We start from the raw sequence: 57,671 nt of genomic DNA on the forward strand, positions 1-57,671 counted from the left end.
CTGAATATGTTTTGACACAGGAAATTGATGTCACTACTTTCAAACCCATGCTGGCTCTGCCCGGACATCCGCACGACAACGAATCTGTAGAGATTAAAAAAGGTACTAAAATAGACTCTGCATTCATCGGAAGTTGCACCAATGGCCGTATGGAAGACATGCGTATTGCCGCTGCCATTCTGAAAGGTCGTAAAGTGGCTCCCGGCGTGGTTATGAAGATTGTTCCATCAACTAATGATATTTGGAATCAGTGTCTCGAAGAAGGCCTGATGCAGATTTTCAAAGATGCGGGCGCTATGGTTTCCAATGCAGGCTGTGCTGGATGCGCTGCTGGTCAGGTTGGACAGAATGGTCCCGATGAAGTAACATTATCAACCGGAAACCGCAATTTCGCCGGCAAGCAGGGAAAAGGTTTTGTTTATCTTGCATCGCCAGCTATTGTTGCAGCCAGTGCTGTTGCTGGTTTCATCACAACTCCGGATGCCATCCCTGAAAAACCTGCTGAATTTACCAACACCGGAAAATTTGATACAGCAAAAGCAATTGCGAAAGAACGTGCAGCAAAGCCAAATATAGTGGAAGGAAAAGTCTGGTTCATTCAGAAAGACGACATCGATACCGACATGATTTTCCACAACAGATATCTGACCATTACCGACATCAAAGAAATGGGTCAATATTCGTTCGACAACCTGAAGGGTTATGAAGATTTCGCGAAACGTGCGAAGCCGACCGACATAATTGTTACGTCGAAAAACTTCGGAGCCGGCTCCTCGCGCCAGCAGGCAGTTGATTGTTTCAAGTCGCTGGGTATTTCCTGCATCATTGCTGAATCATTCGGTGCTATTTACGAACGCAACGCCATTAACGCGGCTATGCCTATTCTCACCTACAAACCAGGTCTCATGGAAGAGTTTGGACTCAAAGACGGTGACACAATCAGCGTGAATTTCGAAAGCGGCGAAGTGATTAACAAAGCATCCGGAAAAACGGTTAAAATAAATCCTTTCTATCCGGTACAGCTCGAAATTTATCAGAATGACGGATTACTCTAAAACATAATTATATGCGGAATGCACTCATTATTTCGGTTGCCTGTCTGATACTGTCAGCATGTTCTCCATTAAAGAAACTTGAAGTTGGTGTTGAACTGGCACCCGAAATCCGCATTCCGGGCTCGTTGCCAAAGGTTGCCATTGTAAACATGGTAGCTTCTGAAGCGAGTAGTAAAACGTATATTGAGACGGAATTTTTATATGAAGGAGCTGCCCGCGATGGATCCAATGCTGTCTGTGATGAATTTCTCAACCGACTTGGTAAAAGTGGAAATTTTTCATTACAACCCGTGCAGTACCGTGGCGATGATCGAAATGCGCACAGAGAGCCGGCTCCGATGAAAACAGAAGATGCACAGAAACTATGTGCCGAGTTGCAGAGTGATGTACTGTTTGTTGTAGAATATTTTTTCGGAGATTTGAAAAGAGAAGTGAATGAATCTTCAGAACCCAACGCTGATGGCAAACCAGTGTTTGTCGCAAAGATGACGGGTAGGGTGGAAGCATCCATTAATTTTTTTTATAAAGACGAAAACGGCGTATTGCAGGTGTTGAAGCCGGTTGACTATGCTCAGAACATCGATATCAGTATAACAGGTTCTTCAAAAAGCGATGCAAAATCCAATCTGGGTTCCTCCAGGACAATTGTTGCAAACTGGGGTTCAGACATCGGTCGCGGACAGTCCGATCGTTTTCTGTCGAGAAAATATGATATTAAACGCGAATTTTATGTTGGCAAAACGCCTGATTTCAAGCAAGCTTTCAAATTATTGAAGGATGTAAAGACAGAAGAAGCATTGAAACTGGTGACGCCGCTAACGAACAATACTTCAAAACAATTACGTGATCAGGCATGGTTCAACAAAGCTGTGATAGCAGAAATGCAGGGTGACAGGACCAAGGCTTTGGAATATGTCAGTAAATCCGACTTAAAGGAAGCGTACGCCTATAAATCGGCGCTGAAAGCGATTTTGGAATAAAGTTGTGCTTAGTTTGAAAACCAGGCATAATTGTACTTACTAACAAAGATTCCATAGTTTGCGGTGGAAATTTTCCTCCACAAATTTGTCCGTATGTTTGATGATGATTTGGCTTTGAGCGAAACGGAAACATCGGTGGAATTTAACTTGGCCTTATTAAAATTCAAACACACCATTAAGAGAAAGAAAGACAAGATGTAACAAAAGCCAATTCGGAATTTGTTTACGTACTTTTTTCCAAGAAACCTAAAGTTGGACGCTCGATACAAACCTCGCACAGTTTTGTAAACCCGCTCCCAGTCATCCGAAAAGCCAAATATCCGGTTTATTTTCCAGTACAGACCTAATATTATTTGGCTGATTCAAAAAAAAATCGGACATTTGCACCCCTAATTAAACAAACACATATGCCAACAAGAATCAGACTGCAAAGATTTGGTAAAAAAGGTGCTCCTTATTACCATGTCGTCGTTGCTGACAGTCGTGCACCACGGGATGGTAAGTTTATTGAAAATCTTGGCATTTACAATCCGCTGACAATCCCGGCTACCATCGACATCAACTTCGAACGCACCCTTCATTGGGTAAAAACCGGGGCTGTTCCCAGCGACACCGCTCGCGCTATCCTGTCGTACAAAGGCGTCATGATGCGTCATCACCTCAATATTGGTGTTGCCAAAGGTGCCATGACACAGGAACAAGCCGATGCGAAATTTGAAAATTGGCTGAGCGAAAAACAAAGCAAGATCGATCTGAAATCGAGCAGCATGAAACAGGCTGGTATCGATGATAAGAAAGAGCGCTTCGCCGCCGAACGTAAAGTGAAAGAAGCTCGCGACAAAGCCATTGCTGAAAAGCGTCAGGCCGAAATTAAAGCCGAAGCTAAAGAAGCTGTTGCTGTTGTAGAAGAAGCTCCTGTAGTTGAAGAACCAGTAGCCGAAACTCCAGTAGCTGAAGCACCAGTTGTTGAAACTCCTGTTGCTGAGGAACCAGTTGTTGAAGCACCAGTTGCTGAAGCACCAGTTGCTGAAGAACCAGCTGCCGAAGCTCCTGAAACTGAAGAACCTAAAGCCGAATAAATCCGGCACTCACCCATGGAAGGACTAATCCGAATTGGAAAGACAGTCAAGACTCATGGGATTAATGGTGAGGTTCTGATAAAATTTGAAGCCGGTAAACTCCCGGCAAATGAAAGCGAACCTGTATTTCTCGATTTTGAGGGAATACAGGTTCCTTTTTTTATTGAATCGGTCCGAAGCCCCATTGAATCTGAATGGTTTGTTGTATTTGAAGAATACGACGACAAAACGAAAGCGGAAAAGCTGCTGGGGCGGGGTTTTTATGTTCATGAAAATAATATTGCCGAAAAAGAAAAAGAATTCACGCTCGATGATCTCATCGGATTTGAGGTGATTGATGAAAAACATGGTCTTGTCGGTGTCCTGACACATATTCAGAAAGGCGCTCAAGACCTTATGATTATAGAAAAAGACCAGGAAGAAATCTTTATTCCCTTTGTGGAAGATTTCCTTGTTGAAATTGACGAAGAGCAGAAACGAATTATGGTTGCAACACCCGATGGGTTGCTTGATTTGAACAAATAGTTTCAAACCATGGCACATAATGGAGAATATCAAGGAGGTCATTACGCCATTGTTGAATTCATTGGGTTGAATTGTCGATATTTCGTATTTAAGATTGCAGGATCAAATAAATCCAAAGTATTCCTTTCCGGAGAAGAGCATTACCCCTTGATAAATCGAAGGCAGAGGTTTTATTGTCTCTCCGTTGGTCTAATCGTAATTATTGCTATTTGTGTGTCAATAATAATTTCAATAGCTACTTTCAGTCACTGAGATTTACCTGCATTGTATTGTTCTTGTTTTCATTTTGAAAACGCAAACAGGCGTTTTCTTGAAATTATCTTTGTAATGAATTCCAAAAAGAAACATAAAACACTCAGTAATGAAATGACAAATAACCTATTGCTGGTTGATGCCAGAGGCATCGCATGTCTATAGAAAAAGATCAAACAAATACCCGACATCAGAGAGGTCGCATATAACCGGCCTCATATCAGAAACAGCTGTAAGAACATTCGACTCCGCTGGAGTCGCTTTTAATTCTTATTACTAATCTACAGACATGCGACTCCTCCGGAGTCGGGCAATGCAATTTGGGCTATTAAAGACATCAACTTTGTTTAAGTTGACTTCTATCATTATCAGAGATGTCTTATCTTTGCTTTGCATAATTGATTTTTCTGCGTCAATCCGCGTCAAAAATGGAACCGTTCCGGTTTAAACAATTTGAAATTTACGATCATCATTCCACCATGAAAGTCGGAACAGATGGAGTTTTGTTGGGCGCTTACAGCAGCCGGCGCGATTTCAGACATGCCCTCGATATTGGCACCGGATGCGGTCTTGTTGCGCTTATGATGGCTCAGAAATCGACAGGACGAATCATGGCGATTGACATTGATGAACCATCCGTAAAGCAGGCAAACTCAAACTTCGCAGCATCACCGTGGAATGTCAGACTCTCAGCTCGTTGTGTGTCGGTACAGGAACTTGCAAAAGAAGTTGGAAATATCTTTGATTGTGTCGTTTCAAATCCGCCTTATTTTATCGACAGTCTCAAATCAGCTGATCCGCGAAGAACCAATGCACGCCACAATACCACATTGTCGCTAGAGGAACTGGCCGATGCCGCGAACCTGTTGTTGACTCCCGATGGCGTTTTTAGTGTTATTGTTCCAATTGAAGTATCGATTGAATTTGAAAGCATTCTGTATTACAGAGGACTGAATTTGATTGAAGAAATGATTCTATTCTCGACCGCCCCTAAGCCATTCCGCAAAATCATGTCGTTTTCCCGCACCAGAAGCGGAGTTTTCGAATCTTCAAAAATGATTATCCGCGCCGCCGAATCGCATCACACACAGGAATACATTGATTTCACTGCCGACTTTTTCCCGGAGCTGAAATAGGGGATTTGCCACGAAGGCACCTATTCTCCTATCCTGGCGCGGATTTTCAATCCGTGACAGGATAGCACTATCACGGATTGAAAATCCGCGCCAGTGCAAGTGTTGCAAAAATATTTATACCATGTGTTCAATATATGAACATTGTTCACTATATTTGCAGCGTTCAAAATATGTAATTATGAAAAACAAGGAAATTCAGGAGCAGCGTATGCGCGACTATTTTATTCAGGCCTGCAAGGATCTGCTGAAAGGCGAAGGCCTGCGTAGCGTGAGTGTTCGCAGTGTAGCCGACAGGGCGGGGTATTCGTTTGCCACCATGTATAATTATTTTCGCGACATTAACGATTTACTGTTCCTTTGTGTTAGCGATTTTCAGAACGAATGCAACGAATTTGTAGCAGAACGGGTGAATAAGCTGCCTAAGGGCGAAGCCCGCTTCAGAAAAGCAGTTCAGGTGTATGTGGAATTCTTTGTAGAATATCCCGGCGTGTTTGAATTGTTCTTTATGGCTCGCAAAGGCGATTTAGGCAATCGTGAAAACATTCTTGCAGTCATCAACAATTCGCTGAAAACCGCAACTATTGACGAATGGAATTATTGCATCAAGCAGGGAGAGATGACGCGAACAGAAGTAAATAACAAGCTTTCGTTGCTCCAATCCTGGGCTACAGGAGTACTGATTCATTACATCAATCGCATGCAGCCTGAATCGTACGACGAGTTTATTAAAGCGATTAAAAAGGAAATCAAACAAATCATTCAGTCAGGTCAGGCCTGATTTTAACCAGTATGATATGACTATCAGCTACCAGACAGAAAAAGAATGGGAAATCGCTTTGGTTGAAGCGGAAGGCAATATTTTCAGAACAGTGCAGGACATGCTTGATGTAATAGGGGACTGCGCCTGGAATGGTGCTGAAATTTTGATCGTACAGGAAAGTCATCTGGCGCCTGAATTTTTCGATCTCAAATCAGGGCTGGCCGGTGAAATACTGCAGAAATTTTCGAATTTTCGCATGAAGCTTGGCATCATTGGCGATTTCAGCAAATACGAAAGCATTAGTCTTCGTGATTTTATGCGTGAAAGCAACAGATCAGGGACAATATTTTTTGTGAGTAATTTCGAAGAACTGCTTCTAAAGCTAAACTAAGGAGAATTATTTCAAGCTTTTAATAATGTTGTTCACCTGAGCAATCACCGATGAACGCTCATCGTTGCGAACGATGAAATCGGCCTGAGTTTCTTTCCACTCCGCAGGAGACTGCAGTTTTTCGCGTTCCATAAACTGTTCGCGACTGCTGCCATTACGCTTATACACGCGCTGCATGCGTTCTTCCATTGGAGTGGAAACTGTTATCACATAATCGAATAGTGGCTGCATATTTATTTCATAAAGCATGGCCGCTTCTACAATTACATTGTCCTTTTGTGCGGTTATTTCCGCTTCAATATTTTTCTGAAGTTCCGGATACAGAATCTTATTCAGTGCAGAATAAATACCTGGTTTATTGAAATAATAATCTGCAATTATTTGGTAATTAATCGTGTTGTCCGCTTTTACAATTGACACATGAAGCAACGACTCAACCTGTTTTCTGATGTCGGGTATAAGATAAAGCTGTTTGGCCATAGCATCGGCATCAAGAATCCTGAAACCAAAAGTTTCAAACACTTTGGCTACTGTCGATTTTCCACTGCCCAGATTACCGGTAAGGCCTATTTTTATCATTTTTCCAATGGTATGGATTCGGGAGAAATGCTAAGAATTTTATATCCCTGCGGACAATTCACACTGAAAACCAGATTGCTTTCAACAATATCTGTCTCAAGAGTAAGATTCAGCTCGGGCTCAACCGTGTTGGCCGGGGCCTGAAAAACAGTAGTAACTTCCCCATTATAAATATGTCCGAGGATAGTAATGTTGTAATGAAGCTTTGTCTCAATCTGAACTACCGAACTTATTGGCACCAGAATATGTATTTCTGAAACATTGCACCTCACTTTATTATTTGAGAGAGGCGCAATTTTCACTGTCGTGCGTACTGTATCGCATAAACCGCTAAGGTCTACAGGAAGTGTGTTTACGGAATCAATACCTGCGATCAATTCTGCCGGGCCGGTAATCCTGACCACACGCGGTATTATTTTCACAGGACCATTAACAATACAATTCTGATTCGCATCATGTTTCAGATTGACTTTTACAGCAACATCCTTCGAAGGGTACGAAATAAGCGTAAAAGAAAGAGTTTCGTCAGGGATATTAGTCATGGAAATGCCTGCAGGAAGGACTTCAATTGCCGATTCCCGAAGATTATCCGGAAGCACGCTGAGATAAATGGAATCACCTCGCTTGACTGACTTGAAATCAGCAGGAGACAAGCTTATTTCAAATGGTTGTTCGAAATAAAACCTGATCAAAGAAAAACCTCTTCCAGAAACTTCGGCGTAAATAGTTGAGTCCGGCTGACTATTTTCCGTAAATGAAAGTCCTTTATAGCTAATATCAAAGGAAACACCAACGGTATATTCACGGTTCAAATGATTTACAAGCCATAGCAGGCCTGCAATTGCAATGCAAATAATAAATATCCGAAACTTACTGTTCATAATGCGCAGGCATTATTTCTCAGCCATTTCCTCAGCTTTGAATTCCTGTGCAATAGCGTTTTTCTCAAGCTTGAGTTTGCCTTGTCCTTCTGTTTCAATGATAGCAGTGGTGTCATTTATTTCAAGGATTTTTCCATGAATTCCACCAATGGTAATCACGCGGTCACCTTTTTTCAGGCCCTGACGAAATTTTGTGATTTCTTTGTTTTTTTTCGACTGTGGTCTGATGAAAAACAGCCAGAAAACAACAACAAGAAGAAGAAGCATTACCATTGTGGTCCATCCACCGCTTGATTCTCCATCAGCTGTCTGTTGTGATAAAAGTAAAATGTAGGCAAAGTTCATATTCTGTTTTTTTTAGGGTTCAATTACGTTGGCTTTGATTGTAAGAACTACATCACGATCCGAAGCATTGGTGCTAATTGTGATGGTTTTATTGTTGCGGCCTTCCTTGCCTTTGCTATTGAAAGCCACTTTAATAACACCACCCGATCCGGGTGATATAGCGCCTTTCGGATATTCAGGAACAGTGCAGCCGCAGGTGGTGGAATGCGAAGTGATGACCAGATCTTTATTTCCGGTGTTGGTGAATTTGAATGCATACTCAACTTTTTCGCCTTCCATAATGTCGCCGAAATCATGTTCTGTTTTTTCAAATGATATCTTTGACCCTTCGCCGGTTGTTTCACCGTCGGCAGTAGCCTCGTTGTGCACGATATCAGAATTCACTTCGTCTTTTTTCGAATTCGAACACGATGCGGCCCACAACATGGTGGCGCAAAACAGGCTGTAAATCAGAATTCTAGTTTTCATCTCAGATCTTTTTTCGGAATACAAAAATACAAAAAAATCCGACATCATTTTCTCTTTTATTCGTTGCCCTGTCATTTCCTGTCTAAGGGCTATTATGTCTAAATCGCAAACCTAAAATCTCTAATCGGATTTCGTAAATCGTCCGGGCTTCTGCATACACCTTGTATTGGGCGCGCGTCTCCCGCGTGCAGCGTGTTACGTTGTCGCGTAACATCGAACATTTTCTTTTACGGGTGCTGCGCGAATATTATTATCCCCGGGGTTTCACTCAGGGCTATTGATATTTGGCTCCTTAAAAGCCTAGAAAGGAACTTTGTAGCTTTTTTTGACGCCTACACGTAAAACGCGACAAGGTCGGCTCTCAACCTCAACCTGGGCGCGCGTCTCCTGCTTGCAACGTTTTACGTTGACGCGTGACTTCTTGACCTTGACCTGGATCTTGATCTCAGTCTCACCTCACCACTGTCTAGTCTTCCGCGAGCACAATCAGCATGTCTTCTTCGCTGAATTCAATACTTTTTGATTTATCAGGATTAATGACAATTCCATAGGATTTCGAAGGATCGTTTGATGCAGCCATAATCCGGTAGCCCATTGCCACTTGTCCAACTGAGGATGCAGCAGCACTAATCTGATAGAAGTTGCAGGACTGACCTGATTTCACGTAGTGAGTAATTGGCTTGAAATAAATTTCTGAACCATCAGCATCGAGCAAATCATCTATAACCGGCTTCAGATCTTTGTTTTCGCTAATCATTGATATGAGCAGACTCACGAGTTTGTCGCTTACAATGAAATCATTTTTACGGCTGATGCGCGCCAGATCGCTGTTGCGCGGGTCGAGCATCTCGCTCACAATATTGGTGTTGAAACTGTTTCTCTGAATAATATCGCGAACATGAAGCAATGTCACAAGCGTGTTGGCATCGGCCTGCTGAATACTCATGCCGGGTTCGGATAAAATCATGACGTAATCTGTTTCAGCCAAATTAAGACTGCCGAGAAATTTACGGGAGGTTATTTCTCCTGTATCTGCTGAAATATCAAGATGATCAGCATTCAATGCTGTAATCTCGCTTTTGTAATTTTCCTGAACAACTACGTGAAGTTTTGAGCCGGCAGGAAAATAATTGGCGAGTTCCTGAATAATCATTTTTACGCGTGGATTGTATCCAAGAATTACTGTATGAACAGGTTTTCGAACAGATTCACCGGTTACTGCAGTTTTTTCAAGACCCTTGGATTTTTCCGGGTTTCCGTTTGCAACAACGGTATCATCATCTTCAGAAATAGCAATGATGCTGTCGTCTGGCTGCAACACGTAATCCATAGGAGGGTTCAGTTTTGTTTCGCCGCTCTTCATCTGAACTCCTATTATGGTGCTGTTTTCAAACATGAGTTGCGCCTTGCAAAATTCTTTGCCTGTCACCTGAGAATTATGGGAAAAATAAATTTCGTCTCCCTCAAACCGCAAAAGATCTTCGATCACAACACTCAGCCCGGGCTGATGTGCAACCTGTACAGTAAGCCGCGCCATCACTTCAGATAACTGCAGCACTGAAATTTCGTCGCGGCCAATCAGATCAAGAACTTCCAGTGTTTTTTCTTCCCGAATTTCAGCAACAATATTGAATTTTTCTTTTTTTCGATTGGGATTATTAATGATTGCCAGTGCAACTTTAATGATAAAAAGGTCATGCATTTCTTCCGTTTCCGGAGGTAGAATAATAATCGACCGGGCCTTGTTATAACCAACCATTTCAAGATCCGTGCTTTCAAGCGGGTCTCCGGATCGAACAATGATTTTTGTCTTGAATGTTTCCTGCACAAGACTTTTAATCTGATCTTCCATTTCTGATTTATCAACTTCCGATAGAACCACAATATGGGGATGACGTTGATTTTGATTAGCAATGGCAAGTTCACTGATAATGGTGAAAATTTTTGGCGACCATCCGAGAATGAGTGTATGATTTGATTCCAACACTTTTGATCTGCCTTTGCGAAGCTCTTCAAGGGCCTGATCAAAGCCTGCCGAAATAATACCGATTAATGCTGAAACAATGAAAATTCCGCCGATTGTGACAATAAGCATAACTAAGCGAAATCCCCAACCTGAGTCTCCGCCCATGGTTCCCGCATCGAGCGTGCGCATCAGCGATTGCCAGAAAGCTTCCAGAAAGCTCATCTGTTCTGTGTCTTCGGGCAATATTCCGAACGCTGCAATAATGCCGGCAGCAATAACTACAAGTAATAGTGTGGCTATTGCAAGCCAGACAATAACTGCCAGCGGTCCCCTGGCCATCATCATGTCAAAACGATATTTCAGTCGTTCGCGAAAAGTTGCTTGTTTCATTTCAGATGATTATTTTCGGATAAGTAATGCGATGTTCTCTACATGGTGTGTATGTGGAAACATGTCGAAAGGATGGATTTCAGCGAGGCGGTATTGATCTTTCATCATTGCTATGTCGCGGGCTTGTGTGGCCGGATTGCAACTTACATATACAACCTTTTCCGGTGCAACATTCAATATCTGGGCAACCACATCTGGATGCATACCGGAGCGTGGCGGATCGGTGATAATTACATCCGGATGTCCGTGTTCAGCCATGAATGAGGCATTCAACGTTTTTGCAATATCGCCGCAGAAAAATTCAGCATTGGAAATTTTATTGTTCACTGCATTTTTATTAGCGTCTTCAATTGCCGTCGGCACATATTCTATGCCTACAACTTTGGATGCATGTGGTGCAACAAACAAAGCTATGGTGCCGGTTCCGGTGTATAAATCATATACGGTTTCGGTTCCTTTTAAATCAGCCAGTTTCCGAACCATGCCATACATGGCCAGGGCCTGCGGCACATTCACCTGATAAAACGAGAGTGGTCCAACGCTGAAATGCAGATGTTCCATGGTTTCCGTGAATGAATCAGGTCCGGAGAAAACATGAAACTCAAGATCATTCAGTGAATCATTGGCCTTGGTGTTGATAATATAAATCCATGATTTGACACCAGGAAGTTTTTCTTTGAGCGCATTCATGTATTCTGAAATCAGCTTTTCATCATCAAATCCAAAGATTACAGTTATCATCCAGTGACCGGCAGAACTATTGCGAATCATCAGATTTCGCAAAAATCCAGTATGCTCTTTTCGGTTGCAGAATGTCAGGTCTTGCTGTAAAGCCACATCCTGAGCAGTGTTTCGGATTTCGTTCATGTAGTCATCCTGCAAAAAGCAACGATTAACTTTAAAGATTTTATCGAAGCGTCCGGGCAAATGAAACCCAAGTCCGCGTGGTTCTATATTTTCTGAATGGCGCTCATCGTCAGTCAGCCAGCGGGTATCGGAATACGTAAATTCAAGTTTGTTCCGGTAATGAAATTGATTTGGAGAAGCCGTAATCGGAAAAATATTTTCAATTTCAATACCCCCAATGCGCTGCAGATTATCAGTCACCTGCTTCTGTTTCATCACAAGTTGGGCATCGTAACGCATGTGTTGCCAGCGACAACCACCACAGAGTGTGAAGTGTGGACACATAGGTTCTATGCGACTTTCGCCGGGCTTGCGCAGTTGCCTGATAAATGCGTCGGTGTAGTTTATTTTACTTCTAACCAGCATCACGTCAGCGATGTCGCCGGGGACAGTAAAAGGCACAAAAACCACTTTCCCTTCGTGACGTCCGATGCAGACTCCTTCAGAGGCTGTTTCGATTATTTCCAGATTTTCTATAACAGTCCCGTAAACTTTGGAGGAAGAAGCCATAATCAGGCGAAATTAAATTTCAATAATGTTTCAAGTTCGGTCTTGCCGATATTTCGTTGCATGATGCCATGCTCAACATAAGTCACATTGCCGGTTTGCTCAGATACTATGATTGCAATTGCATCGCTCGACTCTGTTATACCTATTGCAGAACGATGCCGCAGTCCCAAATCTTCTGGCATATCAAATTTGTTGGAAACTGGTAGTATGCAGCGAGCTGCAACTATTTGATTCCGGCGTATAATCAAGGCCCCATCGTGCAGAGGTGAATTTTTGTAAAAGACAGATTTGATAAGATCGCGCTGCACCTGGGCCTGAAAAACACTACCTGTGGCAGCGGTCTCTTTCAATTCGTTTTTCAATGTCAGCACAATGAGAGCCCCTGTTTTTGTTTTACTCATGTCAAAACAGGCTTCAACAATCTCATCGATTTCAAGAGAATTACGGCTTGTATCATTCACCTTCCAGAAAAGAAAGCGGCGGCTATGTCCGGTAAGAATATTCTGAGAGCCAAGCATGGTGAGAAATTTTCGTATTTCCTGCTGAAAAACGATTACCAGCGCAAGGACCCCAATACTGATAAATGCGCCGAAAATTTCGCTAAGCAAATGCATTCCACTAAGATCCACCAGTTTCCATAATACATACACGAGCACAATTCCAACACCTACATAAACGGCATTGGTACCTCGTATCAGCATGTAAAATTCATAAAGTAGATACCCGACAATGAGGATATCAAGGGCATCGATCCATCTGAAATGAAAAAGCTCGTTGATGAAAAGGAGCATCGGTTTGTTTTTTGCAAAAATACGAATTTAAGGCATAGGGCACGCAGCATGGGAAATTCGAATTTAGAGCATTTATTTGCAAAACAAGTATATCCTGCACTGGGCGCACGAATCCCGCTTGCAACCTCGTGAAACGTGACAAGGTCGTCACTTGAACTCGACCTCAACCTCGACACTCTTGTATTGTCTGTAACTTTGTAACGATTCCCGCTTTCAGTTGGATAAATTCCACGTGTAACGTCTGTAACGACAGTAACGACTGTAAGTTTAATACCGCTCATAGAGCCATCTCGGAATGATCCGAAAAATAAAGGCCACCACTCTCCACCTGTTCGTCACATAAACCACTTTTCGCTTGCGTTTGATTGCTTTGAATATCTGACGTGCTGCTTTTTCGACTGGTGCCACCCAGAAGATGCCTTCGCCTTGCGCCATCGCTGTATCAACAAATCCGGGCCTGATGTCGGTTACATATATTGGCGATTTCGACTTTCCTGCTTTTTGTCTTAACCCTTCAAGGTAATTGATTTGATAAGCTTTCGATGCGCCATAGGCAGGCGCAAAGCGGCTTCCACGCAATCCAGCTATTGAACTGATCGCAACAAGATGTCCGGATTTTTGTTTTTCGAAATATTTGTAGACATAATCTACAATGCAGGTCCATCCTGAAACGTTGGTTTCTGTGGCCACTTTTTCTTTTTCAAAGTCAAGATCAATATTAATAAACCCGGCTCCCGAACTCAGCACCAGCAGATCGAGTCCGCCTATTTCAGCTATCAGTTGTTTGAGCTGCTGAATCGCATTTTCGCAATCAGTAACATCCATTTGTTTTATAAGAATGGAAGGATGTTCAGTTTTTAATTCTTCAAGCAATGAAATTCTGCGTCCGGTAGCGCCAACGACATAATCATCCATTGAAAGCAGCAAAGCCAGTCCCCGTCCGATTCCCGATGTAGCCCCAATTATTATTGCTTTGGTCATTTGATTTCTATTGTTGCAAAAATACAATTATTCTTTCCCTTTTATTGAAACAAGTATTAAAAAAAAGAGGAACCCGGTGGATTCCTCTAACAGAAAATGTCGAAATTAATCCTTAATGAATTTTCCAGAGAAAATCTGATTTCCGTCTTTGATTGTCACAAAATAAATTCCTGCAGACAGGTTTCTGCTTTCAATCGTTATCTCATTGCCATTGAGGTTTTCGCTCTGAATCACGATCTGTCCAAATGAATTTACAATGGTTAATAATGCATTGTCGAATGCTTCAATATTTGAAAATACAATTTCATTCTGGCAGGGATTGGGAGAAATACCTATCTCTGTGCTTGTTTCAGCAATTGAGACATTGCATGAAAAACTGCAGAATGTAACAGTGCCAGCTACGGTGCCTTCCTCCAGATCGATGTTACCGCCGCTCTGGTCGCAGAAATCGAAGGTGCCGTTCATGATTCCGTTGTTCCAGGTGTTGTTCACTACGCACCATTTTCCTGATCCGTCAAGGGTTTCGCTATTGTGCCAGTTGTTGCCGACATTGATTTGTCCGTCGTTTGTCAGTGATACGGGCCCGGATAATGAATCGATATTTGAAAAATCGTGGTTGGCATTCACTTCTGCCGCACTGTAGTTTATAAACCGGTCTGAATTACAAAAATCATTTGTTGTGATTGTGCCATAATTCTTCACTGAGTCCTGACTGTAGAAGTTAGTTGAATTCACGCTGCCGTAATTTGAAAAGTTGCCGTCAATGCCATTCATGAATTGTTCGGCATTGATGATGCCGTTGACACCGTTATCCAGGTGGGCGGTATTGAATAAACTATCAATAGTAAACGTCCCGTTATTGGTGATGTATCCTCCTGTAAACAGCACGCGAGCTACCGAAAACGATCCGTTCACCGTCATGGTGGCAACACCGCTCGGGTAGTTGAGCGCGAAAACCCGCATTGGATTTGTGCTTGATAGCGAGCCAACACCATTAATGGTAATAGAGCCCGATGAGTGCATATAATCGAGATCCAGATTTACTGCATGGTTAATTACAACTGTACCTGTTCCCATAGGCGGAGCGCCGCCCCAGGTTAATGGATTTGACCAGTCACCGGCCATTACAGTGGTTTGAGCCTGAATGTTGTTCGCGAACAGAAAGGCGGTCAATAGTGTAAAAATGTAGATAAGCTTCATAGAATTGAGTCGGAGTTTTAAGTGCTGACGCCGCACCTGTGAGTTATTTTTTTTGTTGCAAGGTAGAAAATATTTTATTCATTTATATATTTTGACAAACAATTATCAGTAGAAAAAAATAACCGCTTCGCTGCAGTGGCAACGAAACGGTTTGAAGAAAATAAAAATTCTTTTCAGCTTATTCTTTGATGAAAACAACCTGTTGCATGGATTCATCAGAAATGACCTGCAGCAGATATATTCCATTGTTCAGCGATGAAACATCAACCGATGTCTGACTGTTCAGATTTCCGCTCAGAATCTCTGTCCCGGCTAAATTACAGATGCGGAATGTCTGATCCGAAGCGCTTATACCGTTTATCCGAATTGTTGTTGTTGCAGGACATGGGAATACTGCAAGCTGGTTTTGTGCTGCAATTTCTTCGGCACCTGTTGTACCACCGGTGATGTTGATGGTGTAGTCTTCGGTTTCGCCCCAGTCCATCACATCGGTGTCCGATGTACTTGCATTACATGGGCTGATGCTATATCCCGATGTGCCCATTGTATAATTGTCATCTTCGACAATGCGCACGCGCATTCGGGTATTGCCTGCCAATGCAGTTAAAGGAATTGTTACACTCTCTGTGATTGAGCAGGTACCACCAACCGGAAGACAGTCTCCCGCAAGTGTTCCGCTTACTTTTTCCGAAGCATCGAAAGCATTGTCATGATTGTAATCAATCCACACACCGTAGCCGCAGCCGCCTAATGCATTGAATGATACGGACAGTGTGTAGGCGTTTCCTTTAGTGAAATCGGGCACTGCAAGATTGTTGTAAAAAACATAATGCGGTGCTGCATATTGCGCATTGCTTGCGTTGGCCAGTGTTCCGAATGACACCGAGTTGACCGCATCTTCTACCGGAAAGCCCTGCATGTCGTCAAAATCAGCTACGCAATACGGTGCCGGGCTGGTGATTTGGGCAGAAAGATAATTGATTCCGAAAATCGCTGAAAAAGCGATGAGTAATGAAATTTTTTTCATGAATGAAAATGATATGACCAGGCCTACTCTGAACAGTTTTCGGCATCCCTGTTCCCCCGACCAGGTGTCATAACAAATAATACTTGGATTACAAAAATGCAATCACGTCTCTAAGATGTCTGAATTAATGAAAAGTTGCATGATGCGTAAAAATAATTAATTAACGTCATCGCTAAAGAAGTTTATTTCTGTTTTAAATAATCATTCAATCGTAATTTTTTCTCCCAGAAATTTTGGCTTTTTCCCGAAAGCAAAATCAAGCAGCATTTTTACGCGGGCAAATTTTTCGCGCACCTTAGTCTTGAAGCTATTGTGGGCGCTCACTTCGGCAGCATTGTATCCAACCGCATCCAATCCGAGCGAGCTGGCAATGTAGAGTGCGCGCCGGTTATGGAATTCCTGCGAAATGATGGTAAAGCTTTTTTGTCCGAATATGGCATACATGCGATAAACCGAATCGTAGGTGCGGAATCCGGCATAGTCGAGATAAATGTCTCCGGTTTTCACTCCGCGTTTCACCAGCTCGTCTTTCATGTCCTGCGGCTCGTTGTAGTCGCTCCGGCTGTTGTCACCGCTGATCACAATTTTGTTGATTTTTCCGGCCTTATACAGCTCAACTGCAGCAACAATGCGGTTTTCGAAAAACTGATTGATCTGTCCCGATTTCAGATATTTCGATGTCCCCAGCAGCAAACCGGCTTTGTTGGAGGGAATGGCATTCACATCGCTGTACACCCGGTCGCGCGTGTGTCTGTTGATGCGCACATTGGCAAATATCACCATCCCAATCATGAGCAGGAGAATGATGAGGATGAGGCGGGAGAGGCGTTTTCGGAACATATAACTTTTAAATTTATTGTGCAGAACATTTGCGGTGTTTTCTTTTCCTCAGAACAGCCATTGCCGCAACAAAAAGAAAAGCCATCACCATTAATCCGGGCTCACTCATCATCTGAGAATTTTCATCGGTATCAAGCGATTTGTTGCCTGCAAGGACTTCGGCCTGTTTGTTTTTCAAGGCAACTTTCTGCGCTTCATTTTCCACAACAATATATGATGTGAGCGGCGTAAGGACTTTTGTGCGGAAACTGTTTTGCACAATTTCAAGCCAGTATTCTTCTGATGTTTCGGGATGCAGACATTGCGACATCCACATAGCCTGCAGAATCAGCGCAGACTCCCAGCTTTTTTCATAAAATTTCCCCGAAGGAACAGAGAGAATTTTCTTCTTCAGTACTATTGTGGATTTGTTGTCATCGGGCAGATAATATGTTTTCCCTTCCTTCGATCTGAATTTGTATACAGGATTTCCTCCGGGGAAAGCAGCGCTGTCGGTCATGGCTGTTTCGGGATTGTTCAAGAGTGAATGTGCAGTAAGAACTCCATTTTTAACCAGGTACCAGAACCGGTCGTTGTCAGGGAAATTCATGCTCAGATCGGAAAAATCTTCATCAATGATGGCATCTTCAGGATTTTCACTTACAACAACAAAAACAGGATAACTATCGGTATTATTTGAATATGCACTGAACAAGCCTTTGCGAATGGCTCCTTCAACGTAAAAACCACCTTTAAAATTATTATTTTTGTGTTGTGTTTTCCAGTCAGCTTTAATGGTAGTTGTTGTGGTGCTGGCGTTGGTAAAGCTTACATTTGCATTATCCGCCATTTGCGGATAACGTGAACATAATTTTTCAATTTCCGAATCAAGAAAACTCACGCTTTCGCCACTACCTTCAGACACATCGATGATAAAATTAAAATATGGATTGCGGTGGATTTTTTTAAGATCCTGCTTCGCTTGAGCAGGAATCCATGCTGCGTATTCATTCTCAAAGGTTGACGGCAGCCCGTGCAGCGAATCGCCCAACAGAATATTATTGGTATCGATTTGCATAGTGAGTGGTTCACGGTGAATGAATTCAATGCCGGTTTGTCTTATTTCGTTTTTATTGACCGGAAACACACGCAAGGTAATTCTGTTTCCAGTCTGATAGTACAGTATTCCAGGGTCCTTGCGGTAATTGCGGATATTGGAATAGACCCACAAAGCAGACTTTTTTTCGCTGAGAATCCCAGGTTCTTTTTTGTCGCCGATTTTCAGATAATAGTCGCTGATCCAGCATCCGGCAGGCAATTCAAAGGTTGTTGCAAACTCGTTGTTGACATCCTGCGTATCCGTATTTTCGATACTCAGTTCAAGCAGACTCTTCCAGCATTTTTCATTTTCGCTGTATGTACTTTGAACATTGTATTCTGATATGACAACAGTGCTCTCGCGCGGAATTCCGTTTTGTTCCTCTTCCCTTTCTTTTCCAAGAAAAATCCGTTCGAGGGCGTTTATTTTTTTATCCGATAAGGTCAGATTGTCCAAAACAATGTAATTATACAATGATGACAAATAGGGCGTTTTTGGTTGTGAAAACATGAAACGGTTTCCGCCTTTATTCTGTGAAACATTTTCAAGTACCCGGCCGAGCGAGTTTTCATCAATCTGTACATCTTTTGAATAATCCGGACAATACACATAATTCAGTGCCTGATGAATAACGTTGCGGTCGTGATAATAAATGCCGGTGATAATGGTCGGAATTACAAGAAATGTTGCGAAGGAAATGAGTCTCAGCAAATATTTCCGGAAAGACTCTTTCAGGTATCTGAAATCGCGCGACAACTCGTCGATATGAAGGATGAACAGAAATACCGGTGTAAGCATCAGAAAGCCGGAGCCCACTGCGATAATAGCAAATATTGACAGCGGCAGGAATGGTAGAAAAACAAGAAAAAAGTACAAGGTGAATGAGAATGTCAGACTCTTTGCAATAAAAACTAACAGCCTGGTAGTCCTGCTTTTCAATTCTGGCAGGCATATGAATAATCCGTTGGCAACTGCAATTATGTAGAACCAGATACTACGGAAGTCGCCGAAAATCATAAAATCGTTATCATTGGTAAGCAGACCGTTATTCAGGGCCAGTCCGGTCAGCGGAAGCAACAAGGCAATCGGAATTTTCCAGAACAACTTATATTTTGCGCGGTTGATTGATTTTTTTGACAGCAAAAGGTATAAACCTCTGATAAGAAAAAAGAAGAAAAGTATTGTGATAACAATGGCAATGACTAGTATGCTGTGTGTTCCTAGGTCCGTATTAAAGTGTTTCCACAAGGGTAGTACAGTCTGTGTGAAAACGAAGCAGAATAACGGTATCAGTACTGCAAGGCCGAAATTCAGCCAGATTTTATGATCTTTTTGTTCAGGCGAAAATTTCACAACAAGTATAAATACTGAAAAAGCCATTGTAGGCATCAGGAATGTTCCTGCATACAACAATACTTCTCCGCTGAGCATCCAGCGCGGAATGCTGAATGGCATCAGACTTTCGTAATGATAGCCGAGCAGATACAGAAATGTGATATGCAGTGCCAGGGCAAGAAAGCCATATATGGTTTGCACATTTATTCTTTTCAGGATGAGATAAATGCAGTATCCTAGACTCAGCAGACCCAGTGCGAGAAGCGAGAGACCGAAATGAAGCCACATTTGCAGACTGTCTTCATTCAGGAGGGAATGAATAATGCTATATTGCTGATAGGACAAAAACAATAATACTGTCAGAGGCAGCGTACTGATCAGCAGCAGCCACTTCGGATCAAGCAGGTTTTTCATTGTATTTTCTTTTATTTATTGATTTTTCGGCAAGGTAAAACAACAGCACCAGGAAGCTTAGATTGATGGCTATTCCCGTGGCCTCGTGCAGAAGTTCATGTGGACGTGAGGTAAAGAATATGTTGGCAAGATTCTGCACATGTATGGAAACGACAATCCGACATGTGTTTGTGAAAATGGTGAATATATATGCAAATATGAGAGTGGCAGGAATTACCAGTGCTTTATAAATGCTTTTCTCAGGTCGTCTGATTGTCACGAACGATAATGTAATAAACGAAAGCAGCATGAAATTGAAACCTGCACACGATTTTCCAACAATAATATTCAGCTGGTCATGCACAAAACCGGCTTCCGGCTGATAAACAGAGTATGTTCCAGTAATAATCCTGACTAGTTTGTCCGTAGGAGCCAGAATAAAAAGCAAATCATTGTTTGTTGACTGTGTGTACAAAAATTTCAGTGCAATAAACATGATTACTGCAAAAATGTAGTATGGGAAATTTCGGTTTATTATCACTTCACGAACAAATTTTATCACCCGGAAATTCATGGTGTATTAACCCTGATTGCCTAAAATTATTATGTCGGCGCGTTTATGATTTTATTTCAGCATCCATCCTTTGATGTGTGTGGGTCTGATAGCTGAATGATTTCCGTCAGTTTAAATAATTTTGTCATTCAATTATTTCTGAGCTGAGATTGAGACCCCTGAATGAAATGAAAATATTATTCTACGCAAATATGCGGCGAATAGAGAAATTATTTACCGCAAAGCAATCTGTTCTTTTTTCGGATCGCCGTTTTGTGCGACCAGATAGCATGCATAGCGGGTTAGCATAATAACACTTACCTCTCTTTGGCCTCCCTTGCCGAGTTCGATCATTTTGTTGAAGTCAACGAAATGATCAACAATAAGCTGGGCGCTGGTTTCGCACGATTGCTTTGCTTTTTCAACTGCATTGGTGAAATTTCGCCAATCGGAATAGCCCAGTAATTCCTACAGTTTGAGGGTTAGAACAAACAGACTGTTTATCCTTCGACTGCGATAATCCTGCGGGCTGCCTCTGCTGGGGTCGGTTCTTCTGTCAACATTTCGACTCCGCTCAATGTGACAAGAGCAGGGCACAGCGTGACAGTGGAAGGGCTCAGGATGACAGCGTCGGCCCCCTGAGTGACTGTCGTAGAGCAGCGTGACTGAGGATGTAAGTTGTATGACAAAAAGAGTTTTTAAAGGTGCCCTAGAAATAATTCACTTATAAACCTTATTTTTGCAGCAAATTTCATCCGCATGAAGAATTTTGTTGAAGAACTGAAATGGAGAGGCATGGTGCACGATATGATGCCCGGTGTTGAAGATTATCTGAAAGAAGGCATGGGAACGGCTTACGTGGGGATTGATCCCACCGCCGATTCGCTGCATATTGGTCATCTCGTATCTGTGATGATGCTCAAGCATTTTCAGTTGTGCGGGCACAAACCCATTGTACTCGTTGGCGGTGCCACCGGTATGATTGGTGACCCGTCAGGCAAGAGCGAAGAACGCAATCTGCTTGATGAAACCACGCTGCGTGCCAATCAGGAAGGTTTGAAAAGTCAGCTGATGCGTTTTCTCGATTTTGGCGAAGCAGCTCCCAATGCAGCTTTGATGGTGAACAACTACGACTGGATGAAAGAACATACTTTTCTTTCATTTATCCGCGACATCGGAAAACACATCACCGTGAATTACATGATGTCCAAAGACAGTGTGAAGAAGCGCCTCAGTGGCGAAGCAGGCGAGGGCATGTCGTTTACGGAATTCTCGTATCAGTTGGTGCAGGGCTACGATTTTTTGTGGCTTTATCAGAATCGCAACTGCAAAATACAGATGGGAGGCAGCGACCAATGGGGTAATATCACCACCGGAACTGAGCTCATACGGCGCAAAGCCAGTGGTTCGGCGTATGCATTGACATGTCCGCTAATCACTAAAGCCGATGGCGGAAAATTCGGTAAAACCGAAAAAGGCAATGTGTGGCTCGATCCTGAAAAGACATCTCCTTATGCTTTCTATCAGTTCTGGCTCAATACTTCAGACATCGATGCTGAGAAATACATTAAGATTTTTACACTGCTGGGCAAAGAAGAAATTGAATCGCTGATTGGGCAGCATGCCCAGGAGCCGCATGTGCGCTTATTGCAGAAAACACTTGCGAAGGAAATGACCATTTTTGTTCACTCCGAATCAGATTATAACACTTCGGTCGAAGCCAGTGAAATCCTCTTTGGCAAAGGCACCACAGAGACTTTAGCCAAGTTGCCTGAGTCGGTTTTTCTGTCGGTATTCGATGGTGTTCCCATGACCGAAGTTGCTGCATCGCGCTTACAGGAAGGCATTCCTGCAATTGAGTTTCTGGCCGATGAGGTTGGCGCATTCACTTCGCGCGGCGAAGCCCGTCGTATGGTGAAAGACAATGGCGTGTCAATCAACAAAGAAAAAATAAACGAGGAGTTTGTTGTGAACTCCGCATTATTGCTCAACGATCGCTATATTCTTATTCAAAAAGGAAAGAAGAATTTTTATCTGGTGAAGGCCGTTTGAATATTGGAAAAGGAACAAGGAAGTTTGAAGTAAGTCTGAAGTGAAAATTACTTCAACATTCATTCTTCCATATTCATGATTCTATGTTCATCTTTCCTTCGTCATTCCCACTTCCTTGTTCATCATTCCTTGTTCATATCATTTCCACTCCCAGTCCTTCTTATCATACACTGATTTGCCTGATTTCAGCGCCAGTTGTTTGATAAAATCGTCCCAGATATTGCGGCCGACCTCGCGCCCAATGGGCAGTACAGCAACAGTGCCGGTGTCAAACATAATGAGGTAATGCGTGCCCAGATCATTTATTTCTGTTATAGAAGAATACTTTACAGACCTTTCACCTTGGGGTGCTACCAGGAATAAATCGTTGGCGCGGTCTTCAATACTGAGACTTTTATCCAGATTTTCAGAATATCGTTCTTTGATATCTTTTCTGAAATGATTTTTAAATTGATACCGGCTGAAAATCGGATAAACCAGAAACCAAATTATGGCAACACCAGCCAGAATGCCGGCTATGGCCCAGTTGGAGTCTGTGGCGAAATAAATTCCGATTCCAAGAAAAACGATGGGCCAGAGAATACGACTAAGCATACGTCTTGCTTTTACTTGCTTTGAGCGCGATGCCGTGTATAACTGGAATTTGAGGTAATCCTCTGCGGTGAGCTGATAATTGATTTTCATGCGTATTGAATTAATATTTTTTCTGCGTTTCCGATGATTTCAAAATTGTCGTAAATACTGATGTCTGCATCTGTCAGACTATCTTTGAAAGAGATGGTATCTTTGTAATCCGGGTTCCATAATATCAGATTTGATGGGATGCCGGCTTTGATATATCCGTAATCTTCAAAACCAAAAATCCGGGCGGCGTTTGTTGAAGTGAGCTGCACAAATTGCTGCATGCTAATTCTGTTTTGCAACACTCCGTGAGTGAAAAGCAGATTCATCCTGTAATGCAGTCCACCTGCGCCATTCGGAATTTTGGTGAAATCGAAACGACCTTCCATTTTTTGCCGCAACGTAAACGGACAATGATCAGTCGAAACGCAATCTATGGTGCCATCCGCAAGTCCCTTCCAGAGTTCTTCGCGATCTTCTGCTCCGCGTATCGGCGGGCTGATGATGTATGGAAAAACCATGTAATAAAACTGCTCATAGACTTCTTTATCGAGCAACAGATATTGCGGACATGTTTCTGCAAATATCGGAAGTCCTTCTTTTTTCGCTTCGCGCAAAAGCCGTACTGATTCAGCGGTTGACATGTGTACGAAATAGGTTTTGCAGCCGGTTTCACGCACCAGATCAATCACTTTTTTAACGGCATTGTATTCTGTTTCGGGTGGCCGGGAGTACGCATGATACTTAGGTTCCAGCTTTCCGTCAATCACAAATTTATTTTGCAGTTCCTGAATAATGTCGCCTTCTTCGGCATGTATGGCCAACACGGCGCCATAGTAGCTCAGACATTTCATAACTTCTTTCAGCTGGGTGAAATCCAGACCAATGGTATTCCGATAGGCCAGATACACCTTAAACGAAGTGATGCCAAGCTCTTCGATGCACTGCCTGATTTCTTCAGCAACAGAGTTGTTCCACCACGTTATGCCCATGTGAAATTTCAGCGGGATTACGCACGCAATGGATTCTTTTTCGCGGGCATCCAAAGCTTTAATCAAAGATTGTCCGCGCGAAGGCGTTACAAAATCGATCATGGCTCCTGTACCACCCATCATTGCAGCAAATGAACCGATACCGAAATCATCACAGGAGGGCCCTGCGGGAGTCGGAAGTTTCAAATGCACATGCGGATCAATCCCGGCTGGAATAAGGTAACGGCCTTTGCCTTCAATGATTTTGTTGTCATCAACTTCCAGTGTGCCGGGCTTCCCGATTTGCTCGATGTATTGATCTTCGTTCACATACACATCGGCATCGAAGGTTCCGTCAGGGTTTACAACTGTGCAGTTTTTTATGAGGCCGGTATCCATTTTTTTTGAATTGAAAGATTAAAGTTACAAATATTCTTTTTGAAAAACAGTTTTTTTGCCTATAGATTTTATAGTTGCATATCAGAAATCATCCGGGTTATCAGTTTTCGGAATTCAGGCAGATCTTTGTGTATCGTATCAAACACCATTATCAGATCGACACCAAAATATTCATGTGCCAGAAAGTTGCGAAACGAGCGTGGTTTATACCATGAATATTTGTATTTGTCCGTTATTTCGGTAGGTAACGAAGAAATTGCTTCACCGATAATCAGAAACTGATAACAAACGGCACTGCTGGTTGTCAGATCAGAAACAAATTCATCTCTTGACAGATCTTTTGAAATGAGCTCAATATTTTTGATTGCATCAATGATATGCTCAAGCCTGAACCTGTATGATTCCTTACTTTTTTTCATACAGGACTTTCAGGTTATCATGGATGGATTCCTTTATTTCAGGTGAGAGCGCGCGTTCTGTGACAACATCGGTTTTGCGTCCCAACGCAGTTTTGCTCTTATGCGCAATTTCGGCCAAATCGAACAGTGTAAAAGAAAACCGGTTGTCCGTTTTGATCAGAATGTCAATATCGCTGAAGTCTGTGGCCTCATTTCTAGAAAAACTTCCAAAAAGAAATGCTTTCAGGATTCTTTTGTCTTTGCGTAATATGGCAGAAACTTTTTGTTTTATTTCGGCGAAAGTCGGCATAACAGCGTGAGCATAAACAGATACAGGCTCATTCGCAAATGTTTTGGATTCAGTCAGTTCGCGGCTCCACTTGTTTTGCATCCACATTTTCAATAAAGCAGCTTCATCAAGTGAATAATATCCTGCAAGTTTTACTACAAGACTTCTTGATGCTTGCCTGTTGCCGCGTTCCACCTTGCTCAGAATTGCCGGATCGCTGTCAATGTCAGCTGCCACCCGTCGCAGCGTCAAACCGCGCGAAGTGCGTTGAATTCTGATATGGGCACCAAAAGACTCCATAAAGCTCTGTTGACAAATTTTGTCAAATATACAAATTTCTTATGAAAGAAGCAAGAATGGGAAAATGATTTTTTTCACGTCATTTCACACCCGGAAGATTGGGTGATAAATACCTAAAGTTGGCCATACAACCAGGCATAGCCCAAAGCAACCAGGACAGAAAGGAAGTTTCCGATCAGAAAAAAATTATTGTACTTTTCTTCTGCCTCTGCATCCGAACTATCATGTTTTTTGATTCGCATAGCCAGTTTCAACGCGCTGAAAACCATTAAGCCGTGAGGAATTCCGTTGATTAATGTAATAAAGAGAAATTGTCTTTCAAAAATTCCTTTGAATATGTCAATCCCTTTAACCTTAGATTTCTCTGAAAGCCTACGCGACCATTGAGAAAAGAGTAGTGCAAGCAAAAATTCAGCTGCAAGTATAGTAAATATCAGATATATCCAGTTGGTTAATGACATTGTGCAATAAAATTAATCAATTTTTCAATAGCAAAAAATTCTTTTATCAGAAGCGACTTTTCTCTTTTCCAGGTCATCGACGATGTATGGTTGAGTTTTTTAGCAACAATCTTATAATCTTTATGCTTAATAAATTCACTTGCCAGTAATAAATCTGTCGCTGAATCCCACTGATCAATAATTGTTTGATAAAGAACAAATGCGTCGGAAAATGCTGTATCTGTTTTTGAATTGCCAGTCGAGATCATGAAACGAACTTGTTTTTTTTTGAGAACATCAATTTTTTTACGGGTATCAGATAGTCCGCGTCCAAGCATTCCATACGCAACTTTGTGATTTATGGGTGTTTCAATGATACCATAATTCAGCACAAAGCGGATTTGAAAATCGATGCCTTCATGAATACAGATTCTTTGTGCATCAAGAATGATATCGACACCACTTTTTGAGTCTTTGACAACTCCCTGAAACTCATCTCCAAGAGTGATGGTTAATGGCGACAAAATTTTCGCTTGGTGTAGTTTGTTGAGCTGGGTAATAATTGTTGCAAATTTCTTCTGCAATAATTTCTGATTGTAGGTTTCGCTGGAAACCACATCTCCCATCAGAATAAATTGATTTTTACTCATAGCAAATATGAATTTCTGCAAAAATACAAAATATATCCGAAAAATGGAAATAATTATAATAATATCCGAAAAGCAGAAATAGAATATAATATTTCCATATTGTGGAAATCTATTCCGACATCTTATTCCACAGCAACTGTGCCGCTTTGCGCGATTCTTTCAGGATTGAGAATTCATCAACAGTCTGAATTTCACCATCGCTGTATATCAGCTTTCCGTTAGCTATGGTGTGCTTTACATGACGTCCTTCAAGTCCGAAATAGAAATGACCGAGGAAATTATTCTGTGTCACCGGAGTGGGTGAGTCGTAGTCAAATATCACCAGATTGTTGCTTCCATGCGGAATATTGCTTTCGTGCAGATATCGGGCGCCGTTGCGCAGGCGTGTGTAAATGTCACCCCAACCTACATTGTCAAAGTTCTGTCCTGCAAAAAGCGCTGTCTGCGCACTTTTGATCATGTCGCTGTGCATGCCGTCGGTACCCAGCATAATGCGGTCACCAAGTTCCGAAGATGTGAAAAAGCCGACGCGGTTATTCAGATTGCTGTCGTAATTCACGGCCATCCATGTGCTGCTTTCGCGCACCATTGTTCGCTCTTTATTATCCATGTGAATGCCATGCCCGAAAATATTATTTTTGAGCGATAGCGCTCCGGCCCGCTCAAGACGCTGCACAACGCTGCATCTGTATTTTTCTTTCGTAAATTTCTCATCCATCGGATCTTCTGCCACATGAATGTGAATGCCGGTTTTATGTTTGTCAGCGATGGCAATGGATTTCAACAAAGTATCGTCTTCTACCGTAAAAGACGCATGCAGCCCCACAAGCCCGCGACGATTGTTCAGATATTCATCACTTTCATCAAGACTTTCCTGAGCTTTTTCAACGCCATAGCGATCCGTAATTTCATAACACAACAAATGTCCGACACCCAATTCGTCAAATGCTTTTGCGATGGTTTCAAGCGAACCTTTTAAAAAATTGGGCGAAGCATGATGATCGATGGCGAAGGTACAGCCATGTTTGGCGCAATTCATTGCAGTGGTGAGCGCGCTTAATCGGACCATGTCCTGATCGAGGCACTGATCGAGTGTCCACCAGATATATTTGAGCGTCTCTTCGAAATTCGTTGGTGATTTTTTAGGCGCATTCATTCCACGCGACAAAGCTGAATACACGTGGTGGTGCGCATTCACAAATGCCTGTGTCACCAGCATTCCGTTGCAGTCAATGGTTTTGTCGGCTTTTGTGTCAGCGGGTACAAATTTGAAACCGGCACCCGGAGCTTCGTCCACGAGCATGTGCCCTGAAGTGATTTCAAAAGTTTCAGGATGGATATACGTTGCGTTTTTGAGGAGTATCATGGTTCAAGTGTTTTTACAAATTTACTGAATATTTATTTGATAGCGCGGTTTTCAGTAGAGAAATCCAAACAGCCACAGTGGCAGAACGTTGGTGTGTCCGTATTCGATATCGTCCTGTACTACATATGCATTGCGAATTCCCGCTATCTGCTTTTTCTTTTTCGACCTGCCGCCAATTTCAAAAGTGTACTTTCCATCTACCAGGAAATCGCTTTCAGGCGAGCTGAAGACCTTATGTAGTGCTGAAACCTGATTCATGAAAAATGTTTCGCGGATGGTTCCTTTTTCCGGAATACGGATATCAGAAAGGGCATACAATAAATTCGGATTATGCAGATACACTTTCTCGGGTTTGCTGAGTTGTCCGAGTCCTTTGGAATTGGGATACAATGCAGTGAATATATCGGCCTTTGAAAGATATTGAATATACTTGATAATGGTTTCGCGTGATAAGCCCATCTCGCGTCCGAGTTCAGTGATATTGGGCTTAAACGGAACCAATCCGGCCATGATGGTCAGCAGCTTTCGAAGAGCAACAACAGCAGTATAATCCACATTAAACAGTGCCGGAAGATCGGTTTCAGTTACCTGATTGATGGTGCTCAGCAGACGTCGGTGGTAGCCCTTTGCATCGTCGTGTGCAAATGGGAAGCAGCCGGATTGATAGTATTCATGCAGATACCGGATGGGAAACTCAACGGTCTTCATGAGCTTTTCAGCTGTCTTTGTGCTTCGCTGAAGAATATCGTCGAGTGTAATGACCGGCGCCTCAATTCCATAGAACAATCCTATGTATTCGCGCAACGACAGAGTGTTCAAATGAAAATGGAGTGCGCGACGGCTCAGGTCTGCGCCACTTTTATATATATCAAGTGCCGAAGAACCGGAAAATACTACGGTCAGTTTTTTAAAGCGGTCGTATATGTTTTTGATTTCACGCGACCAGCCCGGATATTTGTGCACTTCATCGAGAAACAAATGTGTACCCCCTTGCTTTACAAAGGCATTGGCCAATGAAACAATAGTATTATTGCTAAAGTAAAGATCATCGCAGCTGACATACAAAGCTTTGTCACTGTCGCTGAAGTTTGCTTTCAGATACTGAAGCATCAGCGTAGATTTTCCAACGCCACGCGCTCCGGTAATACCAGTCAACCGTTGATCCCATCTGACTTCAGCTAGGGCATAGCGGATAAAAACCATATCCGTATCGGCTATGTATTGGCGCGATGTTTCTCTCAGTGTTTCCATAATTGTAAAATATAATTAGCAAATATACGAAAAAATGTTGAATAGAAACAACAAAATAACAATAAAAAGTAAAATAAAAACAACAAAATACAAGAAAAACGTAAATAGCAATCAACAAAAAACGTCAAACATTGATTAAAATGCAGATAGTCAGATTGATATAGGTGTTAAATTTAGAAAATGGCAAACAACAGTATTACAGATAGATAAGTCTTATGTGACCTTTTGTGCTATTTTCTCATGGGCAATTGCGTCCTGCGGATGCCATCGAAATGGCACAACGCATTACCAACAGCGCCTGCTGTAGGAACAAGGCCAATCTCGCCCAGACCTTTTGCTCCATAGGGGCCGATTGGGTCAGGAACCTCAACGCCCATCACTTCTATGTCTGGCGTCTCGTGGGCGCGCAGAATGCCACATTCACGAAGTTTGGTGAATTTTGGGTATCCGTTTTCATACGGAAAGTCTTCTGAAATGGCATACCCAAGTCCCATGTGAACCGCGCCTTCAATCTGGCCTTCGAACATAACCGGATTGATAATTTTTCCTGCGTCGTGCGCTGCAACTATCTTTTCAATTTTGCCATGGTCATCGAGCACAACCAGTTGGGCTGCATATCCGTAACCGTAATGTGTTTTTGAATTCTCACAAACGGTCCCGGGCTTCACTGTCCAGTTACACTCCCAGCGCGCCTGATAGCGATGTCCGACAATATCTTTTATGGTCTTGCCTGCTAAATCAACGCGCATTGTTTTGGCCGCTTCGCGAATGGCATTGCCAAGTAAAACTGTTCCACGCGATGAAGTAGTCATGCCGGTTTTGATGCCTGCTGCCGTATCAACAATTACTTCAATGATAGAAGAGTCAATTCCTGTTTCTTCGCACAGAATCTGGGCTGCAATGGTGTGAACTCCTTGCCCCATTTCAGTCCAGCCATGATGCAACACCACTTTTTCAGGTGATTTTATTTCAATAATTACATCTGAATAATCGACCATTCCATTTCCGACGCCGCTGTTTTTGATGGCGCAGGCAAGACCCGAAAATTTTGCTTTTTCGTAATGCGGTTTTAATGCTTCAAGACAAGCACGAATTCCAACGCCTTCCACATGATCGCCGGTGGCTGTCGTCAGGCCATCTACGAGCGCGTTATCCCAGCGGAATTGCCAGCGATCGAAGCCACCCATTTTGCAAAGTTCATCCATGCAAGCTTCGAGTGCAAAGGCAGCCTGATTGGCCCCAAACCCGCGCATAGCACCGCAGGGGACATTATTGGTATAAACAGTTTTTGATTGAAGGTCAATCACCGGAACAAAATAGCCACCGGTGGCATGACCGGCAATGCGCTCCATGACTTTGGTACCGACCGATGCATATGCTCCGGTATCACCAACGGCACTGAATTTCATGGCGGTTAGTTCCCCTTTTTCGTCACAGGCCAGAGTAATGTCCATCCAGACCGGATGCCGCTTGGGATGCATGATCATGCTTTCTTCGCGCGTTAGCGTTACTTTGACTGGTTTTTTAATCAAGTATGCAAATAACGATGCGTGTCCCTGAACGGTCAGGTCTTCTTTTCCGCCAAAGCCGCCACCATTTGGAACCAGAATTACCCGGACTTTTTCTTCGTCAAGACCCAGCATAGAAGCTACCTGGCTGCGGTCTTCGTAAATGCCTTGTCCCGAAGAATAGAGCAGAACGCCTTCTCCATCGGGCAATGCCACAGCGCTTTCAGTTTCAAGAAATGCGTGTTCAATGCGTTGAGTCTCGAAAAAATTATGATAGAAATACTTTGATTTTGCAATAACTTCGTCTGCATCTCCTTGCTTCAGAAGACAGTTGTCGAGCAGGTTGACATGATTTTGATGCACCTGTGGCGAAGAATCTTTCAGCGCTTCGTGCGGATCGGTCACCGGCGTCAATACTTCGTACTCAACAATGATTTTCTTTGCCGCTTTACGCGCATTTTCTGCGGTATCGGCTACGACTCCGGCCAGTACATCCCCGATATATTTTGTTGTTTCTCCAATGGCAATCATCATAGGCCAGTCCTTATAAATAAGACCTACGATCTGGTTCCCGGGAATGTCTTTTGCAGTGAAAATACTGACAACGCCTTCACATTTTAGTGCTTCAGCAGTATCGACTTTCAACACCTTTGCTCTCGGATGATCGCTGAAGCGTAAGGCCCCATGCAGCATTCCGGGAAAGTTTAAGTCGTTGACAAATTTGCGCTGGCCAATGGCTGTTTCAAATGCTTCATACTTCGGCATAAAATCGCCGACGCCTTTGTTGTGATTGTCGTTTTCGCAGAATTTGTTTTCCGAAATCAGTTCAGCCGAAAGCTGAATGGCTCCTTCAATTTTTTTATAACCAGTGCAGCGGCACAAATGCCATTTAAGCGCAGTTCTGATTTCATCGATGGTTGGATCTGGATTTTCTTTCAGAAGAATTTTTGTTCTCATTACAAATCCGGGCGTGCAGAACCCGCATTGAACCGCGCCTTTTTCAACAAAAGCTTTTGCAATCAGATCACGAACCTTGGCAGGAATACCTTCAAGTGTCAGTACTGATGCGCTTTCGAGCGAACTCATTTTTGTAACGCAGCTCAGCTTTGCCTTGCCGTCGATTTCCACAAGACATGCGCCACAAGCCGATTGACCGTTGCAACCGTCTTTAACTGAGGTAATGCCTTGCTCATTGCGAAGCCAGTTCAGGAGCGACATTTCAGCATTTCCACCGAATTCAACCGGTTTATTGTTCAGAACAAACTTGATCATACTCTTTATTTCAAATCAAAAATCACAAACATCTTATTTCAACACTAAGTTCAAAATGTTCATCCTAAGTACCTCCGCTGTCATGCTGAGCGGAGTCGAAGCGCGAACAGCGGTGTCTACTCTTCCGAAAAGCTCAACTTTTATAATTGAAATCTTCAAGGAATTTTTCAGGATTCACAGCATCAGGAATATTGATTACAGACTGCACGGCATTTACGTCTTTCAATCCGCTGCCGGTAAGTAAGACACAAACATTTTCAGCAGCAGAAATTTTACCTTCATTGATTTGTTTAAGCAGACCTGCAAAAGCCGTTGCTGCTGCGGGTTCTGCGAAAACGCCCGTGTTGGAGCTCAATGATTTAGATGCATCCAGAATTTTCGAATCACTCACTTCGACAGTTTCACCATTGTATTCTTTGAGGAATTTTCTGGCCATTCTGAAATTGCGTGGAATGTCCACGGAAATCGAGTCTGCAATTGTGTTGGATGGTTGTGAAACAAACTTTTCAGCATGCAGATTGTTCACAATATTGTTGCTCCCTTCAGCTTGCACAGCTACGATAACTGGCATGTGATCGATGAGTCCGAGTTCCAGAAGATCTTCAAACCCTTTGTAAACGCCGGAAATGATTACACCATCGCCAACCGGAACAAAAACTTTATCCGGAACTTTATTTCCATATTGAATGAACAATTCAAATGAAACCGTCTTCTTTCCTTCGATTGTGAAAGGATTATAAGCCGTATTGCGGTTGAATATTCCCGTTTTTTCAGTGAGTGCTACGCTGAGATCGAAGGCGTCATCGTAGGTTCCCGCCACGGGTACAATCTGTGCTCCGTACATCAGTATCTGTGTCAACTTAGCTTTGGGAGCCGCAGCAGGAACACAAATGATTGCTTTTTGTTTTTGCGAAGCACAGATTCCGGCCAATGAAGAGCCGGCATTTCCGGTCGATGCAGCGATAATTGTGTCAATGCCATGTTCCTTTGCATACGCCGAAACCAGCACCGATGCCCGATCCTTGAATGAGAATGTCGGATTACGAGAATCATCTTTCAGTGCAAGATTGAACGGAAGTTTCTTGCCGTTGAGTTCATTCACCGGAATCAAAGGCGTATTTCCGACTGCAAGATGTCCGAGCGATTCTGCTTTTTCAATCGGCAATAAAGGCAACCACTGCTGCGAAGTAAAAAACGAATGATCTTTTTGAAATCGATTTTTCAATTCCTCAAAATCATACAACGTTTTCAACACCCCTCTGGGTGGTTGTCCGGGTTGATTCTTTGCAGCACAGAACGGGCAGAGATACATGAAATCGGCATCATGAAACTCTGCGCCGCAATCGGTGCATTTGAAATAATATTTGCGTTGCATAAGGCTAAGCCTTTTTAACGTCCTGATTGAATTCCTCAATCATTTCATCCCATTTTTCGGCCTGAGCAAACAGTTTTGGCCACAAATCCTGATCATACCACAACTGATTGATTTCATCGATGGGTTTTTCCTGTTGTTCAACCCAGGTGAAATATTTCAGGTTGTGAATGGCTTTGCGGTCAGTATAGGTGAGCTCTTTCATATAATCGACCGATGCGCCCATGAATGCTTTTTCGAAATCGCGTGCAGCCTGCATTTCGCTGTAAGCGCCATTTTCGGCATTCAGTTCTTCGAGACGTGAACCATACATTTCCATGCTGTCAGTTGCGATGGTGATGATTACATCGTTCTCGTCCATTTCAAAATATTTTGCCGTCTTGATGGCCGAAATTAAATTGGCAACACCAGATATACCAAGGTAATCCAGTTTGTTGATGGTGTCTGCATCAATACCGACCGAAGCCAGGAATTTTTTACCGGCGGGATCGTTGAACAAGCGAATACCGCGCATGCAGTCTTCGTCGTCGATGGCTGTAACAACATCGGTGTTTTTCACATTATGAACCCAAGGCACATGTTTGTCGCCGATGCCTTCGATGCGGTGTCCGCCAAAGCCGTTGTTGAGCAGGGTGGGGCATTGTAGTGCTTCGGAAGCGGCCACTTTGATATGAGGAAAAACAGTTCTCAGATAATCGCCTGCAGCAATGGTACCGGCACTCCCGGTGTTTGAGATATAGGCAGCAAGCCGTGATTTGTCATTTTTTATATAGCTGAAAATCTCTTCAATGGCAGGACCTGTCACGTTGTAATGCCAAACCGGATTTCCAAATTCGTCAAACTGATTCAGAATAACGTGATCGGGTTTATTGCGGCGAATGTCCCAGCATTTGTCGTAGATTTCTTTTACGTTGGATTCACATCCCGGTGTTGCATAAACTTCGGCGCCAATTTCATGCAGCCATTCGAAGCGCTCCTTGCTCATTTCCTGCGGCAGAATGGCCACAGCAGTGACGCCCATGAGATATGAATCGAAAGCGCCGCCACGGCAATAATTACCGGTGCTGGGCCAAACTGCTTTGTGATATTCGGGGTCGAACTGACCACTGATAATGCGGGGAGCAAGGCAGCCATAGGCAGCTCCAACTTTGTGTGCGCCTGTTGGGAAATATTTACCAACCATCAGAAAAATACGGGCTTTGACGCCAGTGATTTCTTTTGGGATTTCAATATAATTTACTTTTCCAAAACCGCCCCCGGTCTTTACTGGCTCGTTTTTCCAGGTGATACGAAAAAGGTTCAGTGGGTTCAGATCCCACAGCCCGATGGTTTTTAGCTTTTCAGTTACATCGGCCGGAATCAGGTCCGGATTGCGCATTTGTGCAAATGTTGGCAATGTGATGCCTTTTTCCTTGAATCTTTTAACAGCTTTTTTACGAATGTCTGGGTTGACAATGTGATCAAGAATCTCAATCATAGTACAAATAATTTAAGTCTGCAAAGTTACATTAAATAGATACGAGAAAGCAAATTATCAGCATATTTTTATCTGATTTAAGAAATTGCTTCGGCAAATCACTCAAATAGACCGTATGTAATCCAGTATATTGCTGGATTACCAGCCCGAATTCCGGCAAATGCCTGACGCACATAAAATTCCGATCTGTTTTTGTTGCAGATATAAATTTTGACTTTAGAATCAAATGGAATATTTTTTAGATCAGGCAAAAATATACTTACCGAAATTGGCGCCCATTGTCCGACCGGAAGTGTTTCTGTGCTTATCGGTGTTGCGTTCCATGAAATTGTGCCGGTATCCGTTTCGAGTGATGCCACCCACAATGCTTCTCCGGCTATGCTGTCGGGAAGATAAATCCATGCAGTAGCATCTATAATATTGGCCTGTGACCTGATAAATCCATAAGTATGTTTTGTCCAGGTGACGCTGTATTCATCAGTGCTGTCAATTTTAATTATACGTCTTGAATTTAGTGTGTCTTCAATTACACTTGCAGAATCAAACAGCCATCTGATGGATGAAGATTTGCTGAAATCGCATTTGCTGCCCCATAAATAATTTCTGTAATGTGGCTCTCCGCGCATCATTACAATGCATGAGCCTTGGTTGTAGTTGGATTCCTGAAGAGAAACTGGAAAATATTCATGAGCGAGTGCATAAAGCCATGGTTGCGTCTCAGATGATTTTGCAATAATCAAATAGTTGTAACTGGTGTCTGCCAGCCAATTACGCAGTTCCATGATGTTTTGCTGCGATTCAGGAAAAGCGTATTGCAGCTTTGGATTAATTCCGTATCTGTTTTTGTAGATATCGGCAACTTCGCTTCTGAATGAGGTTAACACAAGTGTTGAGTCAACTGGATGGGTTTGCGTGAATGCTTTTATTTCTTTGGCAGTTTCTTCGTAGGGGGATTGATAAAAATATTTATAATGATCTCTCGTCCAAATCAGCGAATGAATAAGAATCAGTGACCAAACAATTGTAATTCCGATGGTTTGACGCGTGCTGATTTTTTCGTAGAAACTGAAAGCGAGAAATATCAACATTGGAAAAGAAAAAAGCAAAACGGAATATTGCAGCAAAGCAGCAACTTTCACTGAATAAATATATCCTGCAATTGCTGGTATCGTCCCGAAAATAAGCGCAACAAGGTGAACTTTGCGAAAACGAATTTTTTTTCTGACAACACTGATAATGACCCCATAAACAATGATTAGAGCAAAAGCTACAGCTGTGACATACGAGAAATTGAATATATATTTTCCATAATCAACAAAGAATCCCAGTGTGGGTTTATTCAACCATTGCTCTACACCACCCATTTGGAGCTGATTAAGCGTAATTGAGATGTGAGGAATGTAAGCAAGAGCAATGATGGCGCATGCGATTATGTACCTTTTAAGCTCTTTCCCTTTAACGAGAAACAGCCCTGTCATACCTGCGAGGCAAACCATTAAGAATGTAAAATGGTGATTGTATTCACACAGAATTCCACCAACAATAAAAAGAAGAAAATTGCTGCGGTAGTTACCGATGTGCGTAAGAACAATCCGCGACCACCCAAGCAGCATAAGCAGGGTGAAAAACAAACCACTACCGTATGGACGTGCGATCTGACTATATACAATCGTGTATTGCATGAAAGCAATAGTGGCTGCAGACAAAAGTCCCACATTGAGGGAGAACCATTCGCGGCCAATCTTCCAGGTTAAATATACTGACGCAATTCCTGCAAGAATAAACGGAAGTTTAATCCATCCCTCGTTGAATCCGACGATTTTCGTGTAGTAAAAAAGCAAGACCTGAATTCCTGCAGGGTGACCATCAATGCTGACTCCGTACTGAATAAGATCACCGAATGAATCGAAACGCGTCCTTAGCAGAGCGCTCAGCTCGTCATAAGTATATGGAATATGAAAAAGATTGAAGAGCCTGAATGCGGCTGCAGCAATTATAATGGAAAGTACCAGAAATTTTATTCCAGGAGTCACTCTCATATCAGGTCTATTTTCTTATTGTTTCAAGATAGTTCACAGCTGGATTTGCATATTGAGTCACAATAAAAGAAAGTTCATTTTCACTAAGTCCGACAGATTTCAGCTGTTGAACAAAATAGTCTTTTATTTCGGCCGTCTTATGGTCGGCAATCTCGAATGTCCGTGTTTCCGTCAACATATTGTAAGCCACTTTATGACTATCATAAAGCATATAATGTGAAAAAATTCCTTCGTCAATAATTGAAGCAATCGTTCCGCATTGTTTTCTCGAATCTGTTTCCGTGCATTCGTTCAAGCGGTCATTTATGGATGGAGAGAAATGAATATTGACATTGCCCTTTTTGCCACTAATGCCGGTTATCATATTTTTTAGGTCGTCCTGCGGAGTTTTGACATAAGTTTTACCAGAAGCTTTCATCCATAATTCCATGGCTTTCAGACCGTCGCAGGGATCAAATTCGTACGAAATAGAAACCGGAGAAATATTTAGTGGCAGCAGTGAATTTCTGAGATCTTTATTTTCTCCGGAGAGGCCAAGCATTCTCAAAAGACTTTCCTGCGTGCGGTCATTCCCGTCTTTTGCTCTGCCTTCGCGCTGAGCAATCCACAAAAAACAATTTCTCACCAGAATACTGTTACGAATATATTCGGAAAGGAGCATGGAGCTTTTTAGCAGATCGCGGCCAGACAAGGAGCGCCTGACAACAAATGATTTGTTTAGTTTCACGAACATCTCAATCCATGGTTTTACCAGCAGATTATCTCCAATGGCAATCTCAACCGTTGGAACATCATTAAAGTGCAGTCCCATATCAATCAGCGACGGATCCATAACAATATCGCGGTGATTTGAAATAAAGAGGCATGGGTTTCCTGCAATCAGGTTTTCAGTTCCGGTGAAACTTAACCTGGTGATGGATGAATCTATTATTCCCTGCAGAATTGGTTTGATCAGCAATACCTGAAATTCATCAATTGTTTTTACCCGCTTTAAATTTTCAAGATATAACGCATAGTTTTCATGAAAAAAATATTTCAGGACTGAAAGAAACTCGTCTTCCTTTATGAGCAGATCAAAGGCCTGATGAAATTCTTCGTTGCGATAGGGTCTGATATCATTAAACTTTTCCATAACAGCAATAATCTACAAAAATAGGCAAAAAGAATAAATACTTTAATTTGGCTTCAACCTATTCTATTTTCAGTTGTCAAAAAACAGTATCTTTGTTTTAAAAGTATGCTTTATGCGTAATTTTATACTTGCTTTTCTACTTATAGCAGTGATTTATCCCGGTCACTTATCGGCCCAGGAGCCAGACCTGTTTTTTTTGCCATCGGATTGCAGCACCAGTGATTATATGCCCGGAAGGGTAATTGTGAAATTCCGGCCCGAGGTATCGGATCGTTCGCAGAATGAAATGTTTTTATCAGAACTTGCTTTTTTAAAAGCCGAAAGTTATTTTCAGAAATTCCCTCACAGCAAAGTCCCATCGAAAAAAGAGAACGAATGGGGTATGCCATTGGTCGACCTGTCCGGTATTTATGAGATTTGCTTTAAACCTGAAACATCAATCGAGTATATAATCAATCGCCTGATCAGTTCCGGGATTTTTGAATACGTTTATCCACATTATATTGATAATCTGTTATATACACCTAATGACCCGAATATAGGTAGTCAATATTATTTGACCAGTATTCGTGCATATCAGGCATGGGATATTTGCAAAAGCGACACCAACAGAGTGGTTGCTATAACCGATACAGGCATTGAATTCAATCATCCTGACCTTGTTGGTGCAGTGAAGTACAATTATGATGATCCGATTGATGGCATTGACAATGACAATGACGGCTATTTAGATAATTTCAAAGGTTGGGATATGGGATCATGGGACAACAATCCTCAATTTGGTCCTACTGGTCACGGAATCCATGTGTCAGGTCTCGCGGGTGCTACCGTTGATAACGGCTTTGGAATGGCTGGAGTTGGATTCAAAAGTAAGCTTTTGCCTGTAAAGGTGGACAATTCTTATGGAAATCTTATGGCCACCTATGAGGGTATAATTTACGCAGCCGATCATGGAGCTAATGTAATCAATTGTTCCTGGGGTAGCACATATTCGGGAACACTCTATGGTCAGGATATTATCAATTATGCTTCGAATAATTGCAATGCACTGGTGGTTGCAGCTTGCGGAAATGCGAATAACATGAATTTTTATTATCCGGCTTCTTACGACAATGTTATCAGCGTTGCCGGGACTGATGTTAACGACTTTAAGTCTTCGACCAGTAGCTACGGATACAAAGTTGATGTCAGTGCTCCTGGCATTGGCATTTATTCTACATGGGGTGGTGCCTCATTCGTGACATCTGGCGGCACTTCTATGGCATCGCCTATTGTGGCCGGTGCCGCAGCACTCATTTCTTCATGGTACCCCCAGTATAATATGCTTCAGGTTGGAGAAATTATTCGAAATTCTGCTGATATCATTGATACGCTAAGCAACAATTTGCTTTATTCCGGATTGTTGGGTATGGGCCGGCTCAATATGTTTCGTGCACTTACCGATTCGCTGACTCCTGCAGTAAGACTTGTTCAATGGGCTTTTTCTGACAGTGCTGACATGGATTTCGATCCAGGCGACACACTTTACGTTAATGCAATGGCCTTAAATTTCCTTGATACTTCGTCCTCAATGCTTTATGCACGTCTCGAATGCCTAACGCCTGAAGTAATGCTTATTGATTCCATTTGGAATATCGGGGTTTTGAACACCCTTCAGAATGCAAGTAATTATTCGAATCCATTCAGAGTCAAGTTGTTAAACGTTCCACCCAGCACTACCATAAAATTTCTTGTTCATTTTTATGACAGTACCTGGCATTCGGCCGATTATATAAGCACCAATGTAAACAAAGATTACAATACACTTGACACTAATCTGCTGACACTTACAGTGACAAGCAATGGGAATTTCGCTTATAACAATCTGGTGAATATGTCGCAGGGCGAAGGATTCAGATACAATGGAGGAAGCAACCTTGTTTCCGGTTTTGGGCTGATGTGTGGCACCGATATGTTTCATATGTCTGATAATCTATATAGCATTGTGTATCCGGTCGACAGTGACTTTGTTGCTGATAATTACGTATGGGAGCTCAATCCTGCACCATTAGGCGATCAATGCCTTTATTCACAATATACCGATCGGGGCGCAGACTCTGCTTCGCAGATGCATATAACTGTTAAACAGTGGTCATACGCCTGGAACACACCGGAAGATGAAAACTTCATTCTTGTTAAATACCAGATCATCAATGATTCCATAACCGCGCTGGATGATTTTTACGCTGGTCTTTTTGCCGATTGGGATATTGTAAATTCCGCCGAAAACAGATGCTGGTTCGATCCTGCACTGGATCTGATTGTTGCGACAACTACAGATTCAGTAGTATATGCAGCAACAGCTTTACTATCGCCCTATCCGGCCAAACATTATGCAGCCGATTTGGATGGATTCAACAGCAGCATTGCGCTGACCGATGGTTTTTCCGAGTCTGAAAAATACACTATGATGAAATCAAATCGTTTGTTTGCAGGCACTGATATTGACGGAAACGACATTGCAGCCGCTGTTAGCTCCGGCCCGCATTCAATTGCTCCCTTCGATACGCTGGAAATTACCTATGCCATTATTGCAGGCAGCAATATGAGCGAAATTGAAGAAGGTTATTTGCGCGCCAAAGTGAGATTCTTGACCCAATTCTGAACCTGAATACAGACAATAATGACAAGGTGTTTTTGTATCCCAATCCAGTTGCGGACAGACTTAATTACTTTGTTGGTGATGAGAACTCCCAATATTCTGTTTCTATAAGTGACATGACAGGGAAGTTGTGTTTTTCCGGCAATGGATTTGAAAACGAAGGAAGTCTGGATGTTTCGTTTTTGCCTGCCGGATATTATTCGATACGGTTTGTGAGCGGAAATTCCTGCCAGGTTATGAATTTTACAATTGTGCGATGACCACCAGCCCTGAAGAAAAACGTAAAAACTGGAATATCCTGATTCCATATTATTTTGATGTACTGAGCGACTTTGCTCTGCAAGAGGGCATTGCCCTCAGCAAAGCATTTAAGACAGGCCTGGTATTGTTTCATTGCAACCCGGACGAATCTATTAAGTTGCGGCTGGCCGAGATTGCAAACAACATAATATCCAATCATGAAATTCACACCGAGTGTTTTATTCCAACCGGGAAAGCCGATGAATTGATGTTTGCGCTTGCGCACAAGACAGAATCAATATTAATTATCATTGGTCATAACAGCAACAACTCGTCGCTGGGCTTTTCGCTGGGAAAAACTTTACGTGTTATGCGTAAATCACGTACTCCATTTTTAATGGTTCCAGAGGGAATTCACAATAAATCGCTCAAAGATATAGTCTATTGCATGGGTTATCAGAAGACTGAGAAAGAAAAAATCCTGTGGGCATCGTATTTCGGTAGGATTTGCAAAAGCAAGATTCATGTAGTAATGCCAAAAGCGTCGGATCAGTTTTTTAAAACTGGCATCAGATCTAATTTGCAGGCAATGGACAAGCTCTATAATGCAGCAGAGGTGGATTTTAAAATGGTTTCGGTCGACGCTAATGTGCATCAGGCTGCAAATGCTGCTTTAGCTTTTAGTAACAGTATTCATGCCGGCGCATTCATTATTCTGACAACACTCCGACCCGACATTTTCGATTTTTTTGGAGGTTCGGACGATTTGATAGCGATCCGTAATAAATTTTCGGTTCCGGTGCTTTGTATAAATCCCCGCGACGATCTCTATGTTCTTTGTAATTAGCGGGCACCGTTAACTTAACTGCATATCACTTCTACTGATTGAAAGCCGTAACTGCATAATTTTTTTAAATAGTATTCCTTATTGCATTGAAAAAGTTTTAATTTTGCACCGAAACATTAAAAAGAAAGTTTTATGAAACTGAAACTGATCATTCAGATCTTATTGGGCTTAGGCATTCTTGCTTTGATTTATTTTATTTATTCCGGAATTATGTCTCCGGTGAAATTTAATAATGAAATGAATACCCGTAAGGACATCGTTATTCAGAAAATGAAAGATATAAGAACCATGCAGACAATGTATATGTCTATGAATGGTAAATATTGTTCAACTTTTGACAGCCTAATCACCTTTGTAAAAGAAGGAGAAATCCCACTCGTTAAACTTACCGCTCGCCCCGGTGATTCTACATTTACAGATCCTATCCGCGATACTGTTGGGTATGTGAGTATTAACGATTCCCTCTTTGGAAAAAGACCGGATTTCAAACTTGAAAATCTTTCGCATATCCCGTTTTCCAATTTCGAGAACGCCCCTTACGACAATTTTGAGATGAAGGTGGCAATAGTCAACAAGGGCAATGTGATGGTTAACGTAATTGAAGTATTCGCCCCGAATAAATATTATTTGAAGGGACTCGATCTTGAGAAAAACAATGTTGATCCTGAGGATGGGTTGCGTTTTGGATCTTTGACGGAACCTTCTACTGACGGAAACTGGGAATAATGAATATACATTCGGAATACTGTTTTTTGCCTGAAGGCGCCGTATTACCCGATGAATCAATAAAAGTCCTCGGAATTCATTCCGAAGGCTTTTATTTTTTAATTCATCATGGATCGGAGATTCTCTATGCACTGCTTGGAAGCTTTCGTAATGGCATTACTGCCAGTGCGTTAATGGCTATAACTGACCGAAAACCAACATTCAAAATGTCTGAGTTGGATCAGTTACTTCTGGTGCCAGAGTCTTTTGTCGCTGTACCCAATGAATTTCTAGCCATTCAAAACGACCGGCAATTGTATGAAATGGTCAATGTTATTCCTGATTCCTATGAGCTTATAAAGTCAAACCTTTCAAATACCGGAGCAACATTATTATCCGCTTTCAATTCTGAATCATTTCAGGTGCTGCAGCAATTGCAGCCAAAACAACCGTTGGCCGACCTGACCGCAGCGTGGTTCAATAAAATTGATGTTTCCGCATCGGAAAATTCTGCACATATGCTCATTTTCCCTTCTTCTTTTGTAATTGCAGTTTTTGTTAATGGCAAATTGCAGCTGATTAATTCGTTCAACTACAGCGATAAGAGCAATTTCCTGTATTATTCGCTTGGGGCTATTAAAGCTTGTAAAATAAATCCGGCAGATATCGAATTGTGGCTTTGCGGAGAAATAAGCCCCTCATCACCGTTAGCAGAAGCATTGACAGCGTATTTTCCGGCTATTCGTTACGACGCTGTAGAGAATAATGGCGATGCCGATTCCCGCAGACTTTCATCTATGTTGTTCCCACTTTTTCAATAATGCGTATAATCAGCGGCTCACTTAAAGGCAGAACATTCTCACCTCCTGAAAGATCGAGTGTGAGACCTACAACCGATATGGCCAAGGAAGGGCTTTTCAATATCCTTCAACACCGAGTGGCCCTTGAAGGCATTACTGTTATCGATTTGTTTTCAGGAACGGGTTCATTATCGTATGAATTCGTTTCTCGCGGAGCAGAAATGGTTTTTTCTGTTGAAAAAGATGCGGTGATGGTTGATTTCGTTCAATCAATTGCAAAAAAACTCAACCTCAAAAACATCAAAGCCATCCGCAGCGACGCCTATAAATTTCTGGCTCTCACTGCTATTAAGGCTGATATCATTTTTGCTGATCCGCCATACGGAACACCTGGTATTCAGGATATTCCGGAACTGGTTTTTAGCAAAAACATTCTAAACGAAGACGGGATGCTGGTTGTGGAACACGATAGTCATTTGAATTTCGGTGCCCATCCACATTTTGTTGAGGTAAGAAACTACGGTAAGGTTTACTTCTCGATGTTTCAATAAAGTAAATGCTGTTTGGCTGTGTTTCGCCATTGCGCGTCGTAGCGGCTTTCCACAAAGTAAATCAGCAAATCTGCATCGTAGCGGCTATCAACAAAGAAAATCTTTTTATCCGCATCATACCGACTGTCAACAAAATACCAGAGTCCCTTGTTATCTGTAGCATCATAGCGGCTATCACATTTATAAACAAGCAGATCGGCATCGTAACGCGAATCAGTCACATACACTTTTATGTCCGCATCGTAGCGCGAATCAACGAAAAAAATCTTCTGAGCTGAGGCACTGACAAGAATGCAGGCAAACATCAGCAGGGACAAAATGCTTTTCATGATGGTGGTTTTTTTGAGCTTCCGGAATTAACAAAAATCCTGCCCCTATTAGTGAAGTCGAATAATTTTTTTTAACGCTTCGAGTGAATACTTTACTTCTTCTTCTGTGGTAAAACATCCGAAGCTAAATCTCAATGTGCCCTGCGGAAAGGTGCCGATGGTTTGATGGGCCAGGGGAGAGCAGTGCAGCCCCGGGCGAACCATAATTCCATAGTTTTTATCAAGGGTAGCTGCAAGGTCTGCTGGAGTTATATTTTTGACATTCACCGAAACGAGCGGGAGCCTGTCCTCGTTGGCGGAAGGTCCGTAGATGGAAATTTTTTCAAAATTGCTGCATTCGCTTATAAAATAGCGGGTTAATTCCGAAAGCGATTTGCGAATATTGTTTATTCCTTTCTCCAGCACGTGCTGGATTCCCGCTTTCAGGCCAATAATGCCTACTGCATTCAGGGTGCCTGCTTCAAGTCGATCGGGGTAAAACAAAGGATGCCCGGCTAACTCTGAGTTACTCCCTGTTCCTCCATGTATATGTGTCCGGACCGAAATTTCATCCCGAATACACAGACCACCGATACCGGTAGGACCATAAAGTTTTTTGTGCCCAGTGAAAGCAAGCAGATCGATATGGTCTTCAACCATGTCAATTGGGACAAAGCCAGCCGACTGCGCTGCATCGACAAGAAACAGAATGTTTTTTTCGTGACAGATTTTTCCGACTTGAGCAATATTCTGTATAGTTCCGGAAACATTGGATCCGTGAATACAAATGACCATTCGTGTATTGCTGCGAATCAGCGACGTAAGGTGTTCAATATCAAGAAAACCACGTTCATTGCAACTGGCAATATCGAACGAAATGATTCCCTCGTCTTGAAGAAAGGTCACCGTGCGCAAAACAGCATTATGTTCCATATGACTGATGATCACATGATCGCCGGGGTTTAGAATCCCTTTGATGGCGAAATTCAAAGTATGCGTTGCGTTTGCAGAAAACATAACCCGTTCGGCAGCGGGGCAATTGAACAAACTGGCAATCAGTTCGCGAGTTTCAAATACTTCCTGAGCAGCTTTGGCTGCAAACTGATGCCCAGAACGGCCTGGACTGCCACCATATTCGGTAAGATATGCGGTCATCGCAGAAATTACTGTTGCCGGTTTTGGCCATGAAGTGGCAGAATTGTCGAGGTAAATTTTCATTTGAAATATTTGAAGGTTGTACAAATTTAATAATTCTAAGTTGATGTATTAAAATGTTCCAAAAAGCCATGAAAACATGAAATATTAGGTTTTTAATTGATAAAAATCAGTAATATTTGATAGTTAATTTAGAATGTCTATAAATTACCTGAATTCCTGAAGAAAACGGGATTTACATTATATCATGTACCCATTGTTTGCTAATTTTGGCAGTCCTTACACTAGAAAAAAGTCCTAATTCAAAACATATGAAAGAAAAAATCACCAGTATTATTGAGTCGTTTGGTAACGATGCCGCACGGTTGATGGATATCCTTTCTGAAGTGCAGTCCGAGTTTGGCTGTGTTTCATGCGAGGCGGTGTCTGTTATTGCCGAAAAGCTTCAGATTTCTGAAGTTGATGTGGTACAGACCCGTTCATTCTATCACTTCTTTACTAAGGAGCCGGTAGGCAAATACGCCATCTACCTCAACAACGCCGTTGTTGCGTGCATGATGGGTATGGGAGAAATTGTAGACGAGTTTGAAAAACAGCTCGGAATTAAAATGGGTCAGCGCACAGCCGACAACATGGCCAGTATTCACTTTACTGCCTGTATCGGAATGAGTGATCAGGAACCTGCAGCCATCATCAACGACGTTGTGTTCACTTCGCTTACACGCGACAAAGTGAAAGCAATTGTTGCCGACATGAAGGCCGGAAAAAGTGTTAAAGAAATGGTTACAGCATTTGGTGACGGCAACAATGCCCATCCGCTGGTTCACACCATGGTCAATAACAATATCAAAAAAGTTGGACCTGTTGTTCTCGAAGCTTATGAGTCAGGAGCTGGTCTGAATAAAGCTCTCAGCACAACTTCGCAAGCTGTTATCGGAGAAGTTCAGTCATCAGGTCTCCGCGGACGCGGTGGTGCTGGTTTCCCGACCGGAATGAAATGGATGTTCTGCGCAAAAGAAAGCGGTGACAAATATGTGCTTTGCAATGCTGATGAGGGGGAACCCGGTACATTCAAAGACCGCGTACTGCTCACCGAGCGCGCTGCCATGGTTTTCGAAGGCATGGCCATCGGTGGATTCGCCATTGGTGCTAAAGAAGGTATTCTTTATGTTCGTCGTGAGTATAAATATCTGAATGCAATTCTGGAAGACACGCTTAAAACAATGCGTGAAAAAAATCTTCTTGGTAAAAATATCCTTGGAAAAGGTTTTGATTTTGATATCAGGGTTCAGTTTGGAGCCGGCGCTTATGTGTGCGGTGAAGAATCAGCGCTGATTGAATCGGCTGAAGGAAAACGCGGCGAACCCCGCAACCGTCCTCCTTTCCCGGCTCAAAAAGGCTATAAAAACAGACCGTCAATCGTAAATAACGTTGAAACTTTCTGTGCTGTTTCAAGAATTCTTGATAAAGGTGGCGCATGGCACAAAGGCCTTGGCACCGATGAATCAGCTGGTGTGAAAGTTCTCAGCATTTCCGGTGACTGCAAGAACCCGGGCGTGTACGAAATCGAGTGGGGCATGACCATTCAGGAAATGCTTACAATGGTTGGTGCTACTGATGTTCAGGCAGTTCAGGTGGCTGGTCCTTCAGGCGTATGCCTCAATCCGGAACAGTTCGGACGCAAAATTGCGCTCGAAGATCTGGCAACCGGAGGTTCTATGATTGTGATCGGCAAAAACCGCGACCTGTTGAAAGACGTCGTACTGAATTTCATGGAATTCTTTGCTGACGAATCGTGTGGTTCCTGTGTTACCTGTCGTTCGTTCAATATGATTCTTCGCAACTCAATCAAGAAAGTGGTTGAAGGCAATGCAATCAAAAACGATGTTGAAGACATGGCAGCATGGAGCGAAATCATTCGCAAGACCACCCGTTGCGGTTTGGGTCAGACATCAGCAAATCCGATTGTAACCACCATCAAAAACTTCAGACATCTGTATGATGCAAAAGTGAAAGATGTTGAGTTTGCAAGTATGTTCGACATGAGCAAATCAGTTGCTGAATCATGTGCAGTGGTTGGCCGCAAACCTGTTGTTCACGAATAATTCAATCAGTAAAAACAAAAAAGAAATAATAATATGAGTGAAACAGTAAAATTCACGATTGACGGCAAGGAATGCACCAGCCAGAAAGGCCAGTATCTTGTAGATGCAGCTGCTGACAACGGTGTTTACGTTCCTGTGCTTTGTCACATGAGAGACGTTGTAGCTGCCGGTTCCTGCCGTATATGCACCGTAAAGGTGAATGGTCGTAACATGGCTGCCTGCACCACCCCAGTTGAAGAAGGTATGGCTGTTGAAAACAATTCGGCCGAACTCACCGATATTCGCAAAGCAATTGTTGAAATGCTTTTTGTTGAAGGAAACCATTTCTGTCCTGCATGCGAAAAGAGCGGTAACTGCGATCTTCAGGCATTGGGATACAAGTATCAGATGATGGTACCTCGTTTTCCTTACGCATTTGAGCGCAGAGACATTGAAGCCAGAGCCCCCAAAATTTATTTGGAGCGCAATCGCTGCATATTCTGCAAAAGATGTGTTCGCGTAATAAAAGATAATGATGGCAAGAGCATCTTTGCATTCAAAGGCAGAGGCCAGCACCTTGAAATCTCAATCGACCTTAAATTAGCCGCTAATATGACCGACGAAATGGCACAGAAAGCCATGGATATCTGCCCAGTTGGCTGTATTCTGAAAAAAGAAGTTGGATTCATCGATCCGATTGGCAAACGCAAGTATGACATGAATGTCATTGGATCTGATATTGAAAAAATCACCAAATAAGGAGGACTTAAAATGAGTAAACCAATTGTAGCAACAACTTCCTTAGCCGGATGCTTCGGATGTCATATGTCATTACTCGATATAGATGACAGAATTCTGAAACTCATTGAACTCGTTGAATTCAACAAGTCCCCCATTGATGATATCAAGACTTTCACCAAACAGTGTGATATCGGTATCATTGAAGGTGGCTGCTGCAACAGCGAAAACGTTCATGTTCTGAAAGAATTCCGCAAAAATTGCAAAATTCTGATTTCACTGGGCGAATGTGCTATCATGGGCGGACTGCCTGCCATGCGCAACGGAATCCCTGTTAAAGAATGTCTGGATGAAGCGTATCTGGGTGGACCAACAGTAGGTCTGAACACCGAGAAGATCATGCCCAATGATGAAGAGCTTCCAATGATTCTTGACAAAGTATATCCTTGCCACGAAATCGTGAAGATCGATTATTATCTGCCGGGATGCGCACCACGCGCCGACCTTATCTGGGAAGCCGTAGCAGCACTTGTGACCGGAAACCCGATGAATCTCCCGTACGAAGTGGTGAAATTTGATTAATCAAAAAAGAAAAAGACAATGGCACAAAAAGTAACAATAGAACCTGTAACCCGCGTTGAAGGCCACGGAAAAGTGACCATTCAACTCGATGATAATATGAACGTAACCCAGTCGCGTCTTCATATTGTTGAATTCCGCGGATTTGAACGTTTCGTTCAGGGCCGCCCTTACTGGGAAGCTCCTGTTCTTGTTCAGCGCCTGTGCGGTATTTGCCCTGTAAGTCACCACCTCGCTGCTGCAAAAGCATTGGACGTGATTGTTGGCGCAGGAACCGGACTCGGACTGACTGCAACCGGAGAAAAAATGCGTCGTCTGATGCATTACGGACAGATGTTTCAGTCACATGCACTGCATTTTTTCCACCTCTCATCACCTGATTTTCTGCTCGGATACGATGCAGATCCTGCAATCCGCAACGTAATCGGTGTAGCTCTCAATTTCCCGGATCTCGCTGTTCAGGGTGTGATGATGCGTAAATACGGTCAGGAAATAATCGAGCGCACAGCTGGAAAGAAAGTTCACGGTACCGGCGCTATCCCTGGTGGTATCAACAAATGTCTGAGTGCTGATGAAAAAGCATTTCTGATGAATGGATCAGACATTATGAACATCGAAAAGATGATTGCATGGGCCGATGGTGCACTGCAGTTCTTCAAGGATTATTACATGAAAAATAAAGCCATGATTGATGGCTTTGCGTATTTCCCCTCAAATCACTTGAGTCTTGTCCGCAAAGACGGAGCCCTCGATCTCTATCACGGTGTTCTCCGTGCTGTTGATGCTGAAGGTAACAGAATTCTGGACGATGTTGACTATCAGGAATACAACAAATACATTGAGGAAGAAGTTCGCTCATGGAGCTATATGAAGTTCCCATACCTGAAACATTTGGGTAAGGAAAAAGGCTGGTATCGCGTAGGACCACTTGCTCGTCTGAACACCTGCGATTTCATTCCGACACCGATGGCACAGAAGGAATTCGAATTCTACAAATCACAGACAAACGGAAAACCCGACAATTATTGCATGCACATGCATTGGGCTCGTTTGATAGAATTGTTGCATTCTGCTGAAGTGATCAAGGATCTGCTCAATGATCCAGACATCTTGAAGAATGATAATCTGGTGACCAAAGGAACCAAGCTGAGCGAAGGCGTTGGTGTGATCGAAGCTCCACGCGGAACTTTATTCCATCATTACAGAATCAACGAGAACGACCAGATTACCATGGCCAACCTCATCGTATCTACAACCAACAACAATGAGCCGATGAATCAGTCGGTGAATTTTGTTGCCAGAAGAATGATGACCGGCCAGAAGGAAATCACCGAGCCGATGAAGAACCAGGTTGAAATGGCTATCCGCGCTTATGACCCGTGTCTGAGCTGCGCTACCCATGCGCTTGGCCAGATGCCGCTCGATATCAAACTTGTTGACTCAAAAGGAGATGTTTTGGATCATTACAAATCGTAATTCTCACCTATTCTATAAAAAAGTCCGCCGGTTTCCGACGGACTTTTTTTGTGAGTTTTTCAACAGATTATTACCGATCCAGAATAGATGAAAATAAATATTGTTCTTACCTTTGCAGCAAACAGCACACAATGAAAAAAACACTCATATACGGATACGGCAATGCAGGCCGCATGGACGATGGCATCGGCGAACGCTTTGTGGAAATGATGGACAAGTGGATTGAAGAAGAAAAAATCGAAAATATTTTTACCGATTGCAATTATCAGCTCAACATCGAAGATGCAGCAACGGTTTCGGAATACGATGCCGTAGTTTTTGTTGATGCCAGCATTGTGGAGGACGTTGAAAATTTCCGTCTTGAAAAAGTCGAACCCAACGATGCGACTATCGAATTTACTATGCATGCGGTGTCCACTTCATATGTGATTGATCTGTGCAAAAAGATTTACAGCAAAACTCCCGAAGCATATGTGTTGCATGTGCGCGCATACGAATTTGATTTTAGCGAAGAAATGACTCCTAAAGCGGTGGAGAATATGCTTGACGCGTTTGCTTTTCTGAAAGAATTTTTAAAGAAACAGTCGTAGCATTTTCACTATTTTTATTTGATCTTCAAAATCCAGAATGAGAATTGAAAATTTTATTCAAACAGGTTTGAAGTTTTTAATTAATTCGTAAAAAGTAGATTCAGAGCTGATTTGAATATGATTTCGTTTTAAACTGAAATGATTATAACTCGCCATAAGTGGGTAAAAAATAGTACTTCTGGCGAGTTATAAATGTATAATTGGCCATAAGTTGTAAATTTTGTATATTTGTGGCAGCTTATAATAATCAGTTATGAGAGCAATTGTCGGCAGAGATTTTGAAAAAGAAGAACTTGAAAGCTTCTATAAATCCGAAGTATCGGAATTTGTGGCCGTGTATGGCCGTAGAAGAGTGGGAAAGACTTTTCTTATCCGCGAGCTGTTCAGAGACAGAATGGAATTTTATCTGACAGGGCTTGCCAATGGTGGTTTCAGCGAGCAGATGGTCAACTTCAATCTGGCTTTGCGTGAGGCAGGTTTGAAAGATTTACCCTTGGCGAAAAACTGGATTTATGCATTTCAGCAATTGCGCACGCTGATTGAAAAATCAAGAAAGAAAAAGAAAGTGATTTTTCTGGATGAAATGCCCTGGCTCGATACGCCGAAATCGAAGTTCCTGAGCGCGCTGGAGCATTTCTGGAATTCATGGGCCTCGGGCAGAAATGATATTCTATTGATTGTTTGTGGTTCTTCCACTTCGTGGATTACAGATAAATTACTGAACAATAAAGGAGGTTTACACAATCGCATCACGCATCAATTGCGGCTGGAGCCGTTTACATTAAAGGAGTGCGCCGCATACGTCAAATCACTGAAATTCACCTGGAGCCAGCATCAGGTGGCTGAGTGCTATATGGCGCTTGGTGGTATTCCGTATTACTGGAGTTTGCTGAAAAAAGGGAGGAGTGTTGACCAGAACCTAGACCACTTGTTTTTTGGCGCCAATGCCCGTTTAAAAGACGAGTACAAAAACCTGTATGCTGCTTTGTTTAAAAACTCCGATCGGTACATGCAGGTTGTGGAGGCATTAAGCAAAAAGAGCTGTGGTTTGACCCGGCAGGAAATTGTTGAAAGCATTGAAGAAAGCAGTGGAGGAGGGTTAACCAAGATTCTGGATGATCTTGAAAACTGCGGCTTTATCCGTTCATTTCTGGCTTTTAACAAGAAAAGTCGTGACCGTATTTTTCAGCTTTCCGACTTTTACACCTTGTTTTATTTCAGGTTTGTGCGACGCTCAGGCAAGGATAAAAATTACTGGAAGAGCATGCTGGACACCACGCAGCATCGTGCCTGGGCGGGTTATGCCTTTGAACAACTTTGCACCATGCATGTTGATCAGATGAAAAACGCTCTCGGAATTGCCGGTGTATATTGCAATGTGTATTCCTGGCGCAGCCCTGCTGGCACTGATAAAGGTACTCAGATAGACCTTATTATTGAGCGGAACGATAATGTAATTAATTTGTGTGAGATGAAATTCTCCGTAAATCCTTTTGTTATTAATAAAAAATATGCGGATGAACTGAGAAATAAATTTGGTACATTCAGGAGTGTAACAAATACAAAAAAATCCGTATTCCTTACTTTTGTTTCATCGTCTGGATTGGCTCAGAATGCTCATTCCGGAATAATTCAATGCGAGATTGAATTAAAAGATCTGTTTGCTATGTAAAAGTTATAACTCGCCACAACTATGTATTTTAACCCACTTATGGCGAGTTATAAATTCTGAAAATATTTTTCAGTGCTTGCCGTGTTTATGAAAGACATAATGCGAATGATAGTGTTTATGCACTTCTTCGCCATGTTTGTGTATGTGTTCGTGAATAAGATTTGCACTAATCAGAAATTCCTCATCGTTCAGAATTTGCGAAGCTGTTCCGGTTTTTTTAATTGTGTGATCTTCTGAAAGCACAGCCACACGTGGCTGCAGATGATCGACCAGATCGAGGTGATGGGTTGAAAACACAATGGTTTTTCCGGCACGATTTAGTTCGAAAAGCAATTCAATGAAATATGTTTGTGATTTCGGATCGAGTCCGGCAAGTGGTTCGTCCACCAGAATAAGCTCCGGGTTTACGGTCAGAACAGAGGCAATGGCCACTTTCTTTTTTTCGCCTCCCGAAAGTGAGAGAACCGATCGGTCTTTCAGATTTTCGATTTCCAGCGTTTTTAGTAATTCCAGGGCACGAGTTTCAGCTTCATCCTGCGAAATATTTAGCTGGAGCGGGGCAAAGAGCAGTTCTTCGAAAACAGTGCTGCAAAACAGTTGCACATCCGGGTTTTGAAACACAAACGCTGTCTTCTGTCTAAACTGTGCATTGAAATATTGGTCCTTCAGCGATTTTTCGGTCACTTGTTTTTCATGAAACAAAACCTCCCCCTGATCTGGAAAAACCAACCCGTTCATGATACTCAGCAGTGTGGACTTTCCGCTGCCATTTTGCCCCATTATGCAAAGCATTTCGCCTTTTATTACATCAAGGCTGATCTGCTGCAGTGCCGGTATTTTCCCAAAATAGGAATAGGAAATATTTTTTAGTTCAAGTATTTTTTCCATAAGATCAGACAAAGATAATGACAAGTCCGGAGCCAACACAAACCAGCAGAACAACTCCATCGGCTATTCGGAACTTTTTCTGGCGAAGCAGCTTGACTTCCCAGGTGTATCCACGCGAAATCATTGCTGCATATGTTTGTTCATATTGTCGCTGTGAACGTCTAAAAATAAAAAAAACACGACCAGAAATGATGCTGCGGATGCTGGCCGATTTCACATTTCCTGCCAGCCGTGATCTGAGCGCGAGATAGGTTTCTTCAATGGTTTTTGAGAGAATGAAAATGAATTTATACGCCAGCGTCATTATCATCAGAAAGGTGTCAGGAATAAAAAACACTTTCATCCCTTTGGTGATTTGCGAAAACGAAGAGCTGTACACATACAGCATTGCCAGTGAAATAGAATTGAAAACGCGTAGAAAAAGACGACTTACAACATACACTCCTTCTTCGGTGATTCCTATGCTTGCTGGGATTTTGTAAATCCACCAATGAAATTCTCTTTGAAAATGAAGCAAAGGAAGAACAATTTTCCCGGGTGTGATCACATTCAGTAGAGCTGGAAGAAAGATCAGCAGCCCGAAGACACAGGCCAGTACGAGGATTTTTCTATATACGAAACGGTATGATATTCCGGAAATTAAATAGAACGAAGCAATCAGTCCGGTGGCTATAAGCTGTGACTCAATGCTGTGTGCAAGACTTATCGCTACAATGAAAAATATAAAAGAAAAGAATTTCACCAGTGGATTGATGCGATACAGCAATTTGTCCCGGGCTCCCGTTTCCGAATGAATATACATTGTTTTTACTGTGCCTGCAACAGCTTTCAACGTTTTATCGAGAAAAGGCATACGTTGTTTGCGACCGGTTCCGGACACGCTTTCGCTTGTGTTCTCTTCTGTCAGAAATGCGGGAACGTGTATACTCATTTTCGTATGATAAGTTTCGAAAGCAACCACGTTACACCAAGTGTCAATGCGGCTCCTATCAATCCTGAAAGGATGTAGTAACCCGATTGATGTCCCACCGACGGATCTTCGGCATTCATTGAATAATCGGCCATGGGTGCCTGATAGGTATCGGAATATTTTTGCAAGCCCTCGGGTACATATCCAACGAGTCCTTCAACCGTTCCGGCCGACCATTCGCCCCATGCATCACCTGCATCAAATGCCATGGGCAGAAAAATCCCGATTGGTGTCAAAACAATAAGAATTAATAAAAAAAACAAAATGCGTTTTTGTAATTTATTCATGTCGTCCTCCTTTCTGCATGGCATAAATGTTTTCACGGTCGTGATTGAAAAAATACCGTACAATAAATGCTGTTACCAGTCCTTCTGCAACGCCGAATAATACAAGGTGTTCGATGGCCATGGCCGGAATTGCCACAGATAAATCATAAGGACAATAGAGTGCCTTTCCGTCAGCAGTCGTTGCAATTAGAGGCTGGATGCCGAATTCAACCGCAGTTAGCACTGCTGTCAGAACCAGACTGATATATCCGGCCATAAAAGCGGCGAAAAATACGCGTCCTGATTTTTCAGATTTCATGCGGACAAGTTTGAAAATCCAATAGGCTACAAAGGGCATAAAAACAGCCATATTGAAACAATTGGCTCCAATAGCGGTAATACCGCCATCGCCGAAAATGAGTGCCTGAATGACAAGAGCAACCGAAACAGCCATCACTGTGGCCCAGGGGCCGAGCAAAATGGCAATCATTGCCGCTCCTACGGCATGGCCTGTCGTTCCTCCGGGTATTGGCAGATTGAACATCATGATGATAAATGAAAATGCAGCCGCCATTCCTAGATAAGGAATGTTTTTCGCTGAAACTTCTTTTTTCACTTTGAATACTGCTACTGCAGCTGCAGCTACAAACGCGCCCATGAGCGGAATGTAGGTTTCGGGTCCGAGATATCCGTCGGGAATATGCATGTTTTTAAAATCTAAGGGTGAGTCCAACAATAAATGAGTGATCGCATTCAACTTCTGTAAGGCCGCACTTGTAGCCAAATGCCAGCTCGTTATCGTCGCTGAGAAAGTAATATAACCCAACTAGTCCAAATGCACTTGGGGTGTCAGACTGAACGTCCGGATTTTTTTCGGCACCGCCGTTAAAAGCAAAATGCAGTATTTCAGTTGCTGCAAAATCAAATCCAGCCGATGCATGCCATATATCCTTGGCATCGCCGTGCAGATTTTCGTTTCTGATATATCCCGCATTGGTGTTGATTGCAAGCTTTCCAAAGGTCATGGTTGAAATCAGAAATCCGGAGTAACCTAATTTGCCGTTTCCAAGGCCCAGTGCGCTGTTGCCGGTTGGCAGCGAAAACCCGGGCTTAATGGCAAGCGCCCATTTGTCGTGTTCCAAAAAACGCCATTTGACTTCTACGCCAACATCCGAAAATCCGGAAATTCTTGAAATGGAAGAGTCCTCGAATTCATTGATGAAAACAAACGGATAACCAATCACGACATCAATCCGCTCCACAACACCGAATGTGTACACCGGTGCCAGCTCTACCGTGTTATTGGTACAGCGGTGCGTATTGTCGAAATCATTACCGTATGAAAATTCCAGCTGATGATTGCATGAGCCTTGTGTGCCAGCATCGTCGGTTATAAAAGGCATTTGTGCAATACTGATGTTTGTCGTCAGTATTATTAATGACACCAAAGTTAAAAAACGTGTTACCATAGGCATAAAAAAATTACTCAGTTGTTGTAATTACAAGTTTTCCGTGTTTCACGCCTTTGATGGCGATGAGTTGGTCGGCGAGGGCCTTCAGCTTTCCTGATTTGCCCATCACAGCAATAGTTTCAAGGCAATTGTGATGATCGATATGCACGTGCATCACAGATAAAATAATGTCGTGAAAATCGTGCTGAATGGAAGTTGATTTGTTTTGCAGTTCGCGTTTGTGATGGTCGTACACCAGAATGATGCTGCCGGCCACGGTTTTGTTACCATCCACTTTCTCTTCGATCAGATAATTGGAAATCAGATAGCGAATGGCTTGCGAACGATTCGGAAATTTGCGCTGGTCAACAAAATGATCCAGCTCCGTAAGGATCTGTTCATCGAGTGATACGCCGAATCGTTTTACTTTCATGTGTTACCTTTTTTTGAAAAGATGGCACAAAAATATAAAATATTTTGAATTTGGGACAAGAAATGAAAATATTACAGTCACTTTGAAACAATTGACATGCTAATTTCAAGAAATTTAGTCTGATAATCCGGCTTTGGCGATGATAAAACGATGCTTTGTGCTCTATGCCCTTAGCGTCTTGCTTCTTCAACGCACTCAGGTCACTTCACGTAAAACAGCTTGTCACGTTTCACGTGATGACTCAGTCGCGACGCAGAGAGGTTGAAGAAGGAGCTGCATCACGCAGAGTTGTTTCACGCAGAGGGCGCAGAGAAGAAAATAAAATCAGTACGGGTGTGGAGTGTGAGGCTAAAACTTCAAAATTCCTCAATCAAAATTCACTTCAAAAATCAAAAATCTCAAATCTGATTTCTTATATCCCAAAGCATCATGCCTTCTTGAGCCATTCAAACCAGCCATCCATGCCTTCGCCGGATTTTGCTGAGACTTCGAAAAATTGCAGGTGGTGATTGATCTTCAGTGCATTTTCCTTCACTTTTTCCACGCTGAAATCAACGTAGGGCCGCAGATCGGTTTTATTGATGATACAGATATTGGAAGTGCTGAACATGTTGGGATATTTCAGCGGTTTGTCGTCGCCTTCAGTTACGGAAATGATGACCACGCGCGCTTTTTCGCCCAGATCGAACAATGACGGACAAACCAGGTTGCCAACATTTTCGATGATCAGCATGGCATTGTCGGCCACGTTGAGTTGTTTCACGGCTTTGTTGATCATGTCGGCATCGAGGTGGCATCCGTTGCCGGTATTGATCTGAATCACCGGAGCTCCGGTAGCATTGATGCGGTCGGCATCATTCATGGTCTGCTGATCGCCTTCGATGACATAAAATGTCAGGTCGTTTTTTAGCGCCGAAATGGTTTTTTCAAGCAGTGTTGTTTTGCCGGAACCGGGCGAGCTTACGAGATTTAGCGCCGTAATATTTTTTGCTTCAAAATAGCCGCGGTTGCGCTCGGCGAGCGACTGGTTCTTGTCGAGAATATTGTGAGCCAGCACGAATTCTTTTCCGTGTGGATGAGCATGATCGTGTTCGTGATCGCCGTGTTCATGGCTGTGGTCGTGACTGTGCGAATGACCTTCGTGTGTGTGTTCGTGCAGGTACGAGTGTTTATGCTCGTGTGCGTGGTGGTCATGCTCGTGTGCATGGTCATGTTCATGATCGTACTCATGCTCGTGCGTGTGCACATGCGGGTGTTCGTGCGAATGCGTTTCGCCGGGTTTTTGGAAGGTCACTTTCTGGTTCGGGTCGCTGCAGCCA

At 42.7% G+C, this 57,671-nt stretch carries 53 protein-coding genes and 1 pseudogene (2 of these 54 running past the window's edge); 20 read left to right on the top strand and 34 right to left on the bottom strand.

All coding sequences use genetic code 11. The annotated features are described in order from the left end of the window. From A2W93_02780 to A2W93_02815, 8 genes are all read left to right on the top strand, one after another. On the top strand, positions 1 to 1,055 hold the 3' portion of the coding sequence (locus A2W93_02780) for a homoaconitate hydratase (protein ID OFY53592.1). It extends 754 nt beyond the left edge of the window; the window shows 1,055 of its 1,809 coding nt (coding positions 755-1,809); its start codon lies off the left edge, out of view; it ends in the stop codon at positions 1,053 to 1,055. Positions 1,056 to 1,066: 11 nt separating this feature from the next. Continuing rightward, the gene (locus A2W93_02785) at positions 1,067 to 2,035 is read left to right on the top strand and encodes a hypothetical protein (GenBank protein OFY53593.1); all 969 of its coding nucleotides are present in this window, start codon (positions 1,067 to 1,069) and stop codon (positions 2,033 to 2,035) included. A 407-nt stretch (positions 2,036 to 2,442) separates the two neighbouring features. After that, positions 2,443 to 3,114 (top strand): 30S ribosomal protein S16, encoded by a 672-nt coding sequence (locus tag A2W93_02790; protein OFY53594.1) that lies wholly within the window; start codon positions 2,443 to 2,445, stop codon positions 3,112 to 3,114. 15 nt (positions 3,115 to 3,129) lie between these two features. After that, entirely contained in the window at positions 3,130 to 3,639 is a 510-nt protein-coding gene (locus tag A2W93_02795; GenBank protein OFY53595.1) for a 16S rRNA processing protein RimM, read from the top strand. A gap of 9 nt (positions 3,640 to 3,648) precedes the next feature. After that, the gene (locus A2W93_02800) at positions 3,649 to 3,891 is read left to right on the top strand and encodes a hypothetical protein (GenBank protein ID OFY53596.1); all 243 of its coding nucleotides are present in this window, start codon (positions 3,649 to 3,651) and stop codon (positions 3,889 to 3,891) included. 428 nt (positions 3,892 to 4,319) lie between these two features. After that, a complete protein-coding gene (locus tag A2W93_02805) occupies positions 4,320 to 5,027 on the top strand; it encodes a hypothetical protein (protein OFY53597.1) in 708 nt (235 codons plus the stop codon). Positions 5,028 to 5,205: 178 nt separating this feature from the next. Next, complete coding sequence (locus A2W93_02810; GenBank protein ID OFY53598.1) at positions 5,206 to 5,805, top strand: hypothetical protein; 600 nt, start codon at positions 5,206 to 5,208, stop codon at positions 5,803 to 5,805. Positions 5,806 to 5,821: 16 nt separating this feature from the next. Continuing rightward, a complete protein-coding gene (locus A2W93_02815; protein OFY53599.1) occupies positions 5,822 to 6,178 on the top strand; it encodes a hypothetical protein in 357 nt (118 codons plus the stop codon). 6 nt (positions 6,179 to 6,184) lie between these two features. Here A2W93_02815 and A2W93_02820 read toward each other — a convergent pair whose 3' ends face one another. The 13 genes from A2W93_02820 to A2W93_02880 all read right to left on the bottom strand — a co-directional run bounded on the left by A2W93_02820 (position 6,185) and on the right by A2W93_02880 (position 20,442). After that, positions 6,185 to 6,757, bottom strand: a complete 573-nt coding sequence (locus tag A2W93_02820) for a dephospho-CoA kinase (protein ID OFY53600.1) — start codon at positions 6,755 to 6,757, stop codon at positions 6,185 to 6,187. Beyond that, positions 6,754 to 7,569, bottom strand: a complete 816-nt coding sequence (locus A2W93_02825; GenBank protein ID OFY53601.1) for a hypothetical protein — start codon at positions 7,567 to 7,569, stop codon at positions 6,754 to 6,756. Before A2W93_02825 ends, A2W93_02820 begins: the two co-directional genes overlap by 4 nt. An 81-nt stretch (positions 7,570 to 7,650) precedes the next feature. After that, positions 7,651 to 7,983, bottom strand: a complete 333-nt coding sequence (locus A2W93_02830) for a preprotein translocase subunit YajC (GenBank protein ID OFY53602.1) — start codon at positions 7,981 to 7,983, stop codon at positions 7,651 to 7,653. Between the two features lie 12 nt (positions 7,984 to 7,995). Beyond that, positions 7,996 to 8,451 carry a hypothetical protein gene (locus tag A2W93_02835; GenBank protein OFY53732.1) on the bottom strand — a complete coding sequence of 152 codons (456 nt, stop codon included), beginning with the start codon at positions 8,449 to 8,451 and terminating at the stop codon, positions 7,996 to 7,998. A gap of 466 nt (positions 8,452 to 8,917) precedes the next feature. Then, a complete protein-coding gene (locus A2W93_02840; GenBank protein OFY53603.1) occupies positions 8,918 to 10,807 on the bottom strand; it encodes a hypothetical protein in 1,890 nt (629 codons plus the stop codon). A gap of 9 nt (positions 10,808 to 10,816) precedes the next feature. Then, positions 10,817 to 12,223: a 23S rRNA (uracil-5-)-methyltransferase RumA gene (locus A2W93_02845; GenBank protein OFY53604.1), complete on the bottom strand. Its 1,407-nt coding sequence runs from the start codon at positions 12,221 to 12,223 to the stop codon at positions 10,817 to 10,819. A 2-nt stretch (positions 12,224 to 12,225) separates the two neighbouring features. Continuing rightward, positions 12,226 to 13,014: a hypothetical protein gene (locus A2W93_02850; protein OFY53605.1), complete on the bottom strand. Its 789-nt coding sequence runs from the start codon at positions 13,012 to 13,014 to the stop codon at positions 12,226 to 12,228. 267 nt (positions 13,015 to 13,281) lie between these two features. Then, positions 13,282 to 13,995: an oxidoreductase gene (locus A2W93_02855; protein OFY53606.1), complete on the bottom strand. Its 714-nt coding sequence runs from the start codon at positions 13,993 to 13,995 to the stop codon at positions 13,282 to 13,284. A 105-nt stretch (positions 13,996 to 14,100) separates the two neighbouring features. After that, positions 14,101 to 15,168: a hypothetical protein gene (locus A2W93_02860; protein ID OFY53607.1), complete on the bottom strand. Its 1,068-nt coding sequence runs from the start codon at positions 15,166 to 15,168 to the stop codon at positions 14,101 to 14,103. A gap of 205 nt (positions 15,169 to 15,373) precedes the next feature. Continuing rightward, positions 15,374 to 16,222 (bottom strand): hypothetical protein, encoded by an 849-nt coding sequence (locus A2W93_02865; GenBank protein OFY53608.1) that lies wholly within the window; start codon positions 16,220 to 16,222, stop codon positions 15,374 to 15,376. Between the two features lie 201 nt (positions 16,223 to 16,423). Further along, complete coding sequence (locus A2W93_02870) at positions 16,424 to 17,062, bottom strand: protein SanA (GenBank protein ID OFY53609.1); 639 nt, start codon at positions 17,060 to 17,062, stop codon at positions 16,424 to 16,426. Between the two features lie 13 nt (positions 17,063 to 17,075). Beyond that, complete coding sequence (locus A2W93_02875) at positions 17,076 to 19,889, bottom strand: MSEP-CTERM sorting domain-containing protein (GenBank protein OFY53610.1); 2,814 nt, start codon at positions 19,887 to 19,889, stop codon at positions 17,076 to 17,078. Then, on the bottom strand, positions 19,873 to 20,442 hold the full coding sequence (locus A2W93_02880; GenBank protein OFY53611.1) for an exosortase K: 570 nt from the start codon (positions 20,440 to 20,442) through the stop codon (positions 19,873 to 19,875). Before A2W93_02880 ends, A2W93_02875 begins: the two co-directional genes overlap by 17 nt. 738 nt (positions 20,443 to 21,180) lie before the next feature. Between A2W93_02880 and A2W93_02885 the strand changes: the two genes are divergently transcribed. Next, a complete protein-coding gene (locus tag A2W93_02885) occupies positions 21,181 to 22,473 on the top strand; it encodes a tyrosine--tRNA ligase (GenBank protein ID OFY53612.1) in 1,293 nt (430 codons plus the stop codon). A 138-nt stretch (positions 22,474 to 22,611) separates the two neighbouring features. Here the strand turns inward: A2W93_02885 and A2W93_02890 are convergent, their stop codons facing one another. The 13 genes from A2W93_02890 to A2W93_02950 form a co-directional block, all read right to left on the bottom strand. Then, a complete protein-coding gene (locus A2W93_02890; GenBank protein ID OFY53613.1) occupies positions 22,612 to 23,157 on the bottom strand; it encodes a hypothetical protein in 546 nt (181 codons plus the stop codon). After that, positions 23,154 to 24,464, bottom strand: a complete 1,311-nt coding sequence (locus tag A2W93_02895; protein ID OFY53614.1) for a dihydropyrimidinase — start codon at positions 24,462 to 24,464, stop codon at positions 23,154 to 23,156. The genes A2W93_02890 and A2W93_02895 overlap by 4 nt, the downstream gene beginning before the upstream one ends. 68 nt (positions 24,465 to 24,532) lie before the next feature. Further along, positions 24,533 to 24,883, bottom strand: a complete 351-nt coding sequence (locus A2W93_02900; GenBank protein ID OFY53615.1) for a hypothetical protein — start codon at positions 24,881 to 24,883, stop codon at positions 24,533 to 24,535. Continuing rightward, a complete protein-coding gene (locus A2W93_02905) occupies positions 24,870 to 25,172 on the bottom strand; it encodes a hypothetical protein (GenBank protein OFY53733.1) in 303 nt (100 codons plus the stop codon). The genes A2W93_02900 and A2W93_02905 overlap by 14 nt, the downstream gene beginning before the upstream one ends. Before the next feature lie 392 nt (positions 25,173 to 25,564). Continuing rightward, positions 25,565 to 25,912 carry a hypothetical protein gene (locus A2W93_02910; GenBank protein ID OFY53616.1) on the bottom strand — a complete coding sequence of 116 codons (348 nt, stop codon included), beginning with the start codon at positions 25,910 to 25,912 and terminating at the stop codon, positions 25,565 to 25,567. Continuing rightward, positions 25,903 to 26,541: a hypothetical protein gene (locus A2W93_02915; protein ID OFY53617.1), complete on the bottom strand. Its 639-nt coding sequence runs from the start codon at positions 26,539 to 26,541 to the stop codon at positions 25,903 to 25,905. The genes A2W93_02910 and A2W93_02915 overlap by 10 nt, the downstream gene beginning before the upstream one ends. Positions 26,542 to 26,650: 109 nt before the next feature. Beyond that, positions 26,651 to 27,907: a hypothetical protein gene (locus tag A2W93_02920; protein ID OFY53618.1), complete on the bottom strand. Its 1,257-nt coding sequence runs from the start codon at positions 27,905 to 27,907 to the stop codon at positions 26,651 to 26,653. A gap of 51 nt (positions 27,908 to 27,958) precedes the next feature. Further along, on the bottom strand, positions 27,959 to 29,158 hold the full coding sequence (locus tag A2W93_02925) for a hypothetical protein (GenBank protein ID OFY53619.1): 1,200 nt from the start codon (positions 29,156 to 29,158) through the stop codon (positions 27,959 to 27,961). Positions 29,159 to 29,388: 230 nt separating this feature from the next. Continuing rightward, on the bottom strand, positions 29,389 to 31,938 hold the full coding sequence (locus A2W93_02930) for a selenium-dependent xanthine dehydrogenase (GenBank protein ID OFY53620.1): 2,550 nt from the start codon (positions 31,936 to 31,938) through the stop codon (positions 29,389 to 29,391). A gap of 133 nt (positions 31,939 to 32,071) precedes the next feature. Next, positions 32,072 to 33,313 (bottom strand): threonine synthase, encoded by a 1,242-nt coding sequence (locus tag A2W93_02935; GenBank protein ID OFY53621.1) that lies wholly within the window; start codon positions 33,311 to 33,313, stop codon positions 32,072 to 32,074. 4 nt (positions 33,314 to 33,317) lie between these two features. Next, a complete protein-coding gene (locus A2W93_02940) occupies positions 33,318 to 34,778 on the bottom strand; it encodes a pyridoxal-5-phosphate-dependent protein subunit beta (GenBank protein ID OFY53734.1) in 1,461 nt (486 codons plus the stop codon). A 107-nt stretch (positions 34,779 to 34,885) separates the two neighbouring features. Beyond that, a complete protein-coding gene (locus A2W93_02945) occupies positions 34,886 to 36,826 on the bottom strand; it encodes a hypothetical protein (GenBank protein ID OFY53622.1) in 1,941 nt (646 codons plus the stop codon). Between the two features lie 7 nt (positions 36,827 to 36,833). Beyond that, on the bottom strand, positions 36,834 to 37,958 hold the full coding sequence (locus tag A2W93_02950) for a hypothetical protein (GenBank protein OFY53623.1): 1,125 nt from the start codon (positions 37,956 to 37,958) through the stop codon (positions 36,834 to 36,836). A gap of 112 nt (positions 37,959 to 38,070) precedes the next feature. Here A2W93_02950 and A2W93_02955 point away from each other — a divergent pair, with 112 nt between their 5' ends. From A2W93_02955 to A2W93_02975, 5 genes are all read left to right on the top strand, one after another. Continuing rightward, positions 38,071 to 40,602 carry a hypothetical protein gene (locus A2W93_02955; GenBank protein ID OFY53624.1) on the top strand — a complete coding sequence of 844 codons (2,532 nt, stop codon included), beginning with the start codon at positions 38,071 to 38,073 and terminating at the stop codon, positions 40,600 to 40,602. Between the two features lie 253 nt (positions 40,603 to 40,855). Next, entirely contained in the window at positions 40,856 to 41,686 is an 831-nt protein-coding gene (locus A2W93_02960) for a hypothetical protein (GenBank protein ID OFY53625.1), read from the top strand. A 132-nt stretch (positions 41,687 to 41,818) separates the two neighbouring features. Next, positions 41,819 to 42,412, top strand: coding sequence for a hypothetical protein (locus tag A2W93_02965; protein OFY53626.1), 594 nt, complete (start codon positions 41,819 to 41,821; stop codon positions 42,410 to 42,412). Next, complete coding sequence (locus A2W93_02970) at positions 42,412 to 43,212, top strand: hypothetical protein (GenBank protein OFY53627.1); 801 nt, start codon at positions 42,412 to 42,414, stop codon at positions 43,210 to 43,212. Before A2W93_02965 ends, A2W93_02970 begins: the two co-directional genes overlap by 1 nt. Next, complete coding sequence (locus tag A2W93_02975; GenBank protein ID OFY53628.1) at positions 43,212 to 43,742, top strand: 16S rRNA (guanine(966)-N(2))-methyltransferase RsmD; 531 nt, start codon at positions 43,212 to 43,214, stop codon at positions 43,740 to 43,742. Before A2W93_02970 ends, A2W93_02975 begins: the two co-directional genes overlap by 1 nt. On the opposite strand, the gene A2W93_02980 is transcribed toward A2W93_02975, so the two are convergent. Both A2W93_02980 and A2W93_02985 read right to left on the bottom strand, forming a co-directional pair. Further along, on the bottom strand, positions 43,736 to 44,071 hold the full coding sequence (locus A2W93_02980; GenBank protein OFY53629.1) for a hypothetical protein: 336 nt from the start codon (positions 44,069 to 44,071) through the stop codon (positions 43,736 to 43,738). The two genes, A2W93_02975 and A2W93_02980, sit on opposite strands and share 7 nt — an antisense overlap. 48 nt (positions 44,072 to 44,119) lie before the next feature. Beyond that, positions 44,120 to 45,268, bottom strand: a complete 1,149-nt coding sequence (locus A2W93_02985; protein ID OFY53630.1) for a hypothetical protein — start codon at positions 45,266 to 45,268, stop codon at positions 44,120 to 44,122. 248 nt (positions 45,269 to 45,516) lie between these two features. On the opposite strand from A2W93_02985, the gene A2W93_02990 reads away from it, so the two are divergent. The 6 genes from A2W93_02990 (at position 45,517) to A2W93_03015 (ending at position 52,344) form a co-directional block, all read left to right on the top strand. After that, complete coding sequence (locus A2W93_02990) at positions 45,517 to 47,310, top strand: hypothetical protein (GenBank protein ID OFY53735.1); 1,794 nt, start codon at positions 45,517 to 45,519, stop codon at positions 47,308 to 47,310. Positions 47,311 to 47,343: 33 nt separating this feature from the next. After that, complete coding sequence (locus A2W93_02995) at positions 47,344 to 48,048, top strand: NADP oxidoreductase (GenBank protein OFY53631.1); 705 nt, start codon at positions 47,344 to 47,346, stop codon at positions 48,046 to 48,048. Positions 48,049 to 48,060: 12 nt separating this feature from the next. After that, a complete protein-coding gene (locus A2W93_03000) occupies positions 48,061 to 48,609 on the top strand; it encodes an NADP oxidoreductase (protein ID OFY53632.1) in 549 nt (182 codons plus the stop codon). Positions 48,610 to 48,627: 18 nt separating this feature from the next. After that, complete coding sequence (locus A2W93_03005) at positions 48,628 to 50,082, top strand: NADP oxidoreductase (GenBank protein OFY53633.1); 1,455 nt, start codon at positions 48,628 to 48,630, stop codon at positions 50,080 to 50,082. 131 nt (positions 50,083 to 50,213) lie between these two features. Next, on the top strand, positions 50,214 to 50,672 hold the full coding sequence (locus tag A2W93_03010; protein ID OFY53634.1) for a hypothetical protein: 459 nt from the start codon (positions 50,214 to 50,216) through the stop codon (positions 50,670 to 50,672). Positions 50,673 to 50,925: 253 nt separating this feature from the next. After that, entirely contained in the window at positions 50,926 to 52,344 is a 1,419-nt protein-coding gene (locus tag A2W93_03015; GenBank protein OFY53635.1) for an ATPase, read from the top strand. A gap of 69 nt (positions 52,345 to 52,413) precedes the next feature. On the opposite strand, the gene A2W93_03020 is transcribed toward A2W93_03015, so the two are convergent. The 6 genes and pseudogenes from A2W93_03020 to A2W93_03045 form a co-directional block, all read right to left on the bottom strand. After that, positions 52,414 to 53,232, bottom strand: a complete 819-nt coding sequence (locus tag A2W93_03020; protein OFY53636.1) for a nickel ABC transporter ATP-binding protein — start codon at positions 53,230 to 53,232, stop codon at positions 52,414 to 52,416. A 4-nt stretch (positions 53,233 to 53,236) separates the two neighbouring features. Further along, positions 53,237 to 54,163: a hypothetical protein gene (locus A2W93_03025; protein ID OFY53637.1), complete on the bottom strand. Its 927-nt coding sequence runs from the start codon at positions 54,161 to 54,163 to the stop codon at positions 53,237 to 53,239. Next, positions 54,160 to 55,174: pseudogene (locus A2W93_03030) on the bottom strand (hypothetical protein). The gene A2W93_03025 and the pseudogene A2W93_03030 overlap by 4 nt, the downstream one beginning before the upstream one ends. A 4-nt stretch (positions 55,175 to 55,178) precedes the next feature. After that, on the bottom strand, positions 55,179 to 55,871 hold the full coding sequence (locus A2W93_03035) for a hypothetical protein (GenBank protein OFY53638.1): 693 nt from the start codon (positions 55,869 to 55,871) through the stop codon (positions 55,179 to 55,181). 79 nt (positions 55,872 to 55,950) lie between these two features. Beyond that, complete coding sequence (locus tag A2W93_03040; GenBank protein ID OFY53639.1) at positions 55,951 to 56,352, bottom strand: nickel-responsive regulator; 402 nt, start codon at positions 56,350 to 56,352, stop codon at positions 55,951 to 55,953. A 427-nt stretch (positions 56,353 to 56,779) separates the two neighbouring features. Then, positions 56,780 to 57,671 carry the 3' portion of a hydrogenase accessory protein HypB gene (locus tag A2W93_03045; protein ID OFY53640.1) on the bottom strand. It continues 14 nt past the right edge of the window, so 892 of the gene's 906 nt are visible here — the last part of the coding sequence; the start codon falls outside the window, past its right edge; the stop codon is at positions 56,780 to 56,782.

The organism is Bacteroidetes bacterium GWF2_43_63, from assembly GCA_001769275.1.
Taxonomy (GTDB): domain Bacteria; phylum Bacteroidota; class Bacteroidia; order Bacteroidales; family DTU049; genus GWF2-43-63.

Bases quoted from the DNA above. Each gene is read 5' to 3' on its own strand.
- A2W93_02965 (OFY53626.1), top strand. From the start codon at position 41,819: ATGAAACTGAAACTGATCATTCAGATCTTATTGGGCTTAGGCATTCTT.
- A2W93_03000 (OFY53632.1), top strand. From the start codon at position 48,061: ATGAGTAAACCAATTGTAGCAACAACTTCCTTAGCCGGATGCTTCGGA.
- A2W93_02890 (OFY53613.1), bottom strand. From the start codon at position 23,157: ATGAAAATCAATTATCAGCTCACCGCAGAGGATTACCTCAAATTCCAG.
- A2W93_03005 (OFY53633.1), top strand. From the start codon at position 48,628: ATGGCACAAAAAGTAACAATAGAACCTGTAACCCGCGTTGAAGGCCAC.
- A2W93_02950 (OFY53623.1), bottom strand. From the start codon at position 37,958: ATGGAAAAGTTTAATGATATCAGACCCTATCGCAACGAAGAATTTCAT.
- A2W93_02835 (OFY53732.1), bottom strand. From the start codon at position 8,451: ATGAAAACTAGAATTCTGATTTACAGCCTGTTTTGCGCCACCATGTTG.
- A2W93_02960 (OFY53625.1), top strand. From the start codon at position 40,856: ATGACCACCAGCCCTGAAGAAAAACGTAAAAACTGGAATATCCTGATT.
- A2W93_02920 (OFY53618.1), bottom strand. From the start codon at position 27,907: ATGATACTCCTCAAAAACGCAACGTATATCCATCCTGAAACTTTTGAA.
- A2W93_02935 (OFY53621.1), bottom strand. From the start codon at position 33,313: ATGCAACGCAAATATTATTTCAAATGCACCGATTGCGGCGCAGAGTTT.
- A2W93_02885 (OFY53612.1), top strand. From the start codon at position 21,181: ATGAAGAATTTTGTTGAAGAACTGAAATGGAGAGGCATGGTGCACGAT.
- A2W93_02915 (OFY53617.1), bottom strand. From the start codon at position 26,541: ATGAGTAAAAATCAATTTATTCTGATGGGAGATGTGGTTTCCAGCGAA.
- A2W93_02975 (OFY53628.1), top strand. From the start codon at position 43,212: ATGCGTATAATCAGCGGCTCACTTAAAGGCAGAACATTCTCACCTCCT.
- A2W93_02820 (OFY53600.1), bottom strand. From the start codon at position 6,757: ATGATAAAAATAGGCCTTACCGGTAATCTGGGCAGTGGAAAATCGACA.
- A2W93_02990 (OFY53735.1), top strand. From the start codon at position 45,517: ATGAAAGAAAAAATCACCAGTATTATTGAGTCGTTTGGTAACGATGCC.
- A2W93_02855 (OFY53606.1), bottom strand. From the start codon at position 13,995: ATGACCAAAGCAATAATAATTGGGGCTACATCGGGAATCGGACGGGGA.
- A2W93_03010 (OFY53634.1), top strand. From the start codon at position 50,214: ATGAAAAAAACACTCATATACGGATACGGCAATGCAGGCCGCATGGAC.
- A2W93_02845 (OFY53604.1), bottom strand. From the start codon at position 12,223: ATGGCTTCTTCCTCCAAAGTTTACGGGACTGTTATAGAAAATCTGGAA.
- A2W93_03020 (OFY53636.1), bottom strand. From the start codon at position 53,232: ATGGAAAAAATACTTGAACTAAAAAATATTTCCTATTCCTATTTTGGG.
- A2W93_02905 (OFY53733.1), bottom strand. From the start codon at position 25,172: ATGCCGACTTTCGCCGAAATAAAACAAAAAGTTTCTGCCATATTACGC.
- A2W93_02790 (OFY53594.1), top strand. From the start codon at position 2,443: ATGCCAACAAGAATCAGACTGCAAAGATTTGGTAAAAAAGGTGCTCCT.
- A2W93_02925 (OFY53619.1), bottom strand. From the start codon at position 29,158: ATGGAAACACTGAGAGAAACATCGCGCCAATACATAGCCGATACGGAT.
- A2W93_02910 (OFY53616.1), bottom strand. From the start codon at position 25,912: ATGTCATTAACCAACTGGATATATCTGATATTTACTATACTTGCAGCT.
- A2W93_02815 (OFY53599.1), top strand. From the start codon at position 5,822: ATGACTATCAGCTACCAGACAGAAAAAGAATGGGAAATCGCTTTGGTT.
- A2W93_03015 (OFY53635.1), top strand. From the start codon at position 50,926: ATGAGAGCAATTGTCGGCAGAGATTTTGAAAAAGAAGAACTTGAAAGC.
- A2W93_02870 (OFY53609.1), bottom strand. From the start codon at position 17,062: ATGTTCCGAAAACGCCTCTCCCGCCTCATCCTCATCATTCTCCTGCTC.
- A2W93_02930 (OFY53620.1), bottom strand. From the start codon at position 31,938: ATGATCAAGTTTGTTCTGAACAATAAACCGGTTGAATTCGGTGGAAAT.
- A2W93_03025 (OFY53637.1), bottom strand. From the start codon at position 54,163: ATGAGTATACACGTTCCCGCATTTCTGACAGAAGAGAACACAAGCGAA.
- A2W93_02970 (OFY53627.1), top strand. From the start codon at position 42,412: ATGAATATACATTCGGAATACTGTTTTTTGCCTGAAGGCGCCGTATTA.
- A2W93_02895 (OFY53614.1), bottom strand. From the start codon at position 24,464: ATGGATACCGGCCTCATAAAAAACTGCACAGTTGTAAACCCTGACGGA.
- A2W93_02875 (OFY53610.1), bottom strand. From the start codon at position 19,889: ATGAAAAACCTGCTTGATCCGAAGTGGCTGCTGCTGATCAGTACGCTG.
- A2W93_02785 (OFY53593.1), top strand. From the start codon at position 1,067: ATGCGGAATGCACTCATTATTTCGGTTGCCTGTCTGATACTGTCAGCA.
- A2W93_02955 (OFY53624.1), top strand. From the start codon at position 38,071: ATGCGTAATTTTATACTTGCTTTTCTACTTATAGCAGTGATTTATCCC.
- A2W93_02865 (OFY53608.1), bottom strand. From the start codon at position 16,222: ATGAAAAAAATTTCATTACTCATCGCTTTTTCAGCGATTTTCGGAATC.
- A2W93_02980 (OFY53629.1), bottom strand. From the start codon at position 44,071: ATGAAAAGCATTTTGTCCCTGCTGATGTTTGCCTGCATTCTTGTCAGT.
- A2W93_02795 (OFY53595.1), top strand. From the start codon at position 3,130: ATGGAAGGACTAATCCGAATTGGAAAGACAGTCAAGACTCATGGGATT.
- A2W93_02830 (OFY53602.1), bottom strand. From the start codon at position 7,983: ATGAACTTTGCCTACATTTTACTTTTATCACAACAGACAGCTGATGGA.
- A2W93_02810 (OFY53598.1), top strand. From the start codon at position 5,206: ATGAAAAACAAGGAAATTCAGGAGCAGCGTATGCGCGACTATTTTATT.
- A2W93_02805 (OFY53597.1), top strand. From the start codon at position 4,320: ATGGAACCGTTCCGGTTTAAACAATTTGAAATTTACGATCATCATTCC.
- A2W93_02985 (OFY53630.1), bottom strand. From the start codon at position 45,268: ATGAAAATTTACCTCGACAATTCTGCCACTTCATGGCCAAAACCGGCA.
- A2W93_03035 (OFY53638.1), bottom strand. From the start codon at position 55,871: ATGCCTTTTATAACCGACGATGCTGGCACACAAGGCTCATGCAATCAT.
- A2W93_02850 (OFY53605.1), bottom strand. From the start codon at position 13,014: ATGCTCCTTTTCATCAACGAGCTTTTTCATTTCAGATGGATCGATGCC.
- A2W93_02945 (OFY53622.1), bottom strand. From the start codon at position 36,826: ATGAGAGTGACTCCTGGAATAAAATTTCTGGTACTTTCCATTATAATT.
- A2W93_02900 (OFY53615.1), bottom strand. From the start codon at position 24,883: ATGAAAAAAAGTAAGGAATCATACAGGTTCAGGCTTGAGCATATCATT.
- A2W93_02995 (OFY53631.1), top strand. From the start codon at position 47,344: ATGAGTGAAACAGTAAAATTCACGATTGACGGCAAGGAATGCACCAGC.
- A2W93_02880 (OFY53611.1), bottom strand. From the start codon at position 20,442: ATGAATTTCCGGGTGATAAAATTTGTTCGTGAAGTGATAATAAACCGA.
- A2W93_02840 (OFY53603.1), bottom strand. From the start codon at position 10,807: ATGAAACAAGCAACTTTTCGCGAACGACTGAAATATCGTTTTGACATG.
- A2W93_02800 (OFY53596.1), top strand. From the start codon at position 3,649: ATGGCACATAATGGAGAATATCAAGGAGGTCATTACGCCATTGTTGAA.
- A2W93_03040 (OFY53639.1), bottom strand. From the start codon at position 56,352: ATGAAAGTAAAACGATTCGGCGTATCACTCGATGAACAGATCCTTACG.